Here is a 57,671-nt window from a genome sequence, read left to right on the forward strand (position 1 = left end):
GGTATTAATCATCACGTGGCTGATTAATTCGGCATGAACTATCGCTGAGAACTATTTTTCGTTCAATTTATCTTCAGACCATTTTTACCCTCGAAGGGCGTTTGTCAGGGTGTCGGGAGAGAAAGGAAAATGATTACCCGCCAGGCATTTATCAGGGCTATAGTATCTGCAAAGAGCCGCAAGGAGAGATGTCGTGGACTATCGTAAAATTATCAAAGAGGTAGGGCGGGGGAAAAACCATGCCCGCGACCTGGATCAGGAAACGGCCCGTGCGCTGTATACCCATATGCTTAACGGCGACGTGCCCGATCTGGAGATGGGCGGTATCCTGATTGCGCTACGCATTAAAGGTGAAGGCGAAGCGGAGATGCGCGGTTTCTATGACGCGATGCAGGCGCAAACGCTGCGCTTAACGCCACCGGTAGCCAGACCGATGCCGATTGTCATCCCTACCTACAACGGCGCGCGCAAACAGGCGAATCTGACGCCACTGCTGGCTATTCTGCTGCATAAGCTCGGGTTCCCGGTAGTTGTCCATGGCGTTAGCGAAGATCCGACTCGCGTCCTGACGGAGACCATTTTCGGCATGTTAGGTATCGAGCCGACCCTGCACGCCGGACAGGCACAGGCAAAGCTGGATGGTCATCAGCCGGTCTTTATTCCGGTCAAGGCGCTCTGTCCACCGCTGGAAAAACAGCTGGATATGCGCTGGCGCATGGGCGTGCGCAACAGTGCGCACACCCTGGCGAAACTGGCGACGCCGTTTGGTGAAGCGGATGCCCTGCGCCTCTCCAGCGTATCGCACCCGGAGTATGTCACGCGGGTGGGCAAGTTCTTTGAAGATATCGGCGGCAGGGCGCTGCTGATGCACGGCACCGAAGGGGAAGTTTATGCCAATCCGCAGCGCTGCCCGCAGCTGGTGCTGATTGATGCCGCCGGCACGCGACCCGTGCTGGAGCGGGGTGAAGAGAATGTAGATGTGGTGTTGCCGGAGGCAAAAGATCCGCACACGACTGCGCACTGGATTGAGCAGTGTCTAGCCGGCAATGTCCCTGTTCCGCACGCCCTTAAGCTGCAGATGGCCTGCTGCCTGCTGGCAACCGGAGAAGTGGAGTCTGTCCAGGCGGGGTTAGCCCGTGTGGAACAGGCGTTTTAGGCAAAAAAAAGCCCGTCCAGTGGCGGACGGGCAAGCAAGGGTAACAACAGGGTCAATGAGGGTTGGAGCAGCTCACCAGAGGGTATGGTGAGGGTGGAGCATTAATTCAGTCGATTATTTGTAGATAACCGCAGTGCCGCTCAGCTTGTTATTGCCGTTAGCGGAGGTAATGGTGTATCCGCTTGCACCGGCCGCTGCGGCTTTCTCAGCCAGTTTGGCTTCCAGACCGTCCAGCGTGGTTGCGCCATCAGCACTCACCACACCCACTTTATTCATGTTCTGTGCCTGAGCAGAAGAAACGGGCTCTACAGCGAAAGCGCCAAAAGACAGAGCGGACAGGGCAACAGCAGCAACAGCATATTTGATGGTTTTCATAATTAATCTCTCGCAGGTTTTTCTGTTAAGGGGACGATGTTCCGTCGATGTGATAAGTATCACGTTTTTTTTCGGCAGATAAAATCGAAGAGAATTGACGTGGTTGCTCAAAAAAATTGAATGACAAATAACTTATTGAATATTAATAAATTCAGAAGGGCAATTTACAGTTCTTGTCGCTCCGGTTTACAGACGCATGATTCATGGCACATTTTGCTACGCGCCTGTTAAAAAATCGTGAGCGTAAAGGAAATCGCTTGCGCGGTGAACTTCGGTAAAGGAAAGTCAACGTAACTGGCTGTCTTTCGATCCTCTGCGATTATATCCTGAATGTGATTTGTTTTTTGAATCTTTATTCTGCTGGCAGGAGACGCATAACCGTACTCCGGGCATGGCTTTACGGCGCGCTTCCGGAATCGTTTCTCCGCACTCTTCACATTCCGTTAAACTTTCACCGCGCGGAATTTCACCGCGAGCACGGGCAACGGCATCTTCAATGGTACTGTTGATCTGTTCGTTAACGGCGTCATCATTCGCCCATCCGGAAGCCATGGCTTATCCTCACGTTCGGTGTGTATCTTATTCATATGGGGTCAAAAAACGTACAGTCAAGACGGGGGTGAGAACTGCATCTGTCAGCCAGATGCAGTGGTTCTCGGAAGGGGAACTTATTTATAGATGGTTGCTGTGCCATACATATGGTTATCGCCGCCAGCGGAATTCACCACGAAGCCTTTCGCACCTTCTTCGCGCGCTTTTTCGGCCAGCTTGTTTTGCAGATCGTCAAGGTTACTTGCACGGCTTACCGAGACGGTGCCTGCGGGGCGCAGCTGGCTGGTATCGGTACTTTCGGTCAGTGACTGAACGGCCATGGCAGAAAATGACGCACTCGCCAGCGCGCCAGCGATAACAACAAGAGTCAGGTATTTTTTCATAATCACATCCTCAGGGGGAAACAACAGGTGATTCCCTTTAAGTTTAGAAGCCTGACGAGTGTGATTTAGCGCAAAAATTTGATGATGATCTGCTTATTTTTTGAACGATATAAATTGACAATTCGCTGACAGATCAGCGACATAAAGATCACTGATTTATGGCGTTTTTTTGCGCACAGCAGAGAGATATTTACCGTTGCTCCCGCACAGGGTATCTTACGCCGCTGTTTAAAGGAGAATGCCATGACTTCCAAGCCGGGATTACACCCGCGAAATCGCCACCGCAGCCGCTATGACATGAAGGCGCTATGCCAGAGCTGCCCTCCGCTGCAGGACTACATCGTGCAGACCCCAGCCGGTGAGCCTTCGGTCAACTTTGCCGACCCGCAGGCGGTAAAAATGCTGAATAAAGCCCTGCTGGCGCATTTTTACGGCGTTACGCACTGGGATATCCCGGAAGGCTTTCTCTGCCCGCCCGTGCCGGGGCGTGCCGATTATCTCCACTATCTTGCCGATCTTCTGGCTGACGATCGTGGCGGCGTTATTCTTCAGCAGGCCACGGTTCTGGATATTGGGACCGGCGCGAACCTGATTTATCCGCTCATCGGCGTGCATGAATATCACTGGCGCTTTACCGGGAGCGAAATTGGCGCTGAGGCGTTTGCCAGCGCGCAGGCGATCATTAATGCCAATCCTGGCTTAAGTCGGTCTATTCGCTTACGCCGTCAGAAAGATGCCGCCTCTATTTTCAACGGCATTATCCACAAGAACGAGCACTACGACGCCACCCTCTGCAACCCGCCATTCCATGATTCAGCGGCTGCCGCCCGCGCCGGGAGCGAACGTAAGCGTCGCAATCTGGGTCAGGCTGAAGATGGCGCGCTCAACTTCGGCGGCCAGCAGCAGGAGCTGTGGTGCGAAGGGGGCGAGGTGGCGTTTATCCTGCGCATGATCGCGGAAAGTAAACAGTTTGCCCGCCAGGTGAAATGGTTTACCACCCTGGTTTCGCGCGGCGATAACCTGCCGCCGCTCTACCGCGCGCTGACCGAAGCCGGTGCCGTGAAGGTGGTGAAAAAAGAGATGGCGCAAGGACAAAAACAGAGCCGCTTTATTGCCTGGACGTTTATGGATGATAACAAACGTCGCAAATAGCACGCCGTCGTAAGCCGGGTAAGGCGAAGCCGCCACCCGGCTCGGTTACAGCGTCGGCTCCTGGGGAGGGAGCGGCGAGGCGGGCGGCGGCAGCACCTGATACGTCTGCACCGGCATACGCACATCCGCCAGATCAAAGTGTTTTTTCACCATGCTGTCGAGGGCAAAACGTACCGTCCACTGTTTGAGCGGCTGGGTGGTGAACGACACGCGCAGGGTAAAGGCGGTGTTGGTCAGCCCGACAATACCGGCAAACGACGGCTCGCCAATCACCAGGCCGCGAATATCCTCTATGGCCATCATCTCATCTACCGCATCCCGCAGCGCCTGTTTGGCTTTATCGGCATCTTCATGACGATCGACATCGTAATTTGCCACCACCGAGCCAATACCCCGGACGAAGTTGGCGAAGGTGGTAATCGATGACCACGGAATAATATGGTACGCCCCGGTGTCCTGGCGCACGCCGACGGATCGAATCGACATTCGCTCAACGGTGCCGGTCAGCGGCCCGATGGTCACCAGATCCCCGGTGTTCATGCCGTTTTCAAACTGAATAAAGATACCGGTGATAATGTCCTTCACCAGCGTCTGCGAGCCGAAGGAGATAGCCAGACCCAGCGCACCCGCACCGGCCAGCAGTGGCGCGATATTCACGCCAATTTCCGAAAGCACAATCATAATCGTGATGGTACTGATGATAACCGCCAGCGCGTTGCGGAACAGGGTGAGCAAGGTGCGGGCACGCGCGCTTGGCAGCGGCCTGCCGTGAATGTCAGAGACCAGGCGGTTCTCAATCAGGCTGGCCAGCAGCGTCCAGCCTACGGCAGAGAAGAACAGGATCAGCGCGATACGAATTAAAATATCAACGGTCTTTTCCCCCGCGCCGTTGTGCAGCCAGTTCCAGAAATCGAACAGTCCCCAGGCATTGAGCAGCAGCATAATCGCCACACAGACGGTGAGAATGCGCGCCACCTTCAGTGAAACCGAGAGCCAGCCGTTCACCCGTTTTTGCAGCTCCGGGTAATTGCGCTGGACCTGAGCAGACAAGGTAATGGTTTTCGATAGCCAGCGAGAGAGCAGGCCGGAAACAAAGGCCGCGACGCCAATAATGGCCAAGCTTTTAAACGTGGCACCCATCATAAATTTCAGACTGTTGCCGGGATCGAACAGCGAGAAGAAGCACAGCACAATGAAGTAAGCGCTGGCCAGCCAGTGCCACACCAGGGCAAAAGCGCGAATAAAGAGGCTAAAGAACGAAAGGGAACGGTCGGCCAGATGCAGCAAGCTCTCGGTGATCGTCTTTTTGTTATGGAAGATGAGGTAGAGCGCCCAGACGGTAATGCAGATCATAATCAGCACATTCGCCAGCGCACCAGACTGGACGTTCACCTGGTTGGAGATGATTGGCACGGCAACCAGCAGACCATAACCAATCAACCCGCTGAGCACGCTCAGACGCAGCGCCCAGTATCTGGCGCTGCTATCCCGAATAGTGAAAGGGCGAAGATCCGGCACGCGTGGGCAAAATATCAGCCGCAGCAGCGCTTTAAAGAACTCAATTACGGCGAAGGCGTTCAGGAACAGCGCCTGCTGGAAGGCGATAGTTTTGTTGCCGGTATTCAGCCTGTCGGCCAGCAATTGCCCTGTAAACAGCGTCAGCGCCAGCAGCAGTAAATCAATGATAAACGCGGTGGCGATCATCAGCGGCAGATGCAACCAGCTGCTTTTCTGCTGATTCTTCTTGCGACCCCATTGCCCCATTTTTCGGTACAGGGGCCACGCACACAGGCGCACCAGCCAGTAAAAAATGAAGACGGCGGACGCCAGCAGTAAAAATTGCGTGGCAGCCGCGGTAAACGTCCGGGGGTTAAAGGGCTTGTGCGAAGAGCCCATCAGGTTGCGATAGAGCTGGGCAAAGCGCGAGGAGAGGGCATCGGCATAGTGGCGGCTAACCTCGGTCACATTTTCCAGCACCGTTTTTTGCTCTTCTACCGGCGGCGGAGTGATGGTTGGAACGGGATCCTGGGGCGGTGTGGCGGCAATTTTTCGCAGCTGATCGACTAACTCTTGCCTGGAGGTGTCGTTTTCCAACACATCGGCAAGGGCACTGTAGGCGGCTTTTTTCTCTTCTGCATCCGGTTCCGGTGGAGGCGTTTTTTGCTGCGCAGTGGACGTTCCGGTAGTGACGCCGGGGATAGCAACGGCTATCGATGGCGCACTAAACAAGCTAAGCAACAACAGCAGGATCCACGGCACGGTGCCCTCCGGTGAAAATGTCGAACAAAATGATAAGTATAGAGGGCAGGGAGCGGAGGGCGTGTTTTGGGAACAATCTGGCGTAAAAAAGCCGGGCATGCCCGGCTTTGTATTTCAGAGGTCTGGCAATCAGGAGACGTGCTGCAGGAACTCCTGCAAACGCTGGCTTGGCGGGTTTGCAATCAGCGCCTGCGGGTTACCGTCTTCTGCGATACGGCCTTTATCAATGAAGATAAGGCGGGACGCTACTTTCTCGGCGAAGCCGATTTCGTGGGTCACGATCACCATCGTCATGCCCTCTTCGGCCAGATCCTGCATGACTTTCAGCACCTCGTGGCGCAGCTCCGGGTCGAGTGCGGAGGTTGGCTCATCAAACAGCATCATTTTCGGTTTAACCGCCAGCGCGCGGGCGATAGCCACACGCTGCTGTTGTCCACCGGAAAGTTCAGAAGGGTAGTGGTGAGCACGTTCTGCGAGGCCCACTTTCGCCAGCAGATCTTTAGCCAGCGCTTCCGCCGCCGCTTTGTTGGCACCGCGTACGCGCAGCGGGCCAAACATCACGTTTTCCAGCGCCGTCAGGTGCGGGAACAGGTAAAACTGCTGGAACACCATGCCCGCTTCCTGACGAATCAGACGGTCATCCACTTTTGGATCATTTACCTTCAGACCATCGACGATCAGATCGCCACTGGTGATCTCTTCCAGCTTATTGATGCAGCGCAGCAGCGTGGATTTACCGGAGCCAGAGGGCCCGATAATGACAACCACTTCACCCTGTTTGATGCTCAGATCGATATTGTGCAGCACCTGGGTTGGACCAAAGTGCTTGGATACGTTTTTAAATTCAATCACAGGATTTTCATCCTTCTTTCAAGACGACGCAGAACGAAGCTCAGAACCAGAGTGATAATCAGGTAGACAACGGCTACCGCACTCCAGATTTCCAGCGCACGGAAGTTGCCAGCAATGATCTCCTGGCCCTGGCGGGTCAGTTCAGCAACGCCGATAACGATGAACAGCGACGTGTCTTTGATACTGATGATCCACTGGTTGCCCAGCGGCGGCAGCATGCGGCGCAGCGCCAGAGGCAGAATTACGTGACGGATGGTTTCGCGACGCGAAAGACCTAACGCCAGACCCGCTTCACTGAAGCCTTTATGAATCGACAGCACCGCACCGCGCGTAATTTCCGCGATGTAGGCACCTGAGTTGATCATAATGGTCACGACGGCGGCGCTGAACGGGTCGATGCGCAGGTCGGTGAAGGCCATTGGCAGGGCGAAGTAGATGAACATGACCTGTACGACAATAGGCGTGCCGCGGATCACTTCGATGAAAACCAGTGCGATGTGGTTTGCAATCCAGCCACCGTAGGTGCGGGCGAAACCGGCGACAAGACCGATAATCAACCCGCCAACCAGACCGAGGACCGAAATCCACAGGGTCATTTTAGCGCCTTCAAGCAAGAGAGGAATGGCAGGCCAGATGGCGCTCCAGTCAAACTGCATGATGTATTCCTGTATACCGTGGTGAAAAACGAAAAACGTAGGCCCGGTAAGCGTGAGCGTCACCGGGCGTTACAAACCTGAATTCAGGTAAAATTATTTAGGCTCGGTACCGAACCATTTTTTGTAGGTTTCGTTATACGTGCCGTTCTCTTTCAGGGTTTTCAGCGCGCCGTTAACTTTCGTACGCAGGTCGTCGCTGCCTTTCGGGAAGGCAATACCGTACTGCTGTGCTTCCAGAGACTCACCTACCGCTTTGAACTTACCGTTGCCTGCGGTTTTGATGAAATAGAGGATGTTAGGCGTATCGTGCAGAACCGCGTCAGCACGGTTGGTACCAAGTTCCATATAGGCGTTATCGATGTTCGGGAACTGGCGCAGATCTTTGGTTTTGATGTTCGCTTTCGCGTAATCAACGGAGCCGGTGCCGCTCTTCACCGCCACCACTTTACCGTCGAGATCTTTCACGCTTTTAACATCGTTATTGTCAGCTTTGACCATCACCAGCAGGCCGCTTTTGTAGTAGCCGTCAGAGAAGTCGATCGCTTTTTTACGCTCATCAGTAATGGTGATGCCTGCGAGAGCCAGGTCTACGTTTTTGGTTTGCAGTGCCGGGATGATACCGCTGAAGTCCATTGGCTTCAGGGTGTAATCCAGTTTGAGTTCTTTTGCGATTGCGGCCCACAGATCCACATCAAAACCAACGTATTTATCACCCTGTTTGAATTCAAACGGAACAAACGCCGTGTCGGTGGCTACAACCAGTTTATCGGCGGCCTGAGAAGAGACCGCAAAAGCCAGGGTAAGTGCAGCCAGTGAAACTTTTAATACAGACTTCATAGCATTTCCTTTTATATCCACGGGGCGATCCCCTGCGAGAACGACAGGCACAATGAAAAAATCGTGCCAACTTTACAAGCTGTTGTTTTGCAAAGGGGAGGATGTCATGCATTGCACAATAAACGTGGCAATGATGTCTGATTGCACCAAGGTGGAGCACCGTTTTGGTGCGCGTCGTTTGGCTCAACTGACGGGGAGATATTTAGCGCAAATAATGATGAAAAAACAATCTTCCGTTAACGGTTGTGTGAGGTGATTATTACATTTCTTTCACTTTTGCAGCGTCTCAGTGGAAAAGTGTGCACCATAAATGTGCAAAACCCTCACCAGAGGCGAGGGTTTGATAGAAAATTCGTATGGATTATTCGATGTTAGATTCGATAAACCACAGGAATTGATCCAGGTCGCGAGACGCGGCGGTGAAGATGTCCGCAGTATCTTCGTCTTTTGCCTGGCTAATCGCTTTACGCACGTCGTTAGCCACAATCGCATAACGGTCTGCCAGCTCTTTCAGGTGATCCTGAACGGTGTGAATATCCAGCGGATAGCTTTTCAGTGGCGTTTTGCTGTTAATCACCTGCGTGGTACCCAACGCCACACCGCCTAACTGCACGGCGCGTTCGGCCATGGTGTCCAGGTGGGTGACCAGTGCTGTGCGGAAGCCATCCAGCATTTCATGAACGGCAATAAAGTTTGCACCGCGCATATTCCAGTGGGCCTGTTTGGTGATCAGCGAAAGATCGATGAACTGGATCACCTGGCGATTCAGCAACTCAATCGTTGCTTTTTTGTCGCTGTCCGATACATCGTTACGGGTATAAAGCAGATTAGACGCTTTCGTTTTCACCAGTTTAGCGGTACTCATAATCTCATATCCTCTTGATGTTTATGTCCCAGGTAATTACGGAACTAAGTATAGCACCGGATTTTTTCCCTGCGGTTTGGCTGTGCCTATTGGTTTAATAGTAAGAAGGGAGTTGAATTATTAACTGGTTGAATTGTATGGTATTTTTTAAAATTGACACAGATCAATCTTAATTCTCTATTTCCCATTAAGGGTGAGGGAAATATGACTTTTCGATGGCGAAGAATGTAAGAAATTATAAATAATACAGAACTGGCCTTTATTCTGCATGGCACCGAGGCCATGCAGAATATACGGTATTAGCGGATGTCCACTTTCTCAACTTTTGGCTCAGGGCGCATGGTGAGCGTTGATCCCATCGACGCCGCAATAATGGAGCACAGCGCCAGCGTCTGGGTAAATGTGAGGGTTTCCCCAAGGAATACCATACCGGAGATGGCGGCCAGTGCAGGCTCCATGCTCATCAGGGTACCGAAGATGCGCGTCGGCAGCCGCGTGAGGGCAATCATCTCCAGTGAATAAGGCAGAGCCGTTGAGAGGATGGCGACAGCAAAACCCACCGGCATCACTGACCACTGCCAGATAGAGTCTGTCGCCTGAGCCATACCCAGCGGAACAAAGATGATGGCGGCAATGAGCGAGCCCAGCGCGACGGTCGCCGGGCCGTGCTCTTCGCCGGCGCGCTGACCCGTGAGGATATACACCGCCCAGCAGGCTCCGGCGCCCAGAGCCAGCGCGGCACCCGTCAGGTCGATTTCAGAGACGCTCTGGCCCAGTGGCAAGAGGAACCACAACCCCAGAACCGCTAGCACCACCCAGATAAAATCGACAGGCCGTCGGGAGGAGAAAAGGGCCACCGCCAGCGGGCCGGTAAATTCCAGCGCGACGGCAATCCCCAGCGGAATGGTCTGGATAGAGAGATAGAACATATAGTTCATGGCCCCCAGCGCCAGCCCGTAGAAAAGCAGCGGGAGGCGCTGTTCTTTTTTGACGCGCAACCGCCAGGGTTTAAAAATGACCACGAGGATCAGGGTACCCAAAGCGATACGCAGGGCAGTCACCCCCGGTGCGCCTACCAGTGGAAAGAGCGATTTCGCGAGGGACGCGCCACTCTGTATGGACAGCATCGCAATCAGAATTACAGCAACCGGCATCCAGACCGATGACGTGCGGGATATCCCTGGCATCCTTTCTCCTGTCAATTTTTGTCAAATAGGGTAAAAGCCGCAGTGTAATTGAAATATGGCGCAACGGTTGAGCTACTGTTGAAAAAAAACCAGGGAAAATCCGTAAAATGGATAAGCGTTGCTGGTTTTATCGCCTGTCAGATTAGGAATAATCTGGATGAATGTAACGGCGTTGACGCGCAGTATGAGTATTTAGCAACAGAAATCCTTTGTGATTTGAACAAGATAACTGATGCTGGAAACGTTCTGTTACAGGAAAGGTTCCGTTAGACATCACGAATCACAAAGAGTTTCGCAAATTTTTTTGATATATTTAAAACTTACGGATTTACTTGAAGCACATTTGAGGTGGTTATGAAAAAAATTGCATGTCTTTCAGCACTGGCCGCTGTACTGGCTGTTTCCGCAGGTACCGCTGTAGCTGCTACTTCCACTGTTACCGGTGGTTACGCTCAGAGCGATATGCAGGGCGTAATGAACAAAGCTAACGGTTTCAACCTGAAGTATCGTTACGAGCAGGATAACAACCCACTGGGCGTGATCGGTTCTTTCACCTACACCGAGAAAGATCGTTCTGAAAACGGCGCATACAACAAAGGCCAGTACTACGGCATCACCGCTGGTCCAGCATACCGTATCAACGACTGGGCAAGCATCTACGGTGTTGTAGGTGTTGGCTACGGTAAATTCCAGCAGACCGAAAACCAGGGTCTGAACCGCACTGCAAGCAACAGCGACTACGGCTTCTCCTATGGCGCGGGTCTGCAGTTCAACCCAATCGAAGACGTTGCTCTGGACTTCTCCTATGAGCAGAGCCGTATCCGCAACGTTGACGTTGGCACCTGGATCGCGGGCGTAGGTTACCGCTTCTAATCACTTCGGTGAGCCAGTAAAAAATCCGCCCATGTGGCGGATTTTTTTTTGCAAGGTAAAAGCAAAACGGCAACCATGGGTTGCCGTTTTTAATGTTTTTCCCTCTCCCGTGGGAGAGGGCCAGGGTGAGGGCATCAGATCGCACAGCTTACTTACTCTTTATATCGAAAATATCCGTACCCAAATGGTTATAGTCAACTTTCTGTAACTTGAAGTTGGTAACGTACACTGGGGGAGCTTTCTTGTTTGAGATAAACGGGTAAGCATTTTTGATCTGCTCTGCTGAAATCCCCGTCCACTGCGAGAAGAACGTCAGGAAATCATTGGCCGAGCGGCGCGCGGTGATAATACGATGCTTCTTGTCATCACTCGACAGCACCATAAACGGTACCTGGAAGTTCTGCTGGAATTTATCGTCGTGCGCCAGATACTGCACCTCTTTACCGCGCTCTTTAAACGCCAGCCCGTGATCCGAGAAATAAACCATCGAGAAACTCTCACCCGTATTACGTAGCTGATCGTACAGTTTGCTGAGCAGCTCGTCGGTTTGCGTCATGGTATAGAGATAGCAAGAGGTCTCTTTAGATTGCACAAACTCGGCGTATTTCCCCTGCGTGCGGTCACAGGCCTGAGGGTGCGAACCCATCAGGTGCAGGACGATCAGCTGTGGCTGCGTGCGCTGCGTGGCAAAAACCTGCGCCGTCATCTTGAGCAATGCTTCGTCTTTGGTATTTTTATCGGCTTCAAAATCACCGTTTTTCAGGAACTGCACTTCATCGGCACGCTTCGCGATGCTGGCAATGGCGGTATCGTATTCGCCAATTTGCCCCTGATTAGAGAACCACCACGTCTGAAAACCGGCACGGTTTGCCAGCGTGACAAAGTTATCCTGATACTGTGGTTTGCCGTCGACAACGCGGTTCAGGGTCAGGCCGAGCGATTTCTGCGTTGAGCCGCTGGCCGCAATATAATCGGTAAACAGGGTACCGTTGACGGCGCTGGCGAACGGCGTGTTATCCCAGTGTCCGCCGAACGCGCCCATCGCATCGCGGCGTGCGCTTTCGCCGATGACGACCACATAGGTATGGTACTTCGGCTTCACCGCCAGCACGTTCCAGGTGTCTTTCATATTGGAGAGCTCAGCCATGCGCGCCTGCTCGTCGAGAACTTCCTGGTTATTGACGACAACGTCTTTTACAAAGCGGAACACCGGATAGCCGGTATCCTTCAGCTTGAACACGCCGCCCCAGGCCAGGTTTTGCACGGGGGTGACAAAGAAGGTCACCACGCTGAATGCCAGACACAGCGTCTCTATTTTTCCCCACGCTTTTTTCTCTTCGGGTTTACGACGCACCGCTATAACGCCAAGCGCAAAAATAAAGAGGCCGACCACATAGCTGTACCACGGGAAGATCGTCAGGATCTCGGTCGACTCTTCCATGTTGGTCGAGTGTAGCGCCAGCAGGGTATTAAAGTTTGGCGAACCGTAAGCCTGACCAAACGGGAAATAGAGCGCTGCAATCAGGGAGCAGATGCCCACTAACGTTTTTTGCGCGCGCGGCGCGGTACGCCACAGCAAATGCAGAATGCAGGTAAACGCAACGGCATACAGCAGGCTGAAGGGGTAACCCAGCGCAAAGTTAATCAGCAAGGATTGTAAAAAGTAGAATGCCGTCCACGGACTTAAGGCCCGACTGCGGGTAACAACGGTGTCTATCAGGGTTAAATTCATAGGTCACTATCATGCATAAAAACGCCATGTGCTCACCCTGGCGTCAAGGGTCATAACCTGCCTGACAGTGCGTGGAGAGGGAATGAGGGTCCGCTTCAGCGAGCCGCAAATTGTGCAGGGCTGCAAGAAGATAGTGCGAGCGCTAAATAATATCAACCGTTGCTAAGCAGATGTTTTGCGAAGAGGATTGCAAATCCGTAAAAAAAACCGGGAATAGGGCGGCCGGAGGCCAGTTTACAGCGGGAATATGACGGCAAAATGAAGCGGCGTACCGCAACGCCGCTTAGTGGGAAGGTTTGTCGTCCTGATGCGGCTTGTTGTTAAACATATCGCACAGCATGTTCAACAGCATTAAGCGCACCCTGAAGGGGGAGTGAGTAAACACGGTCATACACCTCTTGAATTCGTTCATAAGACCTCCTGATTTTTGATCCCTTCGATCCGTGAAGGGTGACTGCATTACATACAGATATAGCACAGGCTATATTGTATAGCTATGGCTATTTCGTTAATTTTTTGTGCTTGTAGAGGTATGGTTTACAATGTGCGCTCTCGATACCGGGCGCTGGAAGCGTCACCCCACTGAGGAAGTACAATGAACCGTCGCGCAGGTAAGCCAACAATCAGAAAAACGACGCAACTGGTGAATGTGGAAGAGCACGTCGAAGGTTTTCGTCAGGTGCGTGAAGCCCACCGACGTGAACTGATTGATGATTATGTTGAGCTGATTTCCGATCTGATTCGCGAGGTCGGGGAAGCACGTCAGGTTGATATGGCGGCCAGGCTGGGGGTTTCGCAGCCAACCGTTGCGAAGATGTTAAAACGTCTGGCCTCCGTCGGCTTAATCGAAATGATCCCGTGGCGCGGTGTCTTTCTGACGCCGGAAGGGGAGAAGCTGGCGCAGGAGAGCCGCGAGCGCCACCAGCTGGTGGAGAACTTCTTGCTGGTGCTGGGCGTAAGCCCGGAGATTGCCCGTCGGGATGCGGAAGGAATGGAACACCACGTCAGCGAAGAGACGCTGGTGAAGTTTCGTGAGTTTACGCTTAAATATGGTTCCTCCGCTGAATGAAAATCCCTGGACTGCAGGCCCTCACGCGCGATCGCTTCTTTCATCTCTTATTGATTATTGGTGCAGGTTTAAGCCTTTTTGTATCGTTTGCGCCCAAGGCCTGGCCTGCGGCGATTGACTGGCGCACCATCATTACCCTGAGCGGGTTAATGATGCTCACCAAAGGGGTGGAGCTGAGCGGCTACTTCGACGTGCTGGGGCGCAAAATGGTGCGCCGGTTTGCCACCGAACGCAGGCTGTCGTTGTTTATGGTGTTCTCCGCCGCGGTGCTGTCGACCTTTCTCACCAACGATGTGGCGCTGTTTATCATCGTGCCGCTGACGCTCACCCTGCGTAAACTTTGCGAGATCCCGGTGAGCCGGCTGATCATCTTTGAAGCGCTGGCCGTCAACGCGGGCTCGCTGTTAACCCCTATTGGCAACCCGCAAAACATTCTGCTCTGGGGACGTTCTGGGTTATCGTTCGCCGCCTTTACCTGGCAGATGGCGCCGCTGGCGCTGGTGATGATGGCGTCGCTGCTGGCGGTCTGCTGGTTTGCCTTCCCGGATAAAAAACTGCAATACCACAGCGGCACAACCGGCCCGCAGTGGCAGCCTCGTCTGGTCTGGAGCTGCCTGGGGCTGTATATCGTCTTTCTGTTTGCGCTGGAGCTGCGGTATGAACTGGCGGGCGTGCTGCTCGTGGCGGCTGGTTTTGTCGTGCTGGCGCGACGCGTGCTGGTGAGCGTGGACTGGACGCTGTTGCTGGTCTTTATGGTGATGTTCATCGACGTGCATCTGCTTATCCAGCTCCCGGTGCTGCAACACGTGCTGCACAGCGTCAGCGGTCTGTCTCAGCCGGGGCTGTGGCTGACGGCGATTGGCCTCTCGCAGGTCATCAGCAACGTGCCTTCTACCATTTTACTGCTCAACTATGTTCCGCCGGACTCGCTTCTGGCCTGGGCGGTTAACATCGGCGGGTTTGGTCTGCTGCCCGGCTCGCTGGCCAACCTGATTGCCCTGCGGATGGCGAACGATCGCCGCATCTGGTGGCGTTTCCATCTCTGGTCGATCCCCATGCTGCTCTGGGCTGCGGCGATCGGTTTCGGATTATTCCTTCTCATATAGTGCGCAATTTGTCAGTTTTTCCTGGCAAACGTATAGCAACGTCCTAGCTTTAGTGAACGGCATAGTGTGATGCCGCTCACTGACAGGACCGTTGCTGAACTATGGCTGAAGATCAAAACACGCCTGCTGACGAGCAGGACAAAAACAATAATGAGCGTAAGCGTCCGGGCAAAAAACCGTTAATTATCCTCGGCATTGTCGTGGTGGTGATGGTCATCGTGGCGCTGGTCTGGTGGTTTTTAACCCGTAACGAAGAGACAACTGACGACGCCTTTACCGACGGCGATGTGGTGACGATTGCCCCTAAAACGGCGGGTTATGTCACGGCGCTACATGTGCGTGATAACCAGCGCGTGAAAAAGGGCGATCTGCTGGTGGTTATCGATCCGCGTGATACCACCGCCCAGCGCGATCAGGCTCAGGCCCAGCTTGGCCTGGCTATTGCGCAGCTGCATCAGGCCCAGGCACAGCTGGCGCTCTCAAAAGTGCAATACCCCGCCCAGCGCGACGAAGCCAAAGCGCAGGTGCTGAAAGCGCAGGCAGACCTCGCCAACGCGCAGGCGGAGTATCGCCGCCAGCGCGGGGTCGATCCGCGTGCCACCACCCAACAAAGCATTGATTCCGCCAACGCCCAGCTGCGTAGTGCACAGGCCGCTCTGGCAAGCGCGCAGGCCCAGCTGGAAGTGGCGGAGCAGGTACAGCTGCAGATCCGCCAGCAGGAGACCAACGTCGAAGCGCGTGAGCGCCAGGTCGATCAGGCTAAAGCGCAGCTGGAAACCGCTAACCTCAACCTCTCTTACACCGAAGTTCGCGCCCCGTTCGACGGGTTTGTCACTAAGCGCAACGTGCAGCCGGGTACGCTGGTACAGGCGGGCACGGCGCTGTTCTCGCTGGTCTCACCCAACGTCTGGGTGGTGGCCAACTTTAAAGAGTCTCAGCTTGAGCGCATGAAGCCAGGCGATAAGGTGGAGGTTTCCGTCGATGCCTGGCCAGATATGGCGCTTGAAGGCCATGTCGACAGTATCCAGCAGGGCAGCGGCTCGCGTTTCTCGGCGTTCCCGTCGGAAAACGCCACCGGCAACTTTGTTAAAATTGTCCAGCGCGTGCCGGTGAAAATTGTGATTGATAAAGGGCTGGATCCGAACAAACCGCTGCCGCTGGGGCTGTCGGTAGAACCGAAGGTCACCGTGGAATGACGGATCACAGCCACGACAACTGGAAGCCCGCCAGCAATCCGTGGGCGGTGGCGATTGTCGTTACGCTGGCGGTGTTTATGGAGATCCTCGACACCACCATTGTCAACGTGGCGCTGCCGCACGTGGCGGGCTCGCTCTCGTCCAGCTATGACGAGTCCACCTGGGTGTTAACCAGCTACCTGGTGGCTAACGGCATCGTCCTGCCCATCTCGGCGTTTCTCAGCCGGGTGTTTGGCCGCAAGCAGTTCTTCCTGATTTGCATCGTGATGTTTACCGTCTGCTCGTTCCTGTGCGGGATCGCCACCGAGCTGTGGCAAATCATCTTGTTCCGTGTGATGCAGGGCTTTTTTGGCGGCGGCCTGCAGCCCACGCAGCAGTCGGTGCTGCTTGACTACTTTAAACCGGAAGACAGGGGTAAAGCGTTTGGTCTCTCCTCCATCGCCATTATCGTTGCGCCGGTACTCGGCCCGACGCTCGGGGGCTGGATCACCGACAACTACTCCTGGCGCTGGGTGTTCTTTATCAACATCCCGGTGGGGATAGTGACGGTGCTGGCGATCTACCAGCTGCTGGAAGATCCACCCTGGGAGAGTAAAGCCAAAGAGAAGCTGACTATCGACTGGACGGGGATCGGCCTGATCGCGCTTGGCCTCGGCTGTCTGCAGGTGATGCTCGACCGGGGCGAGGATGATGACTGGTTCTACTCGAACTTTATTCGCACCTTTGCGGTGTTAACGCTGGTCGGCATCATTGGCGCCATTTACTGGCTGATGTATGCCAAAAAACCGGTTGTTGATCTGCACTGCATGAAGGACCGCAACTTTACCATCTCCAGCCTGCTGATGGCGGGGATGGCGATGATCCTTTACGGCAGCTCGGTGGTGATCCCGCAGCTGGCGCAGCAGGATCTGGGCTATACCGCCACCTGGTCCGGGCTGGTGCTGTCGCCCGGCGCAGTGTTGATTGTATTGACCATCCCGCTGGTCCTGAAGCTGATGCCGGTGGTGCAGACGCGCTGGATCATCGCCTTTGGCTTTACCTGTCTGGCTGTGTCGTTCTTCTGGTCGCGCACGCTCACCCCGGATATTGACTTCGAAACGCTGGTGCTGTTCCGCAGCGCCCAGTCGATTGGGCTGGGGTTCCTGTTTGTCCCGCTGACCACCATTGCGTTTATTTCTATCCCGAGGCGGCTGAACGCGGATGCCGCGGCGCTGTTCACCATGTTCCGTAACGTTGCGGGCTCGATTGGCATATCGCTTTCCACGGCGGCCATCACCGAGCGCTCGCAGGCCCACAGCGCGCACCTTGCGTACCACGCCTCGCCGTTTAACGAGCAGTTCCAGCAGGCGATCCGCGAAAGCGCGCAGGCGATCCAGAACTTTACCACTCAGGTCGGCGACCCGACCGGCATTGCCACCGGGCGCATGTACCAGACCATGATTGAGCAGTCGCGCTTCCTGGCCTATATCGACGTATTCACCATTCTGAGCGTGGTGGCGCTGGTCCTGATTCCGTTTTGTTTGTTGCTCTCGCCGGTTAAGAGCGAGGGGAGTGCAGGAGCACATTGATGATACACAGACGTTTACACCCCCTGATGATAATGATGCTGCTGGCAGGTTGCGCCGTGGGGCCGGATTACCAGCCGCCTGCACCGCCTGCCGTCACGCACTGGAACGATAAAGGCGACAGCACGGTGAAATCACAAACCACCTCCGCTGCGACTAACCCGCGCTGGTGGAAAACGTTCGGCTCGCCGCAACTCGACAGTCTGATTGAACGCGCCATCGCCGGGAATTTGTCCCTGCAGCAAACGGTGCTGCGCATCGCTGGCGCGCGCGAACAGATTAACCAGGCAGGCGGGGCGTTTTATCCGTCGGTCAACGGTAATTTGCAGGCGACGCGCCAGCAGCTCGGCCTGGAAGGTGAGTTGAAGTCTCATGGGGTCTACGACCAGCTTGATAACGTCGATCCGGAACTCAGGGGTGCGTTAGGACCGCTGACGCAGCCGATCAACCTCTACCAGGGCAGCTTCGACGCCCAGTGGGAGATTGACCTCTGGGGTAAAGTTCGCCGTCAGGTTGAAGCTGCTGAAGCGCAGCAGAAAGCCGCTATTGAGCAGCGTAACGACGCGCTGGTCTCCCTTGAAGCCGAAGTGGCGCGCGCCTGGCTCCAGCTGCGCGGGGCGCAGAGCATTATTGCCACGCTGAACACCCAGATTAAAAGTGCGCAGCAAACGCTGGATCTGACCGAAAGTCGCCAGCGGGGCGGGCTGTCTCCGCAGATGGACGTAGAAAATGCGCGGGCGCAACTGGGCAACCTTGAAGCACAACTGCCGCAATATCAGGCGCAGGAGCGGCAGGCGATGAACGGCCTGGCGATCCTGCTCGGCAAGCCGCCGGGGGCGTTGGATGCGGAACTGCAGTCCGCCCAGCCGATGCCTGCGCTGCCGGATATCGTGCAAACGGGTATTCCATCCACGCTGGCGCGACGTCGTCCGGACGTGCGAGAAGCGGAAGCGAATCTTCATGCCGCCACAGCGCAAATTGGCGTGTCGGTGGCCGAGCTGTTCCCGAGCTTTACTCTTTCCGGGCAGTTTGGCCTGCGCAACAGCGAATCCAACTGGCTCACCGACTGGAGCAGCCACTTCTACAGTTTTGGTCCGCAGGTCTCCATTCCCATCTTCCAGGGCGGAAGACTGGTCTCCAGCGTGAAAGTGGCGCGTGCGCAACAGGGGGCGGCGGTGCTGGATTATCGCCAGACGGTACTGACTGCGCTGGGGGATGTTGAGAATGCGCTGGTGAGTTACCGCACCGATCAGCAGCGTGAAGCGGGTCTGGCGAAGACCATCGATGCGCTGCAAAACGCCTTCGATCTGGCCAGCGACAGCTACCGGCAGGGGATTGCCAGCTTTATCGACGTGCTCGACGCCCAACGGCAGCTGGCACAGGCCGAGCAGCAACGTGCCCAGGCGCAGGTGCAAAGCGCGCTCGATCTGGTGGCGCTCTATAAGGCACTTGGCGGCGGCTGGGAGCCCTATCAGCAGGTGCAGTTACCGGATTACGCCGTCTTTGGCGATGCCCCGCGCGGATAATATTCAGAGGATTGGGCAAGAAACGGACAGGAACGCCACATTCGCGTTGGCCAGGGGGCGGGTATAACTATCAGGCACCCATCAAACGACATGTGAGGACTATCTTATGCGTTATCAAAAACTGGGCAATACCGGTCTGTTTGTTTCTGAACTGTGCCTTGGCACCATGACCTTCGGCGGTGAAGGTGGCATGTGGGGCAAGATTGGCCAGCTGCAGCAAAGTGAAGCCGAGCAGCTGGTGGGCCGCGCGCTGGATGCCGGGATCAACTTCATCGACACCGCGAACGTCTATTCCGAAGGCCGCTCGGAGGAGATCACCGGCCAGGCACTCAAGAACCTGAAAATTCCGCGCGAAAACGTGGTGGTTGCCACCAAAGTGTTTGGCGAAACGGGCACGGCGGGGGTGAACTCACGCGGCAGCTCACGCTATCACATTATCAGCAGCGTGAAAGAGAGCCTGCGCCGTATGCAGCTCGACCATATCGATCTCTACCAGCTTCACGGTTTCGACCCTGCAACGCCGATGGAAGAGATGCTTTATGCCCTGGATAACCTGGTGCAGCACGGCCACGTGCGCTACATCGGTGTCTCTAACTGGGCCGCATGGCAGATCGCCAAAGCGCTGGGCATTTCCGAGCGACTGGGTCTGGCCCGTTTCGCGTCGCTGCAGGCCTATTACACCATCGCCGGACGTGATCTGGAGCGCGAACTGGTGCCAATGATGCAGAGCGAAGGCGTCGGGCTGATGGTCTGGAGCCCGCTGGCGGGTGGCCTGCTGAGCGGGAAATATGGCCGCGACGGGCAGAGTGAAGCCGGTGGCCGTCGTCTGGAGTTTGACTTCCCGCCGGTGGAAAAAGAGCGCGCCTTCGACTGTGTGGATGTGATGCGTACTATTGCCGAAAGCAAAGGCGTCTCCGTCGCGCAAATCGCCCTGGCGTGGCTGCTGCATCAGAAGGTGGTGACCAGCGTCATTATTGGTGCCAAACGCGTCGATCAACTGGATGACAACATCGCCGCAACGGGGATCCGTTTAAGTGAAGACGAGCTGAAACAGCTTGATGCCGTCAGCGCACTGCCGCGCGAATATCCGGGCTGGATGCTGGAGCGGCAGGGGGAATATCTTCGTAATCAGCTCGCACAGCAATAACCCTCCTTTCCCCGGTGGCGCACCGCTCACCGGGGCTTTTTTTCCCGCTCTGCTCACAAAATTCGATCCTCCTCTTTGATCGATTTTACATCTTCGACTATATGACTAGTCATGAAATTTAAATGAATAGTCATATAGGGAGAGACCATGAATCAATCACTGCCAGCCAACTTTTTATGGGGCAACTCGGTATCCAGCATGCAGACGGAAGGGGCATGGAATGAGGGCGGGAAGGGGATGTCGGTGTACGACATTCGCGAAGCGGGGGAAAACATCTCCGACTGGAAAGTGGCGACCGATTCCTACCACCGCTACCGGGAAGATTTCGACCTGATGCAGGATCTGGGCATGAACTGCTACCGCTTTCAAATCTCCTGGAGCCGGGTCTGTCCGCAGGGCGACGGCGAGTTCAACGATGAGGGCATCGCCTTTTACGACCGCTTTATTAACGATCTCATCGCCCGCGGTATCGAGCCGATGATCTGCCTCTATCACTTCGATATGCCGCTGGCGCTGGCGCAGGAGTACAACGGCTTTAACGATCGTCGCGTCATGGATGCCTTTATCCGCTATGGCAAAAAGATGATCGACTGCTTCGGCGACCGCGTGAAGTACTGGCTGACCTTCAACGAACAGAACATCTTCCATATGCCGGAAGCGTTTCGTATTTCCGGCTACATGAAAGGTGAGAAAACCCTGCGCGAGCTGTACGAGTTGCAGCATCACACCATGGTGGCGCACATGACGCTGACCGAATACCTGCACCAGACAAAACCGGGTCAGCTGATGGGCGGTATGCTGGCACACCAGCTGGTTTACCCGGCCACCTGCAAACCGCGCGATATCTTCTGCGCCCAGCAGTACGACGAATTTCTCAACCAGAACCTGCTGCGCGTCTTTGCTGGTCAGGGCTATAGCCCGGCGGTGATGGCGGTGGTGGAGCAGGAAGGGTTTGGCGATATCTACCGTGCCGAGGATCTGGCGCTGTTCGCAAGAACCCAAAACGACTTTATGGCCTTCAGCTACTACGCCAGTAAAACGCTGGACAGCGATGCCATTCCGCAGGGAACCCCGGTGAACAATTATCTGCTGTACGGCGATAAAAATAACCCGTACCTGAAAGCCACCGAATGGAACTGGCAGATCGATCCGCTCGGTTTTCGCACCATCATCACCCGCTACGCCAACGACTGGCGCATGCCGGTGTTCCCGATTGAAAACGGCATTGGCGTGATTGAATCCTGGGATGGCGTGAACCCGATTGAGGATACCTACCGCATCGACTATCACCGGGCGCATATCGAGGCGATGAAAGCCGCCATGTTCGAGGATGGCGCTGAGGTGATGGGGTATCTCGGCTGGGGTCTGATCGACATTCTGAGCTCCCAGGGCGACATGCGTAAGCGCTACGGCGTGGTCTACGTCAACCGTGAAAACCACGACCTTAAAGACCTGAAACGCGTGCCGAAGAAGAGCTACGCGTGGTTAAAACAGGTTATCCATACCAACGGACGCGAGATGTAAGCCGTACGCTGCCGGGCCGTTTTTGTGACTGATTGATGGGAACTATCCGCTATGTCTGAAACAAAAATCACACCGCATATGCAGTCCTTTGTCGATAAATTTGTTGAGTTCTCAGCGCGCCTGGCAAACCAGGTGCATCTTCGCTCCCTGCGCGATGCCTTCGCCACGGTGATGCCGATTTTCATCCTCGCCGGACTGGCGGTACTGGTGAACAATGTGGTGTTTCCTTGGATTTTTGACGGCGACACGCTCACGCACTTCAAGGTATGGGGCGAGGCGATCATCAATGGCACGCTGAATATCGCCGCGTTGCTGCTGGCGCCGATGATTGCCTGGTCGCTGGCGCGCAACAAGGATTTCGACAATCCGGTCTCGGCAGTGGTTATCGCTGTCAGCAGCTTTATTATCATGATGCCGATGCGTCTGCAGCTCACGCCCGTCGGCAGCGACACCACGGTGAATGTCACCCAGGTGCTGACCTTCGCCAACATTGGTTCGACCGGGATTTTCGCCGGGGTGCTGATTGGCTTGCTCTCGACGGAGCTGTTTATCGCCATCTCGCGGCTCAAGGCGCTGCAAATATCACTGGGGGAAAACGTGCCGCCGGCGGTCAGTAAATCGTTTACCGCACTGATCCCGACCATCCTGACGCTCTCACTGTTTGCCGTTCTGGCCGCGCTGCTGGCGAACGTATTGCACACGGATCTGATTCACCTGATCACCACCTTTATCCAGCAGCCGCTGCGGCTCATCAATACCAGCCTGCCGGGGACGATTTTTATCTACAGCTTTGGTAACTTCCTCTTCACGCTGGGTATTCATCAGTCGGTAGTTAACAGCGTGGTGCTGGAGCCGTTCCTGTTGATTAATACCAATGAGAACATGCTGGCCTTTGCCAACGGCCAGCCGATCCCGCATATCATCAACAACATCTTCGTGCCGACCTTTGGCATGGTGGGCGGTACCGGTAGCACCATTTCACTGCTGATCGCCATTTTTATCTTCTCGCGGCAACAATCGGCGAAACAGGTGGCACGTCTGTCGCTGGCGCCGGGTCTGTTCAACATCAACGAGCCGGTGATTTTCGGCCTGCCGATCGTGTTTAACCTGCCTTTAATGATCCCGTTTGTCCTGTTGCCCGCCATTGGCATTTACTTCGCCTGGCTCTGCACCACGCTGGGATTAATGTCGCGCTGCGTGGTGATGATCCCGTGGACCACGCCGCCAATTCTGAGCGCCTGGCTGGCAACCGCGGGGGACTGGCGGGCGGTGGTGGTGCAGTTGGCAATCATCGTATTTGGTGTATTCTTCTACCTGCCTTTCCTCAAAATTGCCGAGCGAGTGGCGTTGAAAAACAGCGGGATAGAACATTAAACAGAAGGAAGGACGATGGCGGCGAAGTACATCACCATAGCGCGTGAAATCAAAAAACGCATCATCAGCCAGCAGTATGCCGCCAATGAACCGCTGCCGGACCAGTTTGCCCTGGCGGCGGAGTTCAATACCAGCCGGATGACCATTCAGCAGGCCATGCGTCAGCTGATCGTTGAAGGGCTGGTATATACCCGTCAGGGGCAGGGGACGTTCATCCGCAAAAACTTCCTTCAGCTGTCGCAGTGGGATCTCTCCGGCAGCGACTACTTTGGCGCGACCAAAACCTGGGAGCATCTGGGCACGGTGACGAGCCAGGTGGTGCATTTTGAACTGCGCTTCCCGAACGAAAAAGAGCAGGCCTCGCTGATGATCAATGCCGATACGCCGGTCTATGACTTCATTCGTCTGCGTTTACTTAATGGTGAGCCCATGTCGCTGGACGCGACCGTAATGCCGCTCAACCTGGTGCCCGGGCTGAACAAAAGCCATCTTGAAAGCTCGGTGTTTCGCTATGTGCAGGAGACGCTGGGTCTGAAAATTATGGGATCGTACCGCGTGGTGCGGGCGCTAAAGCCGAATGCGCTGGATATGCAGCATCTGGTCTGCGAGGAGAGCGACCCGGTGCTGGAGGTGGAGCAGGTGATCTATCTGGAAGATGGCACGCCGCTGGAGTATGCGCACTGTCATTATCGTTACGACCACGGCGGGATTGTGATCGTGAATAACGGATAAAAAAAAGCGGGCATCGAAGCCCGCTTTTTTCGCTGTGTCGCGATTAGTTCAAACGCACCGGCATACCGGAACGGTTCTGCACAGCCTGGTCAACGATAGTCGTTTCCACGTCCGGCTGAGAGGTCACGGACTGCACCGCGCTGGTCAGCGTAATCGGCACGATTTCGTTATTGTTGATCTGGTCTTCGCTGGTGGACAGCGGGTTGTGCACTTCAATGTAACGGCTGCCATCCGGCTCAGAGGTCGCTTTAACCGGTTCGTTGATGAACTGGACGCGGGTACCTACCGGCACGTTTTCGAACAGGAATTTGATGTCGTCGTTACGCAGACGCACGCAGCCGTGGCTTACGCGCAGGCCGATACCGAAGTTAGCGTTGGTACCGTGGATGGCGTACAGGCGGCCGATGTACAGGGCGTACAGACCCATTGGGTTATCCGGGCCTGCCGGAACCACGGCGGGCAGCGGTTCACCTGCCGCGATGTATTCCGCGTGCATTTTCGCCGTTGGGGTCCAGGTTGGGCCTGCTTTCTTACGTTCAACTTTGGTGGTCCAGTTCAGCGGGGTATCTTTACCCAGCTGACCGATACCGATTGGCAGCACGATTACCGTGTTGGTGCCTTTCGGATAGTAATACAGACGCATCTCCGCGCTGTTAATCACGATGCCTTCATGAACGGTATCCGGCAGGATCAGCTGCTGAGGGATATTGAGAACGGTACCTGCTTTTGGCAGGTATGGGTCAACGCCCGGGTTCGCTTCCAGCATGTTAGACAGGCCCAGCTGGTACTGTGCTGCGAAATACTCCAGCGGCTGAGTGTTACCCTCAGGCACCGTCACCACCTGGTTTTGACCCACCAGACGGCTACCGTCTGTCGGCAGCGGATAAGTCACCGCAGAAGCGGTTTTGCAAAAACCTACTACGGCTAACGCCGCCGCAAAAAGCGTTGTTAATTTCATGTTCATGTTGTGCGAGGTATCTAAGCCATTCAGGCGTGAGTTGATAAGTCTGAATCTGTGATGGGAGCGCATTATATGTGCATTCCCGCTAACAGGGAATTCAGATGTGTACGAAATCACATTTTTTTCGATTTTGTTAAAGTTTAGCGGAGCGTCGCAACACAGGATCTCAATTCGGAATTGTGGCATAATGCCGTGTTTATCACACTTTTCGCAGGAATCTCCCCGTGTTAGTTACCAGCAACGTCACTATGCAGTTTGGCAGTAAGCCGCTGTTCGAAAACATTTCCGTCAAATTTGGCGGCGGCAACCGTTACGGCCTGATTGGTGCCAACGGTAGCGGTAAATCCACCTTTATGAAGATCCTCGGCGGTGACCTGGAGCCGACGCTCGGCAACGTGTCGCTCGATCCCAACGAGCGCATCGGTAAACTGCGTCAGGATCAGTTCGCCTTTGAAGAGTTCACCGTGCTCGACACCGTGATCATGGGGCACGCGGAGCTGTGGGAAGTGAAGCAGGAGCGCGACCGTATCTATGCGCTGGCCGAAATGAGCGAAGAAGATGGCTACAAAGTGGCCGATCTGGAGACGCAATACGGCGAAATGGACGGTTATTCTGCAGAAGCGCGTGCGGGCGAGCTGCTGCTGGGCGTGGGCATTCCGGTCGAACAGCATTACGGCCCGATGAGCGAAGTGGCACCTGGCTGGAAGCTGCGTGTGCTGCTGGCGCAGGCGCTGTTCTCTAACCCGGACATTCTGCTGCTCGATGAACCGACGAACAACCTGGACATCGACACCATCCGCTGGCTGGAGCAGACGCTCAACGACCGTGACAGCACCATGATCATCATCTCGCACGACCGTCACTTCCTGAACATGGTGTGTACGCACATGGCGGATCTGGATTACGGTGAGCTGCGTGTTTACCCGGGCAACTACGACGAATACATGACGGCGGCCACCCAGGCGCGTGAACGTCTGCTGGCGGATAACGCCAAGAAGAAAGCGCAGATTGCGGACCTGCAATCCTTCGTCAGCCGCTTTAGCGCCAACGCCTCTAAATCCCGTCAGGCAACATCGCGTGCCCGCCAGATTGACAAAATCAAACTGGAAGAAGTTAAAGCTTCCAGCCGTCAGAACCCGTTCATCCGTTTCGAGCAGGACAAGAAACTGTTCCGTAACGCGCTGGAAGTGGAAGCCCTTACCAAAGGTTTTGATGAAGGCCCGCTGTTTAAAAACTTCAACCTGCTGCTGGAAGTGGGCGAGAAGATCGCCATTCTGGGTGCCAACGGCGTGGGTAAATCCACCATGCTGAAAACCCTGGTCGGCGAACTGCAGCCGGACAACGGGAGCGTGAAATGGTCCGAAAACGCGCAAATTGGTTATTACGCGCAGGATCATGAATATGAATTTGAAAACGACCTGACCGTCTTCGACTGGATGAGCCAGTGGAAGCAGGAAGGCGACGATGAGCAGGCGGTGCGCAGTATTCTGGGGCGTCTGCTGTTCAGCCAGGACGACATCAAGAAGCCTGCCAAAGTGCTCTCCGGTGGAGAGAAGGGCCGCATGCTGTTCGGCAAGCTGATGATGGAAAAACCGAACATTCTGGTGATGGACGAACCGACCAACCACCTGGATATGGAATCTATCGAATCGCTGAACATGGCGCTGGAGATGTACCAGGGCACCCTGATCTTCGTTTCTCACGACCGTGAGTTCGTCAGCTCGCTGGCAACCCGCGTGATTGAAATTACGCCAGAGCGCGTGGTGGACTTCACCGGTAACTACGAAGATTATCTGCGCAGCAAAGGTATCGAGAACTAAAAAAAAGCCGGGTGGCGGCTTCGCCTTACCCGGCCTACGTTCTGTTCCCTCTCCCTGTGGGAGAGGGTTAGGGTGAGGGCATCAGGCCGCACTACATCACCCACTCACTCCCTTCAATCCCATTCACCAGCAGCCTGCGTTTTTCCCCCGCCGGTAATGACACCTTCAGTGCTTTCCACGCCGGACGATAATCTCCGCGCGCAGCGATCTTCAAATTGATGGTTGCCCCATCACACACCATTTCCCACTCTACCCACAGCGCATTGCCGTTCTGATAGCCCCAGCTTTCACCGTCATCTTCAAACAGCAGACCGGTGCTGGTGCCCACGCCTTTGACCGGGAACAGCTTCAGCTCGCGGGTGTCGTCTTTTTCCGCGCTGACGTGAGTGATGCGTTCGCTGAGCGGCAGACCGGCACCGGCGCGCACCAGCAGCGGCAGTTTTTCCAGCGGTGCATCCAGAGCGATCCACTGCCCGCCCGCGTACCACGCGTGGGTGTAAAAATCATACCAGCCGGTTTCGTTATCCGGCAGCCAGAGACGGCGCTCGCGCTGTCCGGCCTCCACCACGCTTGCCACCAGCAGGTCCCGGCCCAGCAGGAACTCGTCGCACTCTTCAAAGGTCTGCGCATCGTGTTCGTGGTCGAGGAAGGTTGGGCGCAGCATCGGTTCGTCATCGGCATGCGCCTGCCAGAGCAGGGTGTAGAGATACGGCAGCAGACGATAGCGCAGCTCAATGGCACCGCGAATAGCGGGGGTGACGCCCGGATACATCCACGGCTCGTTTACCGTGTGGTCATCGTTCCACGAGTGAATGGTAAAGCGCGGGTGCATCACGCCGTTCTGCACCCAGCGGACAAACAGCTCGGCGTCGGGTTTGTCGCCAGAAAAACCGCCCACGTCATGACCAACGTTAAACAGCCCGGACAGGCTCATACCCAGCCCCATGCGGATGTTATAGCGCAGGGTGTCCCAGTTGGTGCGGTTATCGCCGCTCCAGGTCTGAACGTAACGTTGCATCCCGGCGCAGCCGGAACGGGAGATCAGATACGGGCGCTTTTCCGGGGCAAACCGCTGCTGCGCTTCCAGCGAGGCGCGCATCATCAGCAGCGGCATCACCGGGCGGATGTGTTTGATGGCGATCTCCTTGCCAAAACCATGACAGCGCGCTTCGCCGTCCCACACTTCGTATTCGTTGTTATCGTTCCAGGTGGAGTCGATCCCCATCTCCAGCAGCTGCGTGGTGACCCCTTCCTGCCACCATTTCACCGTCTGCGGGTTGGTAAAGTCGAGGTGGGAACCTTCGTCATCCCAGAAGCTGGAGCGTTCTGGTGCGTCGGTTTCTGAATCACGAATGAACAGGCCGTTTTCCGCCACTTCGCTATAGCGCGGGTGGTCCTGCAGCAGGCACGGCTTGATGTTTGCCGCCAGCCGCAGCCCCGCATCGTGGAATGCCTGGGTCATCACCTTCGGTTGCGGCACTTTGTCGTAGTTCCAGTTAAAGACATAGCGCTTGCCGTTGATTGAGGTATAACCCGATGAGAGCTGGAACGAGTCGCACGGGATCGCATGCTCTTCGCACAGGCGAATAAAATTCATCAGTTGATTCTGCGCGTCCGGCGCGTCGGTGTAGTGCATGGTCGACCCGCTGTAGCCCAGGCTCCATTTCGGCCCGAACAGCGTTTTCCCGGTCAGGCGCACAAAGGCTTTGGTGACATCCAGCACCCGTTTGCCGGTAAAGAGGTAGTAATCGATATCACCCGCTTCCGCCTGCCAGCGACGGTAGGCGGTGTGGTAGTTATCAATTTCGTTGCCCAGATCCAGCCAGCAGCTGCTCAGGTTGTCGTAGAACAGGCCGTAACTCACGTCATCGCGGCGGGTAAGGGTAAACGGGATGTGTTTGTACAGCGGGTCGGTGCTGGCCGCGTTGTAGCCCATGGCGTCGAGGTTGCGCATCTCGAAGCGCTTACCGTTGCGCTGCAGGTCGCCCGCTTTCTCACCCAGGCCGTAAAAACGCTCGTCCTTGCGACGGCTCAGGTAGTGTGCCACCCCGTCGCCGTGAGCGTTCAGCAGATAGGCGCTGGTCGGACGGTCATTGACCAGCGGCTGCCACTCACCGGCGTCATTGCGATAATGCCACTCCAGCCACAGCGGCTGATGAACGGTCACACGCAGCTGTTCGGTGGCAATTGTCAGCCCCTCATCCTGCTGGCTTAGCGTCCAGGCAGGGCAGGTGAAGCCGCTCAGATCGTCGCGACGACGGCCTTCCCACGGCACATCTTCTTCCGGAGCGATGCTCCAGGTGCGGTCCAGCGCCAGTTCGCCTTTACGTTTGATCAGTACGCGGAACAGGTTCTCTTCCAGCACATACAGGCACAGGCGGTGCTGGTTATCCACCAGCAGTTCCAGATGGTTGGCCGACTGCTTATCGACGGTCCAGTTTTTCAGGGTTTTCATATGCAATACATCCACTATCAGGCGCGCTTGGCGCGACGTTCAGCAATAAATGCCACCAGGAAAACAGCGCCAATCAGGTCAAAGAAACCCATGGCAATAAAGAGCGGGTTGAAGCCGATTTTGTCGGCGGTCACACCAATCAACAGCGAGAACAGGAAGCTGGCGATCCACGCCGCCGAGCCGCGCATACCGTTAACGGTCGCCATCTGGCCTTTATCGAACGACTCCACCACCAGGGCGCTGAGCATGCAGGAGATGATCTGATGCCCGAAACCGCCGATGGAGATCAGCACGATGGTGATGTACGGGTCGCGGGTAATGGCGACGACGGCCAGAGAGATCATCAGGAACGCGCCGGTGACGGAGCTTGCCACCACGGAGTTGACGCGGGAGCAGCCAAACAGGCGGGTATACAGACGGGTGAGGTAACCGCTTGCCACGCTGCCGAGATCGGCGGCCAGGAACGGCAGCCAGGCAAACATCGCGATCTGCTTCAGATCCATGCCGTGCTCTTTGGCGAGATACAGCGGCACCCAGAAACTCAGTACCGCCCAGGCCGGTTCCGCCATAAAGGCCGGGATGGCGATACCGTAAAAGCGTTTGTTTTTTGAGACGGTTTTCAGTGCGGTCAGGAAGGGCAGTTTTACCGCAGGCGGTTCGTTATCCTGCTTGATAAACGCCAGCTCGTCTTTGCTCAGGTTCGGGTGCTGCTCCGGATTGTGGTAGAACGCCCACCACAGGATCACCCACAGCAGCGCCAGCACGCCGGTGAACATAAACGCGCCCTGCCAGCCAAACGAGGCGTGCGCGAAGTAGATGATAGGCGGAGCCAGCATTGCGCCAATGGAGAAGCCCACACCGGCCCAGCCGGCTGCCACAGGACGTTCCGATTTCGGGAACCATTCACCAATGGTTTTGGCGTTTGCGGGCGTGGCGGCGGCTTCAGAAGCCCCCATAAAGAAGCGCAGTATGGCAAGGTGCAGCCAGCTCCCGGCACCCGCGTGGAAAATACACATCAGCGCCCAGATCCCGGCGCAAATCATAAAGCCAATCTTCAGGCCGATCACGTCGATCAGCCAGCCGCACAGAGGCTGGAAAATGGTGTAGGCGATCTGGAATGCCCCGACGATCCAGGAGTACTGCTCGGTGGTGATACCGAGGCTCTCTTTCAGTTCCGGGGCGAGGATCCCGAGTGAGTTTCGGGTGATGTAGTTAACGGTGACGCCAAGTAAGAACAGCACCAGCACATACCAGCGCAGGTTTTTAATGACGCGACGGGTTTTGCTTGCCGCAACGGTGTTATTAATGTCCTGACTCATTTTACTCTCCACAAGACGGACGGTAAGGGGACGGAGGTTCAGGTGTCACACAGGTTTATGACGTTGATTGTTATCTGTTTTACCGCTTCAAGTTGCTATACAACTAGTATGGAAGTTGTGTGACAAGTTCACCTTAAGGGAGAAAATGTGAGGGCAATAGTGGATTTTGTGCAAAATTTCTCATAACTGAGCGACATCATTTGGCATCATGGCTTTGACATCAGCTATTGCCTGATATCCACGCTATGAAAATTTTGTCATTTCGCAAATGGAGCCAGATCACAAAATGGACAAAAGGCTAAAAATCGCCGAAATCGCTGCCCGGACTCAGCTCTCCATCAGCACCGTTTCGCGGGTCCTTGCCGGGAAGGCGAATACCAGTGAAAAAGCACGTGCGAAGGTGCTGGCATGCGCGCGCGAGCTGGGGGTGCTGGACGGAATGGCTGCGGGCCGTTTGCTGCTCAACAGTCTCGTTGTCTTCGCCCCACAGCGCGCCTTTGACGAGCGGTCTGACATCTTTTACTACCGTGTGATCCAGAGCGTAAGCAAAGGCCTGGCCTCGTACGATGTTCGCCTGCGTTACTGCGCGCTGGAGGAGAACGACAGCGACGCCCAGCTGTTTCTGGCGCGAATGAACGAGCCGGACACCCAGGCCGCCATCCTCCTCGGCATTGACGATCCGCACATCCATGACCTGGCAGTGGATGTCGGTAAACCCTGCATGCTGATTAACTGCCGCGACCGGCATATGCGCCTGCCTGCCGTCGCGCCGGACCATCGGGCCATTGGCGAGCGGGCGGCGGACTATCTGTTTGAAATGGGACACCGTGAGGTGATGAATGTGTTGTGCCTGCGGCGTTACACCATGGAGCTGCGCCTTGCGGGGATCCGCGATGCATGGCAGTCACACAACCTGAAGTTCAACGATAAACGCGATTTGCTGGTGGCGCCGAGCTTCAGCGCTCGCGAAACAGAGCAACTGGTCACCGACTGGCTGAGCCGCATGCAGGGGAAAGACTTGCCGACTGCGTTTCTGGTGGGGGGTGACTTTATGGCGGCGGGCACCATCAGCGCCCTGCAAAAACAGGGGTTACGCGTGCCGCAGGATATTTCGGTGATGAGCATTGACGGCTTTAATCTGGCGGCCATTCAGGATGTACCGTTAACCGCGGTGCATGTCCCGCGTGATGAGCTGGGCACCGAAGCGGTACATATGCTCCAGCAGCGGCTGATGCGCCCGGAGGCGCCGTCAGGCACGCTATTGCTTAACGGCACCCTGACCGTACGGGAATCGGTCCGGCGGATACGTCAGGGGAAACGACGCACCGCCGTTGAGCGGGAAGGGCTGTACGACAGTTAAGCCATGCCCAGCGCACGCTTGCCGTGGATATTGAGATCGGCCACGGTAAAGCGATCCTGCCAGGTTTTTTCATAATCCTCGCGCGGGAAATCACCCGGTGATGCCCCGGTTTCCAGCGCCGCTTTCACCTTCTTCGCGTAGGCGAGGTTCTTCTCGCACATTGGCGCGGCAGGAATGTACATCACGTTGCCCCAGCCCTGTTGATCCTCAACCGGCGCGACGGAGTGGATCACATCGCAGTGCCACCACACCGAATCGCCCGCCTCCAGTGCCGGAATGCTGGTGAGCGCTTCGATAAGCAGCGGGTGCCATTTCTCTGACACCGGCAGAACGCGCCCCGGCGCGACGCCGCACAGTTCGTCCTCCGGCACGTCATCCAGCAGCGGACGCAGCAGAATATAAGCCATCGCTTCCGGGATTGGCACCACGTGCAGCAGCCCCTGGCCCGGGATCATGTCCGACAGCGCCGTCCAGCCCTGGAAGGTGCGGAACACCGAACATTTGGTGGTGTTATCCACGGTGTACTCTTCCACTTCAGTACGGTGCGCAGCATTCCACGGATCGTATTTCTCTACGTTGCCATCAAAGACGCGGGCGAAAACCTGCTGATAGGCGGGCAGCAGCCAGCGCTCCAGCGCACCGGAATCGGTATGCGCGCCCAGCCCTTTCGAGGTGGTACCCGGTGGACGACGGCGGATGCGATCCGGGTAAATCACGCTGACGTCCGGATCGAACCACTGTTTGCCGTTGCTCTCGAATGTCCACAGACGGTTCAGAAACGACTGCACCTGTGCCATCTCTTCACTCTGGCGCGCCTGCATTTGCGCCTGTGACCAGTAGATAGGGTAAATCTCCGGGCGAGACGCCGTTAAGGTACCAAAGAAGTTATCGCCGGGCCCTTTATAGACTTCATCAAACTGGTTGAGATCGAGGTAATCGAGCATCGACTGATCCCATGCCAGCGCCTGCTCGCGCGGGAAATGACCTTTTATTACCGCGCAACCCCGGCGTTTGATCGCCTCACGCTGCGCGGATGTGATGGTGCCATCTTTCACATCCGCAAACGGGATCACCGGCCAGACGGGCTCGCCTTTGTTTTTCAGGGCGTTAATTTCCGCCACGCGGGTCGCGATGGTATCGCTGAGCTTATCGAACACCGCCTGCACATCGCCGATTTGCGCCCGTAGCTCGCGCTTCATCTCACGGATTGCGGCTTTGTGATCCGCCGGCAAAGTTTCACTGGTAAACGTCATAACTGCCTCGCATCTTTCATTCGAAAGTAAAAGTGTCTACAAGTGATACTTTAAGTTAAAAATTGGTTAATGCAAGTTTAAAAACTTGACGGGTAGCACAGGATGGAAAAAGAGTGATGGGGGCCGGAGCGCGGCTCCGGCAGGAAGGGAATCAGGCGTCGAACGGGGAGTGGTGATCCAGCACCGCCTGAATAACGTTCAGCGCGCCCTGGTGGTTGTTGTCGTCGGTGCTGTAGCGGCTTACGTCTCTGATGCTTTCGGCTGCGTTGCCCATTGCAAAGGAGTATTTCACCAGCTTCAGCATCTCTGCGTCATTGCCGCTGTCGCCAATACCCACGCACTCCTGCGGGGAGACTTTCCAGCGTTTCAGCAGACGGCTGATGCCATTGGCTTTGTGCAGGCCGGGGATAATCAAATCGACAAAACCAAAGCCGCTGGTGACCGGCTTCATAATGCCGTCCAGGGAGACATGCAGTTTATCGACCAGATTCGGGATATCGCTGTCCGGCAGGTTCAGGGAGAACTTAAACAACACGTCGTTAATGTCGCGGTAGTCGCTGATACGCTTTAAGCGGTGATAGTGCTTTGACATCAGCGCCACGAACGCCTCCGGGGCCTGGTCGCTGACGTAAGCGCTGTCGAGACCGCAGGCCACAAAGTTCAGCCCTTTGTCTTTCAGCAGTTCGCCAATAACGATTTGCGACTCATGACGCGTCAGCTCGCCGTGGAAAATTTGTTCACCGTGATCGAAGACCAGCGCACCGTTTTCCGCCACGAAGGAGATCTGATCTTTCAGTTCCGGGAAGAAGGAGATGAGCTGGTAATACTGGTTACCGCTGGCGACAACAAATTCAATATTACGGGCTTTAAGCTGCTCAAACTGTGCCTGAAAGCGGTCACGATCGTACTGCTTGGCATCATCAAGGAAAGTTCCGTCCATATCGGTGACGATAACTTTAACGGTCATACTGTGCTCCTGGGTCACTGCGTTTTGAAACATTCTAATAACAAGGTGACGGAGAGCACAAATTTAATTTCATTCGAAAGTAAAAGCAAAACGGCAACCGACGTTGCCGTTTTTAGTCTTTTCTCCCTCTCCCGGTGGGAGAGGGCCGGGGTGAGGGCATCAGCGTGCGCATTTCCCCCTCACCCTAACCCTCTCCCTCAAGGGAGAGGGGATACTTCGTTACAACGTATGCTCCGTACGCGCAATGATATCGTCCTGTGCATCCGGCGACAGGGCGGTGAAGAACGCCGAGTAGCCTGCGACGCGTACCACCAGGTCACGATACTGGTCCGGGTGTTTCTTCGCGTCCAGCAGCGTTTCGCGTGAAACGATGTTGTACTGAATATGCCAGCCTTTATGCACCTCGAAGAAGGTACGCAGCAGCACCATCAGCTTTTGACGGTCGCTGTCGTTTTCCAGCGTTGACGGGTTCAGCTTCTGGTTTAACAGCACGCCGCCAAGAATCGCTTCGGTTGGCAGTTTACCCACGGAGCCGATTACCGCCGTTGGACCGAGGTGATCGGTACCGGAGGCCGGACTGGCGCCTTCCGCCAGCGGGGTGTGCGCTTTGCGTCCGTCCGGAGTCGCCATTGTCGCTGCACCAAACGGCACGTTTGCGGAGATGGAGGATGTGCCCGCGTAGTAGTTACCGCCAATGGGGCCACGGCCGTAACGCGGGTTGTGATACTGCTTCAGCTCGTTAATGTAGGTCTGATAAGCACGGGTCAGCAGCATGTCCACACTGTCGTCATCGTTGCCGTACTTCGGCGCACCGTTGATAAGACGCTGACGCAACTGCTCGTGCGTCAGCCCGTCGAAGTCATCCGCCAGCGCCGCCGCCAGCTGCTGCTGACCGATGACGCCCTGCTCGAACACCAGTTTCTTCACCGCCGCCAGGCTGTTACCGAGGTTGGCAATACCTACCTGCAGGCCGGAGACCCAGTCATACTTCGCACCGCCCTGCTTGATGCTTTTCGCCCGCTCGATGCAGTCATCAACCAGCGCCGAGCAGAGGATATCGTGGACATTCTCTTCCAGCATGGTGTCCACGACATACTCAATCTCGATGGATTTACGGGTGTAATAGCGGATCTGGGTATCCCAGGCCGTCATCACCTCGTCGAAATTGCTGAAGTTACCGGCAGAGAGCGCTTTCTCCTGCGGCAGGAACACTTTCCCGCTGGTGGCATCGCGGCCGCCTTCCAGCGCGGCGAGCATCACGCGGGCGAAGTTAATAAAGCTCATGCCGGTGCAGCGGTAGCCCCATTTGCCGCCAACGGCGGTTTCGATGCAGCCGATGGCGGCATAGTCGTACGCATCTTCTTTTTCCACGCCGAGCTTGATGAATTCCGGGATCACGATTTCATCGTTGTTGAACGCTGGCATGCCGAAGCCGCAGCGGATCACCTGCACGCAGGCGTCGAGGAAGTCGTTGCTCATCCCTGCGTGATAACGCACGCTCAGGTTTGGCTGGGTGGAGCGCAGACGACCGCAGGACTCCAGAATCGCGTAAGAGAGCGGGTTGACGGCGTCCATTGGCTCACCGTTGACCAGCTTCTGACCGCCGATGGTGACGTTCTGGTACAGCGGGCTGCCTGCGGAGGCTTTGGAGTGCGAGCCGGAGCGGATCTTGTTCACTTCCAGCAACTTCAGCCAGCAGCTGTGGAGCAGCTCGATGGCGTGCTCGCGGTCGAGGCTCTGGTTCAGCTCTACGTCGCGACGGTAGTACGGGTAGAGATACTGATCCATACGGGCGAACGACACGGAGTGGCCGTTGGACTCAATCTGCAGGATCAGCTGAATGAAGTAGCACAGCTGCAGCGCCTGCCAGAAGGTTTTTGGCGGTTCATGGGCAATCGCGTCACAGTTTTCCGCTATCGCCAGCAGCTCGTCGCGGCGGCTGACGCGGGATTCGGTAGCCGCCATTTCACGTGCCAGGGCTGCGAAACGTTCGATGTGCAGACTTACCGCCTCCAGCACGATATCAATCGCTTTCAGGAACTGATCGCCGTGCAGGTCGTCCAGCACCGTCAGATTGATGCGCGAGCGGCGCTCGGCCACTTTAGCGCGCAGGCCGTCGAGCCCTTTTTCCAGCACCAGCGGGAAGTTTACCGCCAGGTGGGCATCGCCGGAGGTCATGTTGCCTTCGGCTTTGATAATGCCGGTTTCCAGCAGGCTTTTCTGCTCGTCGGTGAACATGCCGTAACAGCGATCCTGTACCGTCTGGCCGCGCCACCACGGGCAGATCTCATGCAGAACGCGCTTATTCTCTTCGCTGACCGCAAAGCCCGCGCCGGGACGGTCCGCCAGATCGTCAATCTCTTTCTCAATCCAGGAGACGGTATATTCCGGGAAGATCGGCGCGGCGCGCACTTCGCTTGCCTGGTTACCAACGATCAGCTCATCGTGTTTGATCCAGATGGTGCGCTGCGCGAGATGATGCGCCAGCGCCAGCGCGCGACGCACCGGGATCGGTTTATCCATATGCTGCTGGTACATTTCCGTGTAGTGCTGCGCGCGCTCGGTACAGACCGGCGGCTTCACGATATGCACCAGGGCCATTTTGTGCGCTTTAATGCGCTCGCTGAGGGTGTTGAGATTCAGGGTAGTCATCGTTTTATCCTCGTAAGGTCGCGGTTAACCCTTTCTGGCAGGCATACTGCTGTGCAAAGTCCAGTAGCGCAGGGTTATCCAGCGGTTTGTCAGGGGCAGAGTAAGGTTGGCCGAGCAGGGTGTATTTGTTCATGCCCAGCGTGTGATACGGCAGAAAGTGAATGTCGCGAACGTTCAGTTCGTCGGCGGCGAAATTGGTAATGGCGGTAACAGAGGCTTCATCGGCGTTAAAGCCCGGGATCAGCGGCACGCGAATGATGATTTTTTTCCCGGCCGCCGCCAGGCGTTTCAGGTTGTCCAGGATGCGTTTTGCCGAGCCGTCCGTCCACTGTTTGAACACCTCTGCATCCACATGCTTCAGGTCGGCGAGGAACAGATCGATATACGGTAGTGAAGGCGCGATATAGTGCCACGGCACGTGAAGGCAAGTTTCGACGGCGGTATGAATACCCTGTTCATGGCTGGCTTTAAACAACGCCAGTGCCAGATCGGGGTTCATAAACGGCTCGCCGCCGGAGAGGGTGATTCCACCGCCGCTGCGGTCGTAAAACGGCTTATCGCGCAGGACGGTCGCCATGATCTCCTCCACCTGACGTTCTTCACCACATACGGTGAGCGCCTGTGTCGGGCAGCAGTCGGAAAGGGCGTTAAGCGTCTGTTCGTCTAGTTTCTCACGGTGGATGACCAGCCCGTTCAGCGCACGTTCGATACAGCCCGGTGCCGCCTGCTGGCACAGATCGCAGCCGTCCAGGCAAAGACGTGCATCAAACAGCACGTCCCGCGTGCGGGCCCGGCTTTCCGGGTTCTGGCACCAGCGACAGCCCAGCGAGCAGCCTTTCAGGAACACCACGGTACGGATCCCGGGGCCATCGTGGGTAGAGTAACGCTGAATATTGAAGATCATGATTTTGCCTCCCATCTTGCACATGAAGATTAAATTACTTTCGAATGAAAGTTATCTTGATGCAGGTCAACTCCTGAGCAGGTTTTGTCGTGATAGGGTAAGTGCAGGCTAAAATTGAGGGCGACATCATGGAACTTTATCTCGACACTTCTGACGTTGCGGCAGTGAAAAAGCTCGCACGCATCTTCCCGCTGGCGGGCGTAACCACCAACCCCAGCATTGTGGCGGCAGGCAAAACGCCGCTTGAGGTTCTGCTGCCAGAACTGCACGACGCGCTGGGTGGCAAAGGCCGTCTGTTCGCGCAGGTGATGGCCACGACCGCCGAAGGCATGGTGGACGATGCGCGTAAGCTACGTGCCATCATTAACGACCTGGTGGTGAAAGTGCCGGTGACGGCGGAAGGGCTGGCGGCGATCAAAATGCTGAAAGCAGAAGGGATCCCGACGCTGGGGACCGCGGTATATGGTGCCGCACAGGGGATGTTGTCCGCGCTGGCGGGGGCAGAGTATGTCGCGCCTTACGTTAACCGCGTGGATGCGCAGGGCGGAGACGGGATCCAGACCGTTGTGGAATTACAGCAATTGCTGGCGCTGCATGCCCCGCAATCAAAAGTGCTGGCGGCGAGCTTCAAAACCCCGCGTCAGGCGCTGGATTGCCTGCTGGCCGGCTGTGAGTCCATCACGCTGCCGCTGGACGTGGCGCAGCAGTTTATTACCTCTCCGGCGGTGGATGCGGCGATCGTGAAGTTTGAGCAGGACTGGCAGGGGGCGTTTGGACGGACGGCCCTCTGACGCGTTATCTCCCTCTCCCGGTGGGAGAGGGCCGGGGTGAGGGCATCAGGCCGCAACGAGGTTTAACCGCTGCACACCTCACACCCCGGATTACGCATCAGCTTCATCTCGCGGAACTGGCAGGTCATTGCGTCATACATCACAATTTTCCCTGCCGCTGGCGTACCGTAACGGGTCAGCACTTTGATCGCTTCCATCGCCTGCAGTGACCCGATCACGCCGACTAACGGCGCCATCACGCCCGCCTCGACGCAGGTGAGCGCATTCTCACCAAACAGGCGGCTCAGACAGCGATAACACGGTTCGCCTTCAGCATAGGTAAAGACGCTGATCTGTCCTTCCATGCGGATTGCCGCGCCAGAAACCAGCGGCGTTTTGTGGGTAAAACAGCCGGCGTTTAGCTGGTTGCGGATGGCGACGTTATCAGTACAGTCCAGCACCAGATCGTGCTTTGCGATTTGCGCGTATAACGCCTCGTCATCCAGCATCGCGTTAATCGGGGTGAACTGAACGTGGGGGTTGATGCGCGTTAACGCTGCGCGGGCAGAGTCCACCTTCGGCTGGCCGAGTGTCGCATCGCTGTGCAGCGTCTGGCGCTGCAGATTGGACACCGACACGGTATCAAAGTCCAGCAGCGTCATCTTGCCCACACCCGCCGCGGCGAGGTATTGCGCGGCGGCGCAGCCCAGACCGCCCAGGCCGACGACCAGTACGCTGGCCGCCTTGAGCGCTTCCTGGCCTTCAAAATCAAAACCGCGCAGCACAATCTGGCGGTTATAGCGCATCATCTCTTCATCGCTCAGTTCCGCCGCCATCTTAGCCTCCGAACAGGTGGTTAAAGCGCTCCACCTCAACCCATTCGCCTGCTTCCACATTGCCACGCTCGCGCTCCAGCACGATAAAGCAGTTGCCCTGGCTGAAGGAGCTGAAAATGTGCGAGCCCTGATGGCCGGTGGTGCTCACCTCCAGCTCGCCCTCCGCGTTGCGCGTCAGAATACCGCGCTGGAAATCAAGACGACCGGGGGATTTCTTAAGGCGCGTAGCGGCACGCACGCGCTGGCGTACCGGCAGCGGATTGGCACGGTTGCCCGAAAGCTTCGCCAGCAGCGGGATCACCAGTTGGTAGAAGGTCAGGGCGGCAGAGACCGGGTTACCCGGCAGGCCGCAGAACCAGCTGTGCTGAAGCTTGCCAAAAGCGAACGGTTTGCCCGGCTTGATGGCCAGCTTCCAGAAGGCGATTTCACCCAGCTCTTCCAGGATGGTTTTGGTGTAATCCGCTTCACCCACCGAAACACCGCCGGAGCTGATCACCACGTCGGCCGCGTTGTCTGCCTCAATAAAGGCGGCGCGCAGTTTTTCCGGGTCATCAGGAATAATGCCAAGGTTGATCACTTCACAGCCCAACTGTTCCAGCATCAGGTGTACCGCCAGACGGTTGGTGTCGTAAATCTGCCCGTCCTGCAGCGGCTGGCCCGGAAGCTGCAATTCGTCACCGGTAGAAAAGAGCGCGACGCGCACCTGACGGATCACCTCAATGTCCGCGATACCGAGCGAGGCCAGCACCGGCAGTTCACCCACCGTCAGCTTCTGCCCCGCAGCGAATACCGTTGCGCCAAGAGCAATATCTTCGCCGGTGCGGCGGATGTTCTGGCCTGCTTTGACGCTGGCGGTAAAGCGCACGCCGTCAGCGGTCTGTTCGGTCTCTTCCTGCATCACCACCGCATCGCAGCCTGCGGGAACCGGCGCGCCGGTCATGATGCGCACGCAGGTGCCCACAGGCCATTCTCCGTCAAACGGTTGACCGGCGAAGGCTTTTCCTGCGACAGGCAGCGCCTGACCCGTCTGGAGATCCGCCAGGCGTACCGCGTAACCGTCCATCGCTGAGTTATCAAACCCCGGCACGTTAAGCGGGGAAATGATGTCGCGCGCGGCAATACGACCAAAACAGCGCGCCAGCGGCAGCGTCTCTACGTCGTGCAGCGGGGAAAGTCGGTCAAGCATCTGCGTGAGTGCCGTCTCAAGCGGCATCAGTCCGGCGGTAAAATCCATGGTGGGCTCCAGCACAGTAACAACGAAAGCGCTCATTATGGCAGAAAAGTGCGGCTAACTGTATGACCCACCATGAGTACCCTTTACATCGCAGTTGCGTCTTTCTATATTCAAAAATTATCTGAAGAATCATCAACGATAATGATATTTATAGAAAAAGCCGCCATGCAGGCTGACAGGTGAGGCGAAATGGTTAATGCGGTAATCGCAATTCATGGCGGCGCCGGGGCTATTACCCGTGCACAGCTCAGTCCTGAGCAGGAGAAGCGCTACATTGATGCGCTCTACGCCATTGTCGAAACGGGCCAGCGAATGCTGGAGGCGGGCGAAAGCGCGCTGGATGTGGTGACCGAAGCGGTACGTCTGCTGGAAGAGTGTCCGCTGTTCAATGCGGGGATAGGTTCCGTGTATACGCGTGACGAGACGCACGAGCTGGATGCCTGCGTGATGGATGGCGTCACCCTGAAAGCAGGGGCCGTGGCGGGCGTGAGCCATCTGCGCAACCCGATTCTGGCGGCGCGACTGGTGATGGAAGAGAGTCCTCATGTGCTGCTGACGGGCGTTGGGGCGGAGAACTTTGCCTTCGCACACGGGATGGAGCGGGTATCGCCGGATCTTTTTTCCACTGACGAGCGCTACCAGCAGCTGCTGGCAGCCCGTACGGCGGGCATGACCCAGCTGGACCACTCCTCACCGCTCAGTGAAACCACCAAAATGGGCACGGTTGGCGCAGTGGCGCTCGACAAGGCCGGTAATCTGGCGGCGGCCACCTCAACCGGCGGTATGACCAACAAGCTACCTGGCCGGGTTGGCGACAGTCCGCTGCCGGGCGCCGGGTGCTATGCCAATAACGCCACGGCGGCGGTCTCCTGCACCGGGACCGGCGAAGTGTTTATTCGCGCGCTCGCCGCATACGACATTACCGCCCTGATGGATTACGGCGGGCTCAGCCTGAGTGAGGCCTGCGAGCGTGTGGTAATGGAAAAGTTGCCCGCGCTGGGCGGTGAGGGTGGACTCATTGCGGTGGACCGTGAGGGTAACGTAGCCCTGCCGTTCAACAGCGAAGGGATGTACCGCGCCTGGGGCTATGCCGGTGATGAACCCAGCACCGGGATCTATCGTGAATAAGGGGGCAACGCGTGCCGCACAGTGAAGAGCTGGATAACCGCGAAGTGCTGGCTGTCCATCAGCTGAATATTGCGTTTCAGGAGGAGCGGCAGTTCATCCCCGCAGTGGAGAATTTATCGTTCTCACTCAACCGCGGCGAAACGCTGGCGATTGTGGGGGAGTCCGGCTCCGGGAAATCGGTCACCGCGCTGGCGCTGATGCGCCTGCTGGAACAGACGGGCGGGCAAATCAGCAGCGAGAAGATGCTTCTGCGCCGTCGCAATCGTCAGGTCATTGATTTAAACGAGCTGAGCGCAGCACAGATGCAGGGCGTGCGCGGGGCGGATATCGCGATGATCTTCCAGGAGCCGATGACCTCGCTGAACCCGGTCTTCCCGGTTGGAGAGCAAATTGCCGAATCCATCCGCCTGCATCAGGGACTGAGCGGCGATGAAGCCCTTCTGGAAGCCAAACGGATGCTGGAGCTGGTACGTATCCCGGAGTCGCAGTCCATACTGGGCCGCTATCCGCATCAGCTCTCTGGCGGGATGCGTCAGCGGGTGATGATTGCCATGGCGCTCTCGTGCCGTCCGGCGGTATTGATTGCGGACGAGCCGACGACAGCGCTGGATGTCACCATTCAGGCGCAGATCCTGCAGCTTATCAAAGTGCTGCAGCAGGAGATGGAGATGGGGGTGATGTTTATCACCCACGATATGGGCGTGGTCGCGGATATTGCCGATCGCGTGCTGGTGATGCACCAGGGCAGGGCGGTAGAAACCGGCACGGTAGAGCACATTTTCCATGCGCCCGCCCACCCATACACCAAAGCGCTGCTGGCGGCGGTTCCGCGTCTGGGAGCGATGAACGGCAGCGATCTTCCGCGCCGTTTCCCGCTGATTTCCCTTGAGGCGGCGGGCCGCCAGGAAGAGGAAACCGAGCAGGACACCGTGGTCCCCGGCAAGCCCATTCTTGAGGTGCGGGATCTGGTGACCCGTTTTCCTCTGCGCAGCGGCATTTTCAACCACGTAAAGCGTGAAGTGCACGCGGTTGAAAATGTCAGTTTTGATTTATGGCCAGGCGAAACGCTGGCGCTGGTGGGGGAGTCGGGCTGCGGCAAATCCACCACCGGACGCGCGTTACTTCGGCTGGTGGAGTCGCAGGAAGGGAGCATTACCTTTAACGGCGAACGTATCGACACCCTTCCTGACAGTAAGCTTCAGGCGGTGAGGCGGAATATCCAGTTTATTTTTCAGGATCCGTATGCGTCTCTGGACCCGCGCCATACGGTGGGGTATTCGATTATGGAGCCGCTGCGGGTGCATAATCTGCTCGACGGCGAAGCCGCACAGCGTCGGGTGGCGTGGCTGCTGGAACGCGTGGGGCTGAAGCCGGAACATGCCTGGCGTTACCCGCATGAGTTTTCCGGCGGTCAGCGGCAGCGAATTTGTATTGCCCGCGCGCTGGCCCTGAACCCAAAAGTGGTGATCGCAGACGAATCTGTCTCGGCGCTGGATGTCTCTATCCGCGCGCAAATCATCAATTTATTGCTCGACTTACAGCGGGATCTGGGGATTGCCTTTCTCTTTATTTCCCACGACATGGCGGTGGTGGAGCGCATCAGCCATCGCGTGGCGGTGATGTATCTGGGGCAAATCGTCGAGATTGGTCCGCGGCGGGCGGTGTTTGAGAACCCGCAGCACCCGTACACCCGTAAGCTGATGTCTGCAGTACCGGTTGCCGATCCCGAACACCGTCACGGGCAGCGCGTGCTGCTGCAGGATGAGATGCCGAGTAATATTCGTAAACGGGGTGAGGTCATGGAGCGGGTCACGCTGCGTGAAGTGGGCCCCGGACATTTTGTTGCCCCTCCGCGTCAGGACAATGCATTTTCGCGGTTATAACGTACAACAGGCAGGAGAACACAATGGTTAAATTTGTTGCTCGTACATGGCTGTTAGCCGCGAGCGTGACGGCAGCCCTGGCCGCCTCTCCCGCGTTCGCTGCCAAAGATGTGGTGGTCGCCGTCGGCTCCAATTTCACCACCCTTGATCCCTATGACGCCAACGATACGCTGTCGCAGGCGGTCGCCAAGTCGTTCTACCAGGGGCTGTTTGGCCTGGACAGAGAGATGAAGCTGAAAAATGTGCTGGCAGAGGGGTACACCGTCTCGGATGATGGGCTGGTCTATACCATTAAGCTCAGAACCGGCGTGAAGTTCCAGGATGGCACCGATTTCAACGCGGAGGCGGTGAAGGTTAACCTCGACCGCGCCAGCAACCCGGAAAACAGCCTCAAGCGCTATAACCTCTATAAAAATATTGCCAGCACCGAGGCCGTCGATCCGACAACGGTAAAAATTACCCTGAAAGAGCCGTTCTCAGCCTTTATTAATATTCTGGCGCATCCGGCGACGGCGATGATCTCGCCTGCGGCCCTGAAAAAATACGGGAAAGAGATTGGGTTCCATCCGGTCGGTACCGGCCCGTATGAGCTGGTGACCTGGAACCAGACGGACTTTGTAAAGGTGAAGAAATTCGCCGGCTACTGGCAGCAGGGGCTGCCGAAGCTCGACACCATCACCTGGCGTCCGGTGGTGGATAACAACACCCGCGCGGCGATGCTGCAAACCGGCGAAGCGCAGTTTGCCTTCCCGATCCCGTACGAGCAGGCGGCGATCCTGCAGAAGAACAGCAAGCTGGAGCTGGTGGCCAGTCCGTCCATTATGCAGCGTTACATCAGCATGAACGTGACGCAAAAGCCGTTTGATAATCCCAAAGTGCGCGAGGCCATCAATTACGCGATTAACCGTCAGGCGCTGGTGAAAGTGGCCTTCGCGGGCTTCGCCACCCCGGCCACCGGCGTGCTGCCACCGGCTATTGCCTATGCGCAAAGCTATCAGCCGTGGCCATACGATCCGGCGAAAGCCCGTGAACTGTTAAAAGAGGCGGGCTTCCCGAACGGCTTTAGCACCACGCTATGGTCATCCCATAATCACAGTACCGCGCAGAAAGTGCTGCAGTTTACCCAGCAGCAGCTGGCGCAGGTCGGTATTAAGGTGCAGGTCACCGCGATGGATGCCGGGCAGCGTGCAGCAGAAGTGGAAGGGAAAGGGCAGAAAGAGAGCGGCGTGCGGATGTTCTACACCGGCTGGTCGGCCTCTACCGGTGAGGCTGACTGGGCGCTGTCGCCGCTGTTCGCCTCACAGAACTGGCCGCCGACCCTGTTCAACACGGCGTTCTACAGTAACCCACAGGTGGATAAAGATCTTGCCGATGCGCTGAAAACCACCAAACCGGATGAGAAAGCGCGCCTCTACAAAGACGCACAGGATATCATCTGGAAAGAGTCGCCGTGGGTACCGCTGGTGGTGGAAAAACTGGTTTCGGCGCATAACAAAGCGTTGACCGGGTTTTACATCATGCCGGATACGGGCTTTAGCTTTGACGATGCGGATTTAAAATAACACTCATGCTCAATTATGTTTGTAAACGCCTGCTGGGGCTGATCCCGACGCTGCTGATTGTGGCGGTACTGGTGTTTTTGTTTGTCCATCTGCTGCCGGGCGATCCGGCGCGTCTGGTGGCCGGGCCAGAGGCGGATGCCACCGTCATTGAACTGGTGCGCAAACAGCTTGGTCTCGACCAGCCTCTGTACATGCAGTTTCTCCATTATATTTGCAACGTGCTGCAGGGCGATTTTGGTATCTCGATGGTGTCGCGTCGCCCGGTATCGGAAGAGATTGCCAGCCGCTTTATGCCTACGTTCTGGTTAACGATTGCCAGCATGTGCTGGGCGGTGGTGTTTGGGCTTGGCGCCGGGATTGTCGCTGCCGTCTGGCGCAACCGCTGGCCGGACAAGCTCGGCATGGCGCTGGCGGTGACCGGGATCTCTTTCCCGGCTTTTGCGCTGGGGATGCTCCTGATGCAGATTTTCTCCGTGGAACTGGGCTGGTTGCCCACCGTCGGGGCCGATACCTGGAAGCACTACATCCTGCCGTCCATGACGCTGGGCGCGGCCGTCTCCGCGGTGATGGCGCGCTTCACACGCGCGTCGTTCGTTGACGTGTTGAGTGAAGATTACATCCGTACCGCACGGGCGAAAGGGGTGAGCGAGAAGTGGGTCATCCTCAAGCACGGTTTTCGTAACGCGATGATCCCGGTGGTGACCATGATGGGGCTGCAGTTCGGCTTCCTGCTGGGGGGCTCTATCGTGGTGGAAAAGGTCTTCAACTGGCCGGGGCTGGGGCGCCTGCTGGTGGATTCGGTCGAGATGCGCGACTATCCGGTCATTCAGGCGGAAGTTCTGCTCTTCTCGCTGGAATTTATTCTTATCAATTTAGTGGTGGATGTGCTGTACGCCGCCATTAATCCGGCCATCAGGTATAAGTAAGATGCGATTGTTGAACTGGCGTCGTCAGGCCATTGTAAACGCTATGCCGGGGCTGAAGCCGGACCATATCCGCACCCCATGGTTTGAATTCTGGCGGCGCTTTCGTCGCCAGCCTGTTGCCATGACGGCGGGGCTGTTTGTACTGCTGCTGATTGTGGTGGCCGCCATTGCGCCGTGGGTGGCACCGTATGATGCGGAAAACTACTTTGATTACGACCGTCTGAATGACGGACCGTCGATGATGCACTGGTTCGGCGTGGACTCTCTGGGACGCGATATTTTTAGCCGCGTGCTGATGGGCGCGCAGATATCGCTCGCCGCCGGGGTGTTTGCGGTGCTTATCGGTGCGGTCATCGGTACCGTTCTGGGTCTGGTGGCAGGGTATTACGAGGGCTGGTGGGACCGGATCATTATGCGCATTTGCGACGTGCTGTTTGCCTTCCCCGGCATTTTGCTGGCAATTGCGGTTGTCGCCATTATGGGCAGCGGCATGGCAAACGTCATCATCGCCGTCGCGGTCTTTTCGATCCCGGCGTTTGCCCGCCTGGTGCGCGGCAATACGCTGGTACTGAAGCAGCAGACCTTTATTGAATCCGCCCGCAGTATGGGGGCCAGCGACGCCAACATCCTGTTCAGCCATATTCTGCCGGGTACGGTGTCGTCGATTGTGGTCTATTTTACGATGCGTATCGGCGTGTCGATAATTTCCGCCGCCAGCCTGTCGTTTCTGGGATTAGGGGCCCAGCCACCGACGCCGGAGTGGGGCGCGATGCTCAACGAGGCGAGGGCAGATATGGTGATTGCGCCGCACGTGGCGATATTCCCGAGTCTGGCGATTTTCCTGACCGTGCTGGCGTTCAACCTGCTGGGGGATGGGCTGCGCGATGCGCTGGATCCGAGGATTAAGGGGTAGGGCAGTGGAATGTGCCGGGTGGCGGCTACGCCTTACCCGGCCTACAAAACAGGCGCTGGGTGTTTAAACCCGGCTACCCCACAGATCGTACTCGTCGGCGTTTTCCACTTTCACGCGAATGATGTCACCCGGCTTAACGTTGGTTTCCCCGTTCAGGTACACCGCGCCGTCGATTTCAGGGGCATCCGCCATGCTGCGGCCAATCGCGCCTTCTTCGTCAACTTCGTCGATGATGACCATAATTTCGCGGCCCACTTTCTCCTGCAAACGTTCAGCAGAGATCTGCTGTTGCAGCTGCATGAAGCGGTTCCAGCGCTCTTCTTTTACCTCTTCCGGCACCTGATCCGCCAGTTCGTTAGCGGTTGCGCCTTCAACCGGACTGTACTTGAAGCAGCCTACGCGGTCCAGACGCGCCTCTTTCAGGAAGTCGAGCAGCATCTGGAAGTCTTCTTCGGTTTCACCCGGGAAGCCAACGATGAAGGTCGAACGCAGGGTCAGATCCGGGCAGATTTCACGCCACTGCTTGATGCGCGCCAGCTGGCGGTCAACGGAGCCTGGGCGTTTCATCAGCTTCAGGATACGCGGGCTGGCGTGCTGCAGCGGGATATCCAGGTACGGCAGGATTTTGCCTTCGGCCATCAGCGGGATAACGTCGTCCACGTGCGGATAAGGGTAAACGTAGTGCAGACGCGTCCAGATGCCCAGTTTAGCGAGCTGTTCGCACAGGCCGACCATGCTGGTTTTCACCGGCTCGCCGTTGTGGAAACCGGAACGGTGCTTCACATCCACGCCGTAGGCGGAGGTATCCTGGGAGATCACCAGCAGCTCCTTCACGCCCGCATCGGCCAGACGTTTGGCTTCTGCCAGCACTTCGCCAATCGGGCGGCTCACCAGATCGCCACGCATGGACGGGATAATGCAGAAGGTGCAGCGATGGTTGCAGCCTTCGGAAATTTTCAGGTAAGCGTAGTGACGCGGCGTCAGCTTCACCCCCTGTTCCGGCACCAGGCTCAGGAACGGGTTGTGCTTAGGCTTGGGTACGTAGTGATGAACATGTTCCAGCACCTGCTCGTAGCTGTGTGGACCGGTGATCTCTAGCACCTTCGGGTGCACTTCACGGATCTGGTCCTCTTTTGCGCCCAGGCAGCCGGTCACAATCACTTTGCCGTTTTCCGTCAGGGCTTCACCAATGGCTTCCAGGGATTCCTGAACCGCGCTGTCGATAAACCCGCAGGTGTTCACAATCACCATGTCGGCGTTGTCGTAGCTTGGCACCACGTCGTAGCCCTCGGTACGAAGTTCGGTCAGGATGCGTTCAGAATCCACCAGGTTTTTCGGGCAGCCCAGGGAGACAAAGCCGATTTTCGGCGGGTGCGTAACATTGCTCATAGGTTAAAAATTCATCAATTATGGAGTTATCAGGGCGGGATTTTACAGCGTATCGCGGGGGATTTATACACTCTTTGCAGTGCAAATGATGTCCGCGCAAGTTGTAACATTGTAAAGAATGTTAATCAGTTAAGAATAATTGATCTCAGGCATTAAACTGTACAAAAAATAACCTTATTCTGACTGTGCACAGGGCTGACAGAGGAGGAATGAGCATGTCCGTTGACAGACTGAAACGCGATCTGCTGAACAAGCTGATCAACGCCCGAATCGACCTTGCCGCATATCTGCAGTTGAGGAAGGCGAAAGGGTATATGTCAGTCAGCGAAAGCGAACATCTGCGTGATAATTTCTTTGAACTTTGCAATTTCATGCGTGAAAAAGCACCCATCCTGAAAGCGGAATACGCAGAAAGCGAATGTATTGCGCTGCGCCGCGCCGCCGAGGTGCTCTCCATTGCCGGGGTTTGTCTGATGAACGGACGCCATGACTGCCCGACTTTTATCGCTGTAAACGCGGAGAAGCTTGAAAACTGCCTGACAACGCTCTCTCTATGCATCATGTGTCTGAACGAGCACGCGAAGCTTGAACAGCACTGATTCCGGGGGAGGCAACTCCCCCTTCTGATTAAGCTTTTGTAAAAGTGATAACGCGCCCGGACGTAGTGGCTAATCTTTATGCCATATGCCGATAAAGGAGCGCGTTATGCACCGATCCTCGCTGATTTTCCTGCCTGCGTTGTTATTTCCGTTTTCGCTCCTTGCTGCGCCTGATGCGGTTAAGGTTGAGGTATTGCAGAACAAACTCGAACACCCCTGGTCGCTGGCGTTCCTGCCGGATAACAAAGGGCTGCTCGTGACGTTGAAGGGCGGCCAGTTGAAGCACTGGCAGGCCGGGAAAGGGCTGTCAGACCCGATAACAGGGGTGCCCAAAGTCTGGGACAACGGACAGGGAGGACTGCTGGACGTGGTGCTGGCGCCGGATTTTGCCACCTCGCGCCGCGTCTGGCTGAGCTACGCCGAGGCAGGCGCTGACGGCAAAGCCGGAACGGCGGTCGGTTATGGGCGCTTAAGCGACGATCTTTCCCGCCTTGAGGCGTTCCAGACGGTGTTCCGTCAGATGCCGAAACTCTCCACCGGTCACCACTTTGGCGGAAGGCTGGTGTTTGATGGCAAAGGCTATCTGTTTATTGCGCTGGGCGAAAACAACCAGCGCCCGACGGCGCAGGATCTGGATAAACTCCAGGGGAAAGTGGTACGCCTGACGGAGGATGGCAAAGTCCCGCCGGATAACCCCTTTGTGAACACCGCCGGTGCGCGGCCGGAAATCTGGTCTTATGGCATTCGTAACCCGCAAGGGATGGCGATGAACCCGTGGAGCGACACGCTGTGGCTTAATGAACACGGCCCGCGTGGCGGGGATGAGATCAACATCCCGGAGAAAGGGAAAAACTATGGCTGGCCGCTGGCGACCCACGGTATCAACTACAGCGGATTGAAAATTCCTGAGGCGAAAGGTGAACACGTTGAAGGAACCGAAAAACCGCTGTTTGTCTGGAAAGTCTCACCCGCCGTGAGCGGAATGGCGTTTTATAACAGTGACGTGTTCCCGCAGTGGAAAAACAAGCTGTTTATCGGGGCGCTGAAAGAGAAGGATGTGATCGTGCTGAGCGTGAACGGCAACACGGTGACCGAGGACGGACGGATCCTGGGCGACCGGAAACAGCGCATCCGCGATGTGCGCGTCGGTCCGGACGGCTATCTGTATGTTCTGACCGATGAAACGGACGGGCAGTTGCTGAAAGTCAGCCCGTCCGGGAGGTGATCAGCTTACCGGAATCATCACCACGTTACGGTAGGCCGGGCGTTCGCTCAGCTGTTTAAGCCAGCGCGCCAGGTGAGGGCGCGGCGTCCACGTCAGACCGAGGTTGGTCAGGTTCCAGACAAATGGCGCAACGGCAATGTCGCCCACGCCGAAGTCGGCACCCGAGAACCAGGCGTGTTTCGCCAGCTCATCGTCCATCATCGCAAACAGATTTTCACAGGCGTCCTGCGCCGCATGAATGGCGGGATAGTCGCGCTCGGCTTCGGGGGTTCTGACCAGCCCCATCAGGATCACGCGGTGCGTGGGGGAGAGCGTCTGGTTGGCCCAGTCCATCCATTTTTCCCCCTGCGCGCGGCGGGCCGGATTTTCTACCCACAGACGGCCTTGTCCATACTGGGCGGCCAGGTAGCGGACAATGGTGTTGGATTCCCACAGCGTGGCGTCCGTCTCATCATCGCGCAGCAGCGGCACCAGGCCGTTCGGGTTCATCGCCAGGTAGTCGGCGTCTTTATTAACCCCATACTGCAAACCCGCCATTATCTGGTTAAACGGTAAATCCAACTCCTCCAGCGTCCAGAGCACTTTTTTGACGTTGGTCGAATTATTCCTTCCCCACAGCGTAATCATAATTACTCCCGATAAGATGTGAATCCGAGTCAGCTTTTCGCCATGGTGAGATAAACCTAACAATTACGCAACAGAAGAGAAAAAAATCGCCTTAATCAAAGCGTATCTGAATGTTATTGCATAAACTTTAATAACTTTACCCTCGTTGGGTTTCATTAACCGTTTTAGTGCGCTATTACTCATCGCTTCTTGCGACACGGTGATGTGACGTAATTTTTGAATGGACACTCGGGTGGCATTTATGACGCGAAAAATGACTTCTCTGCGCAGCCTGGCGGCAGGCTCCGCGCTCCTTTTCCTGTTTGCACCAACTCTCTATGCGGCTGAGCAGGCTGCGCCCGAAGCGCCGCCGGTAGATGCGCGTGCCTGGATCCTGATGGATTACTCCAGCGGTAAAGTGCTGGCGGAAGGCAATGCGGATGAGAAACTCGACCCGGCCAGCCTGACCAAAATCATGACCAGCTACGTGGTTGGCCAGGCGTTGAAGGCGGGTAAGATCAAGCTCGACGATATGGTCACTATCGGGAAGGACGCCTGGGCGACCGGCAACCCGGCGCTGCGCGGGTCATCGGTAATGTTCCTGAAACCGGGCGATCAGGTTTCCGTTTCCGATCTGAATAAAGGGGTGATTATCCAGTCCGGCAACGATGCCTGTATCGCCCTGGCAGATTATGTTGCGGGAAGCCAGGACTCGTTTATTGGCCTGATGAACGGCTATGCGCAAAAGCTGGGTCTGACCAACACCACCTTTAAAACCGTCCACGGTCTGGATGCGCCGGGCCAGTTCAGTACCGCGCGCGATATGGCGCTGCTCGGCAAGGCGCTCATCCACGATGTGCCGGACGAATATGCCATCCACAAAGAGAAAGAGTTTACCTTTAATAAAATCCGCCAGCCGAACCGCAACCGTCTGCTGTGGAGCAGCAACGTCAACGTTGACGGGATGAAAACCGGCACCACGGCCGGGGCGGGTTATAACCTGGTGGCCTCCGCGACCCAGGGTGACATGCGTCTGATCTCGGTGGTGTTGGGCACCAAAACCGACCGTATTCGTTTTAACGAGTCAGAAAAACTGCTGACCTGGGGCTTCCGCTTCTTTGAAACCGTGACGCCGATTAAACCGGATGCCACGTTCGTCAGCCAGCGCGTCTGGTTTGGTGACAAGAGTGAAGTGAACCTGGGGGCCGGTGAAGCCGGGTCGGTGACCATTCCACGTGGTCAGCTGAAAAACCTGAAAGCGAGCTATACCCTGACCGATCCGCAGCTCACCGCGCCGCTGAAAAAAGGCCAGGTGGTCGGGACGATTGATTTCCAGTTAAACGGTAAGTCGATTGAACAGCGTCCGCTGATTGTGATGGAAGCGGTCGAAGAGGGCGGCTTCTTCAGCCGGATGTGGGACTTCGTGATGATGAAATTCCATAGCTGGTTTGGCAGCTGGTTTAGTTAAGTCTTCCAGCTTTTCACCCTCTCCCAGTGGGAGAGGGCCGGGGTGAGGGCATCAGACCGCACCCCTCTCAATACATTAACTTCACCTGCTGCGCCTTCGCGTAGGTCACGTATTCTTCATCCGGGCGGCAATCGCTGACGATGGCATTGAACTGTGCCAGCTCGCCCATCCGTGCCGGACGCACCTTGCCGAACTTGCTGTGATCCACCACCAGCACATGGTACTGCGCGGCGCTTAATGCCCAGTGTTTTACCGGCAGCTCTTCCAGGTTAAAACAGGTCGCCCCCTGACGGGTACTCACGCCCGCCGCGGAGTAAAACGCGATATCCGGACACAAATTGCTGAGCGTGTCCTGAAGATTGAGCGGCTTAAAAATGGCGTTGCTGGCGTGGAACTCACCGCCGCAGAGGATCACCCGGCACTCGGGTTTCTCCTGAAGGGCCAGGAAGGTGTTCAGCGAGTAGCACACGGCGGTAAAGGGGATGCTGCTGTCGATGGCTTCGATTATCCACGGCGTGGTGGTGCCGCAGTCAAAAAACAGCGTCTGGTGCGGTTGTACCAGAGAGGCCGCCAGACGGGCGGCTTTGCGTTTCTCTTCAACCAGGCGTGTCTTTTGATCGCTGATCAGATAATGACTGGCGCTACGTGGCTCCAGCACAATATAGCCGCCCAGCAGCACGACGGGCGCGCTCTCGCTGTTCAGGTCACGGCGAATGGTCATCTCTGAAACGCCGAGGAGGGTAGCGGCTTCCTTAAGATGAAGCTTATCACTACGCTTCAGCGCCTGTATCAACTGAGCTATGCGGTCATCGCGGCGTGTTTCCATAGATCCTCAGGATGAAAAAGTGAGCCCCCGCAGGGCGGGGGCTCAAGTGTAACCTGTCATACCGGGGTTAGTCACGTATCCAGCCTTTGCGGATCGGGATAGCGAAAAGGGTGCGATAGAGAGACGAGAGTCCGCGATACAGCGCCAGCCCGAAGAGGTTCCACAGGATCGCCGCGCTGACGCAGCCGATCAGCCCCACCAGGAAGCCGCCTACCATATCCAGCGGCCAGTGTACGCCCAGATACACGCGAGACCAGGCAATGGCGACCGCAATGGCCATCAGCAGCGCACCTGACCACAGGCGATGCCAGAACAGGAAGGCCAGCGCAAAAGCAAAGATCACCGTACCGTGATCGCTTGGGAACGAGTCATCCGGCGCGTGGTGCAGGAAGGTATAGCCGACGTGTTCGACAAAAGGACGATCGTGCGGGAAGGCGAGACCCAGAACATAGCTGACCAGCACGCTGACCCCGAGCGTCATCGCTACTTTGATCACCAGCTGACGCTGCGCGTTGACCTGGCTGCGCGGTCCCCACAGCCAGAGGATAGCCGCCAGCACAGGCACAATACTGATCAGATCTTTTGCCAGGAAAGTGGCCAAATCGATCATCCACTCAGGCGAGGCCGGGGTGGCGTTGATCAGATAAAACAGCTGGTAATTCAGATTCTCTAACATAGCGTTTTTACTCTTTAGCAAACCAGGCAGAAACGAGGCCGTAGACCGCTACCTGGGAAAACCAGACCCACCACCCAGCCCACAGGTTGTGAGAGAAAAAATGCGCCCCGCGCATGACCTGACCAAAGCCCATCGCCAGACCTAACACCACGCCGAAGGCCACAAAGCTCCAGGCGAGACGCGGGCGCTCGCGCCAGAAGGCAAAGAACAGACCCATCACCATAAAGCCGCTGGACGCATGGCCGCCGGGGAAGCAGCGGCCAGGGCCGCTGTCTGCCGGAGCGGAACTGAACAGGGGGTAAGAGACGGCCTTACCGCCATACTCCACCAGATCCCACGGGCAGCTGTGATGGCTCAGGCTTTTCAACACGCCAACCACCAGCGTGCCAAGCCCCATCAGCAGTGCGGCGGTGACCAGTCTCGCATTGCGCTTCCAGGCACCGTAAAACAACGCACCCACCGCCATGGCAATGGCGATGTACTTCGCCAGCCGGTGGTTCAGTAGATCCAGCAGCGGGTTTTTCTGCAGCGGGAAACGGTGTGTTGCCGCGTCATACCAAAAGCCAGTGATCCATTTATCAAGCGTTTCGCCGCGAGAAAGCCAGGTAAACACCACGGCAAGGGCGATCAGCACTAAAAGCTGATAACCATAAAAGCGCACAGGCAGGCGGTAAAGTTGTTTTGTCTTATTTGTCTGTAACTTAGACAATTCTGAACGAGGGGATATGCGGGTCATAGAGTTGGTTGGCAGCGTGAAATATGGCTATCATATTGGTGTCAACTTAAGGAAACCTTAAACAACGACGATAAATGCTTTATTTCTGTTTCTTCTGGATAATTTGCTATCTCAGACAGCGGCAATTCATTACACTCATCGCGATTTTTTCATCATAAAGAGATTGCATGTTAAACCGTTCTTCTTCGGGTACGCGTCTGGGTCGTCAGGCGTTACTTTTCCCTCTGTGTCTGGTGCTTTACGAGTTCTCTACCTATATCGGCAACGATATGATTCAGCCCGGCATGCTGGCCGTGGTGGCGCAATACAACGCAGGTATTGAATGGGTGCCGACCTCTATGACCGCCTATCTGGCTGGCGGCATGTTTTTACAGTGGCTGTTAGGGCCGCTGTCGGATCGTATTGGCCGCCGTCCGGTGATGCTGACGGGCGTGGTGTGGTTTATCGTGACCTGTCTCGCCACGCTGCTGGCGCAAAACATTGAACAGTTCACCCTGCTGCGTTTCCTGCAGGGGGTAAGCCTGTGCTTTATCGGTGCCGTGGGGTATGCCGCCATTCAGGAGTCCTTTGAGGAGGCGGTGTGTATCAAAATCACCGCGCTGATGGCGAACGTGGCGCTGATTGCTCCGTTGCTGGGGCCGCTGGTAGGCGCCGCGTGGGTGCATGTGGCACCGTGGGAAGGCATGTTTGTGCTCTTCGCCGTGCTGGCCGCCATCGCGTTCTTTGGCCTGCACCGCGCAATGCCGGAAACGGCCACCCGACTGGGTGAGACGCTGTCGCTGAAAGAGCTGGGACGGGATTATAAAGCAGTGCTGAAAAACGGCCGCTTTGTGGCAGGCGCGCTGGCGACGGGCTTTGTTAGCCTGCCGCTACTGGCGTGGATCGCCCAGTCACCGGTCATTATCATCAGCGGTGAACAGCTCAGCAGCTACGAGTACGGGCTGCTGCAGGTGCCGATTTTTGGCGCACTGATTATCGGTAACCTGGTGCTGGCGCGTCTGACATCACGACGCACGGTGCGCTCGCTCATCATCATGGGCGGCTGGCCGATTGCGGCGGGCCTTACCGTGGCCGCGGTGGCGACGGTGGTATCATCTCATGCCTATCTGTGGATGACGGCGGGGTTGAGTATTTACGCCTTCGGTATTGGCGTGGCGAATGCCGGGCTGGTGCGTCTGACGCTGTTTGCCAGCGAGATGAGTAAAGGCACCGTTTCGGCGGCGATGGGGATGCTGCAGATGCTGATTTTTACCGTCGGGATCGAGGTGAGCAAGCACGCTTATGCGCTCGGCGGCAACGGTCTGTTCAGCCTGTTTAACCTCGCCAACGGCGTGCTGTGGGTTATCCTGATGGTGATGTTCCTGAAAGACAAACGCGTCGGGAACGCCATGCAGCCATAATTCTTATTCCCTCTCCCGGTGGGAGAGGGGCAGGGTGAGGGCACCAGAGCGCACGTGTTAATTAAACGGTGCTTCCCTGTTGAGCACTTTATCAATCACATCCAGTACGCCTTCCTCGTTATTATGCGGCGCTTCAAAGCGGGCCGCTGCTTTAATATGCGGCCTGGCATTCGCCATCGCAAAGCTGAAGCCTGACTGGCGCAGCATCTCCACATCGTTCCCGCTGTCACCGAAAGCCACCACCTCGCTGTCGTCAATGCCCCAGCGCTGTTGCAGGATCCGCAGGCCGTTGGCTTTATGCACGCCGGGGATAATCAGGTCAATACTGCCGTGGCCGGTCGTGACGGGCACCATTATGTCGTTGAGTTTTTCGTGCAGCATGGCCTGAATGCGCGGGATTTCATCATCAGAAACGTTGAGTCCGAACTTGAAGAAAATATCGTTCAGGTTGTCGAAATCACTTACCATTTCGAGGCGATGATAGTACTTCGCGGCGATAGCTTTGAACTCATCGTCATAGGCTTTGAGCGTATAGGCACTGCCTTTGCCGCAGGCGATAATCTCAATGCCGGGAACGTCGTTTAGCACGGCAGCAACGGTGTCGAAGTGCGTTTTCGACAGTTCACCGTTAAAAACATCTTCTCCGGCGCTGACCACCCAGCCGCCGTTTTCGGCGACAAACGCAATCTCATGCGCAATCTCCGGGAAGAAGGAGATCAGCTGGTAATACTGGTTACCGCTGGCCACCACAAAGCGAATACCTTGCTCCTTCATGCGCGCATACTGCGCCAGAAAACGTTCGCGATTGTAGGTTTTCGCGTCGCTCAGGAAGGTGCCATCCATGTCGACTGCAATCAGTTTAACGCTCATATCCCTTCTCCAGTGTCGTTTGTTCTTTTTCCGGCTTCGCCACGGCACGCGCCACCAGCGCCGCAATCATGACCAACCCTAATACCACCAGCATGGCGCTGCGCAGCCCGTAGTGCTCACCCAGGAAGCCCAGCAGCGGCGGCCCGACCAGGAAGGCCAGATAGCCTGTGGTTGCCACCACGCTGACGCGCGTCGGGGCGTCCGGGCCGGTATCGCTGGCGGCGGAGATGGTTAACGGGAAGCCAAGTGAGGCACCCAGGCCCCAGAGGATCACCGATACGCCGGCAATCCAGTCCACATCCACGAAGATGATCATCGCAATGCCCAGCCCGCCGAGCAGGGCGCTGGCGCGCACCACCGCCACGCGGCTGTAGCGGTCAATAAACCAGCCGCCGGTAAAGCGTCCGACGGTCATCCCCAGCGTAAACCCGGCGTAGATCAGCGAGCCAGAGGTCGGGCTAAACCCATGTCCGTCTACCATCAGCAGCGGCAGCCAGTCGTTGGCGGAGCCTTCGGCAAACGCCATCGCCAGCACCACCACGCCGATCAGCATCAGCTGGAAATCACGGTAGAACGGCAGCCCTTTTTCCGCCGTTTTGTGTTCATCAGCGGTGTTCTTGCCCGTGCCGTCCGGAATGGCGCGGATACCGGTCAGCACCGGCACAACAGAGATCAGCGCGGCCAGCAGGATATGCAGATTCGCGCTCACGCCGGAGGCCGTCAGCGCCATGCCCACGCCCGCACCGGCCAGCGTGCCAAGGCTGTAAAAGCCATGCATCATTGGCAGCACGGTTTTATTCATCTCGCGCTCGACC

Annotated in this window: 50 protein-coding genes and 1 pseudogene (1 of these 51 running past the window's edge); 24 read left to right on the forward strand and 27 right to left on the reverse strand. The window is 56.6% G+C overall.

The window, feature by feature from the left end; all coding sequences use genetic code 11:
- Window positions 1–193: 193 nt before the first annotated feature.
- A complete protein-coding gene (ybiB, locus tag ACQG22_RS06995) occupies window positions 194–1,156 on the forward strand; it encodes a DNA-binding protein YbiB (protein WP_029882476.1) in 963 nt (320 codons plus the stop codon).
- A 114-nt stretch (window positions 1,157–1,270) separates the two neighbouring features.
- Here ybiB and ybiJ read toward each other — a convergent pair whose 3' ends face one another.
- The 3 genes from ybiJ to mcbA all read right to left on the reverse strand — a co-directional run bounded on the left by ybiJ (window position 1,271) and on the right by mcbA (window position 2,466).
- Complete coding sequence (gene ybiJ / locus ACQG22_RS07000; protein WP_013097471.1) at window positions 1,271–1,531, reverse strand: DUF1471 family protein YbiJ; 261 nt, start codon at window positions 1,529–1,531, stop codon at window positions 1,271–1,273.
- 285 nt (window positions 1,532–1,816) lie between these two features.
- Window positions 1,817–2,083, reverse strand: coding sequence for a DksA/TraR family C4-type zinc finger protein (locus ACQG22_RS07005; RefSeq protein WP_013097470.1), 267 nt, complete (start codon window positions 2,081–2,083; stop codon window positions 1,817–1,819).
- 116 nt (window positions 2,084–2,199) lie between these two features.
- Entirely contained in the window at window positions 2,200–2,466 is a 267-nt protein-coding gene (gene mcbA, locus ACQG22_RS07010) for a DUF1471 family periplasmic protein McbA (RefSeq protein WP_013097469.1), read from the reverse strand.
- Between the two features lie 243 nt (window positions 2,467–2,709).
- Here mcbA and rlmF point away from each other — a divergent pair, with 243 nt between their 5' ends.
- Window positions 2,710–3,618 (forward strand): 23S rRNA (adenine(1618)-N(6))-methyltransferase RlmF, encoded by a 909-nt coding sequence (rlmF, locus tag ACQG22_RS07015; protein ID WP_335280639.1) that lies wholly within the window; start codon window positions 2,710–2,712, stop codon window positions 3,616–3,618.
- Window positions 3,619–3,663: 45 nt separating this feature from the next.
- On the opposite strand, the gene ybiO is transcribed toward rlmF, so the two are convergent.
- From ybiO to rhtA, 6 genes are all read right to left on the reverse strand, one after another.
- Window positions 3,664–5,877: a mechanosensitive channel protein gene (ybiO, locus tag ACQG22_RS07020; RefSeq protein ID WP_129327601.1), complete on the reverse strand. Its 2,214-nt coding sequence runs from the start codon at window positions 5,875–5,877 to the stop codon at window positions 3,664–3,666.
- A gap of 129 nt (window positions 5,878–6,006) precedes the next feature.
- Complete coding sequence (glnQ, locus tag ACQG22_RS07025) at window positions 6,007–6,729, reverse strand: glutamine ABC transporter ATP-binding protein GlnQ (protein WP_013097465.1); 723 nt, start codon at window positions 6,727–6,729, stop codon at window positions 6,007–6,009.
- Entirely contained in the window at window positions 6,726–7,385 is a 660-nt protein-coding gene (gene glnP / locus ACQG22_RS07030; RefSeq protein ID WP_003858462.1) for a glutamine ABC transporter permease GlnP, read from the reverse strand. Before glnP ends, glnQ begins: the two co-directional genes overlap by 4 nt.
- Window positions 7,386–7,478: 93 nt before the next feature.
- On the reverse strand, window positions 7,479–8,222 hold the full coding sequence (gene glnH, locus ACQG22_RS07035; protein WP_369706380.1) for a glutamine ABC transporter substrate-binding protein GlnH: 744 nt from the start codon (window positions 8,220–8,222) through the stop codon (window positions 7,479–7,481).
- A gap of 361 nt (window positions 8,223–8,583) precedes the next feature.
- The gene (gene dps, locus ACQG22_RS07040) at window positions 8,584–9,087 is read right to left on the reverse strand and encodes a DNA starvation/stationary phase protection protein Dps (RefSeq protein WP_013097463.1); all 504 of its coding nucleotides are present in this window, start codon (window positions 9,085–9,087) and stop codon (window positions 8,584–8,586) included.
- A 299-nt stretch (window positions 9,088–9,386) separates the two neighbouring features.
- The gene (rhtA, locus tag ACQG22_RS07045) at window positions 9,387–10,274 is read right to left on the reverse strand and encodes a threonine/homoserine exporter RhtA (RefSeq protein ID WP_013097462.1); all 888 of its coding nucleotides are present in this window, start codon (window positions 10,272–10,274) and stop codon (window positions 9,387–9,389) included.
- Window positions 10,275–10,628: 354 nt separating this feature from the next.
- Here rhtA and ompX point away from each other — a divergent pair, with 354 nt between their 5' ends.
- Window positions 10,629–11,147, forward strand: a complete 519-nt coding sequence (gene ompX / locus ACQG22_RS07050) for an outer membrane protein OmpX (RefSeq protein ID WP_013097460.1) — start codon at window positions 10,629–10,631, stop codon at window positions 11,145–11,147.
- 148 nt (window positions 11,148–11,295) lie between these two features.
- On the opposite strand, the gene ACQG22_RS07055 is transcribed toward ompX, so the two are convergent.
- Together ACQG22_RS07055 and mntS are read right to left on the reverse strand one after the other, a co-directional pair.
- Entirely contained in the window at window positions 11,296–12,879 is a 1,584-nt protein-coding gene (locus ACQG22_RS07055) for a phosphoethanolamine transferase (protein WP_023621661.1), read from the reverse strand.
- Between the two features lie 283 nt (window positions 12,880–13,162).
- The gene (gene mntS / locus ACQG22_RS07060) at window positions 13,163–13,291 is read right to left on the reverse strand and encodes a manganase accumulation protein MntS (protein WP_013097458.1); all 129 of its coding nucleotides are present in this window, start codon (window positions 13,289–13,291) and stop codon (window positions 13,163–13,165) included.
- 183 nt (window positions 13,292–13,474) lie between these two features.
- Here mntS and mntR point away from each other — a divergent pair, with 183 nt between their 5' ends.
- The 9 genes from mntR (at window position 13,475) to ACQG22_RS07105 (ending at window position 24,118) form a co-directional block, all read left to right on the forward strand.
- Complete coding sequence (gene mntR / locus ACQG22_RS07065) at window positions 13,475–13,948, forward strand: manganese-binding transcriptional regulator MntR (protein WP_013097457.1); 474 nt, start codon at window positions 13,475–13,477, stop codon at window positions 13,946–13,948.
- Window positions 13,945–15,054 (forward strand): anion transporter, encoded by a 1,110-nt coding sequence (locus ACQG22_RS07070; protein ID WP_369706381.1) that lies wholly within the window; start codon window positions 13,945–13,947, stop codon window positions 15,052–15,054. Before mntR ends, ACQG22_RS07070 begins: the two co-directional genes overlap by 4 nt.
- 101 nt (window positions 15,055–15,155) lie before the next feature.
- The gene (locus ACQG22_RS07075; protein WP_038418967.1) at window positions 15,156–16,250 is read left to right on the forward strand and encodes an HlyD family secretion protein; all 1,095 of its coding nucleotides are present in this window, start codon (window positions 15,156–15,158) and stop codon (window positions 16,248–16,250) included.
- Complete coding sequence (locus ACQG22_RS07080; protein ID WP_029882858.1) at window positions 16,247–17,818, forward strand: DHA2 family efflux MFS transporter permease subunit; 1,572 nt, start codon at window positions 16,247–16,249, stop codon at window positions 17,816–17,818. Before ACQG22_RS07075 ends, ACQG22_RS07080 begins: the two co-directional genes overlap by 4 nt.
- Window positions 17,818–19,341 (forward strand): efflux transporter outer membrane subunit, encoded by a 1,524-nt coding sequence (locus tag ACQG22_RS07085; protein WP_038984969.1) that lies wholly within the window; start codon window positions 17,818–17,820, stop codon window positions 19,339–19,341. The genes ACQG22_RS07080 and ACQG22_RS07085 overlap by 1 nt, the downstream gene beginning before the upstream one ends.
- Before the next feature lie 106 nt (window positions 19,342–19,447).
- On the forward strand, window positions 19,448–20,488 hold the full coding sequence (locus ACQG22_RS07090) for an aldo/keto reductase (RefSeq protein ID WP_369706382.1): 1,041 nt from the start codon (window positions 19,448–19,450) through the stop codon (window positions 20,486–20,488).
- 147 nt (window positions 20,489–20,635) lie between these two features.
- A complete protein-coding gene (locus ACQG22_RS07095) occupies window positions 20,636–22,012 on the forward strand; it encodes a glycoside hydrolase family 1 protein (protein ID WP_023622501.1) in 1,377 nt (458 codons plus the stop codon).
- Window positions 22,013–22,063: 51 nt separating this feature from the next.
- Window positions 22,064–23,386: a PTS sugar transporter subunit IIC gene (locus ACQG22_RS07100; RefSeq protein WP_095455632.1), complete on the forward strand. Its 1,323-nt coding sequence runs from the start codon at window positions 22,064–22,066 to the stop codon at window positions 23,384–23,386.
- A gap of 15 nt (window positions 23,387–23,401) precedes the next feature.
- Entirely contained in the window at window positions 23,402–24,118 is a 717-nt protein-coding gene (locus ACQG22_RS07105; RefSeq protein ID WP_013097449.1) for a GntR family transcriptional regulator, read from the forward strand.
- A 43-nt stretch (window positions 24,119–24,161) separates the two neighbouring features.
- On the opposite strand, the gene ldtB is transcribed toward ACQG22_RS07105, so the two are convergent.
- Complete coding sequence (gene ldtB / locus ACQG22_RS07110) at window positions 24,162–25,082, reverse strand: L,D-transpeptidase (RefSeq protein WP_020689864.1); 921 nt, start codon at window positions 25,080–25,082, stop codon at window positions 24,162–24,164.
- 221 nt (window positions 25,083–25,303) lie between these two features.
- On the opposite strand from ldtB, the gene ACQG22_RS07115 reads away from it, so the two are divergent.
- Complete coding sequence (locus ACQG22_RS07115) at window positions 25,304–26,899, forward strand: ABC-F family ATPase (RefSeq protein ID WP_013097447.1); 1,596 nt, start codon at window positions 25,304–25,306, stop codon at window positions 26,897–26,899.
- A 91-nt stretch (window positions 26,900–26,990) separates the two neighbouring features.
- Here ACQG22_RS07115 and ACQG22_RS07120 read toward each other — a convergent pair whose 3' ends face one another.
- Both ACQG22_RS07120 and ACQG22_RS07125 read right to left on the reverse strand, forming a co-directional pair.
- Window positions 26,991–29,354, reverse strand: a complete 2,364-nt coding sequence (locus ACQG22_RS07120; protein WP_369706383.1) for a glycoside hydrolase family 31 protein — start codon at window positions 29,352–29,354, stop codon at window positions 26,991–26,993.
- A 17-nt stretch (window positions 29,355–29,371) separates the two neighbouring features.
- Entirely contained in the window at window positions 29,372–30,673 is a 1,302-nt protein-coding gene (locus ACQG22_RS07125) for an MFS transporter (protein ID WP_023621974.1), read from the reverse strand.
- Between the two features lie 286 nt (window positions 30,674–30,959).
- On the opposite strand from ACQG22_RS07125, the gene ACQG22_RS07130 reads away from it, so the two are divergent.
- Window positions 30,960–32,033, forward strand: coding sequence for a LacI family DNA-binding transcriptional regulator (locus ACQG22_RS07130; RefSeq protein ID WP_062856870.1), 1,074 nt, complete (start codon window positions 30,960–30,962; stop codon window positions 32,031–32,033).
- Here ACQG22_RS07130 and ACQG22_RS07135 read toward each other — a convergent pair.
- From ACQG22_RS07135 to ACQG22_RS07150, 4 genes are all read right to left on the reverse strand, one after another.
- The gene (locus ACQG22_RS07135) at window positions 32,030–33,286 is read right to left on the reverse strand and encodes a DUF1479 domain-containing protein (protein WP_013097444.1); all 1,257 of its coding nucleotides are present in this window, start codon (window positions 33,284–33,286) and stop codon (window positions 32,030–32,032) included. The two genes, ACQG22_RS07130 and ACQG22_RS07135, sit on opposite strands and share 4 nt — an antisense overlap.
- Before the next feature lie 151 nt (window positions 33,287–33,437).
- Window positions 33,438–34,253: a Cof-type HAD-IIB family hydrolase gene (locus ACQG22_RS07140; protein WP_029882866.1), complete on the reverse strand. Its 816-nt coding sequence runs from the start codon at window positions 34,251–34,253 to the stop codon at window positions 33,438–33,440.
- A gap of 219 nt (window positions 34,254–34,472) precedes the next feature.
- Window positions 34,473–36,905 (reverse strand): formate C-acetyltransferase/glycerol dehydratase family glycyl radical enzyme, encoded by a 2,433-nt coding sequence (locus tag ACQG22_RS07145; protein ID WP_369706384.1) that lies wholly within the window; start codon window positions 36,903–36,905, stop codon window positions 34,473–34,475.
- A gap of 4 nt (window positions 36,906–36,909) precedes the next feature.
- Window positions 36,910–37,809 (reverse strand): glycyl-radical enzyme activating protein, encoded by a 900-nt coding sequence (locus tag ACQG22_RS07150; protein WP_369706385.1) that lies wholly within the window; start codon window positions 37,807–37,809, stop codon window positions 36,910–36,912.
- 128 nt (window positions 37,810–37,937) lie between these two features.
- Between ACQG22_RS07150 and fsa the strand changes: the two genes are divergently transcribed.
- On the forward strand, window positions 37,938–38,600 hold the full coding sequence (gene fsa, locus ACQG22_RS07155) for a fructose-6-phosphate aldolase (RefSeq protein WP_102751719.1): 663 nt from the start codon (window positions 37,938–37,940) through the stop codon (window positions 38,598–38,600).
- Between the two features lie 62 nt (window positions 38,601–38,662).
- Here fsa and moeB read toward each other — a convergent pair whose 3' ends face one another.
- A complete protein-coding gene (gene moeB, locus ACQG22_RS07160; RefSeq protein ID WP_029882870.1) occupies window positions 38,663–39,415 on the reverse strand; it encodes a molybdopterin-synthase adenylyltransferase MoeB in 753 nt (250 codons plus the stop codon).
- Window position 39,416: 1 nt separating this feature from the next.
- Window positions 39,417–40,649 (reverse strand): molybdopterin molybdotransferase MoeA, encoded by a 1,233-nt coding sequence (gene moeA / locus ACQG22_RS07165; RefSeq protein WP_058679299.1) that lies wholly within the window; start codon window positions 40,647–40,649, stop codon window positions 39,417–39,419.
- A gap of 189 nt (window positions 40,650–40,838) precedes the next feature.
- Here moeA and iaaA point away from each other — a divergent pair.
- The 5 genes and pseudogenes from iaaA to gsiD all read left to right on the forward strand — a co-directional run bounded on the left by iaaA (window position 40,839) and on the right by gsiD (window position 47,061).
- Window positions 40,839–41,802 (forward strand): annotated as a pseudogene (gene iaaA, locus ACQG22_RS07170) (beta-aspartyl-peptidase).
- Window positions 41,789–43,660 (forward strand): glutathione ABC transporter ATP-binding protein GsiA, encoded by a 1,872-nt coding sequence (gene gsiA / locus ACQG22_RS07175; RefSeq protein WP_369706386.1) that lies wholly within the window; start codon window positions 41,789–41,791, stop codon window positions 43,658–43,660. Before iaaA ends, gsiA begins: the two are co-directional and overlap by 14 nt.
- 23 nt (window positions 43,661–43,683) lie before the next feature.
- Window positions 43,684–45,222, forward strand: a complete 1,539-nt coding sequence (gene gsiB / locus ACQG22_RS07180) for a glutathione ABC transporter substrate-binding protein GsiB (protein WP_013097435.1) — start codon at window positions 43,684–43,686, stop codon at window positions 45,220–45,222.
- A 5-nt stretch (window positions 45,223–45,227) separates the two neighbouring features.
- Window positions 45,228–46,148, forward strand: a complete 921-nt coding sequence (gene gsiC, locus ACQG22_RS07185; protein ID WP_020689877.1) for a glutathione ABC transporter permease GsiC — start codon at window positions 45,228–45,230, stop codon at window positions 46,146–46,148.
- Between the two features lies 1 nt (window position 46,149).
- A complete protein-coding gene (gene gsiD / locus ACQG22_RS07190; RefSeq protein ID WP_029882874.1) occupies window positions 46,150–47,061 on the forward strand; it encodes a glutathione ABC transporter permease GsiD in 912 nt (303 codons plus the stop codon).
- A 63-nt stretch (window positions 47,062–47,124) separates the two neighbouring features.
- On the opposite strand, the gene rimO is transcribed toward gsiD, so the two are convergent.
- Window positions 47,125–48,450 (reverse strand): 30S ribosomal protein S12 methylthiotransferase RimO, encoded by a 1,326-nt coding sequence (gene rimO / locus ACQG22_RS07195; protein WP_013097432.1) that lies wholly within the window; start codon window positions 48,448–48,450, stop codon window positions 47,125–47,127.
- 215 nt (window positions 48,451–48,665) lie between these two features.
- On the opposite strand from rimO, the gene bssR reads away from it, so the two are divergent.
- Entirely contained in the window at window positions 48,666–49,049 is a 384-nt protein-coding gene (gene bssR / locus ACQG22_RS07200; RefSeq protein WP_013097430.1) for a biofilm formation regulator BssR, read from the forward strand.
- 106 nt (window positions 49,050–49,155) lie between these two features.
- Complete coding sequence (locus ACQG22_RS07205; RefSeq protein WP_038418988.1) at window positions 49,156–50,274, forward strand: PQQ-dependent sugar dehydrogenase; 1,119 nt, start codon at window positions 49,156–49,158, stop codon at window positions 50,272–50,274.
- Here ACQG22_RS07205 and ACQG22_RS07210 read toward each other — a convergent pair whose 3' ends face one another.
- Window positions 50,275–50,901: a glutathione S-transferase family protein gene (locus tag ACQG22_RS07210; RefSeq protein ID WP_013097428.1), complete on the reverse strand. Its 627-nt coding sequence runs from the start codon at window positions 50,899–50,901 to the stop codon at window positions 50,275–50,277.
- A 241-nt stretch (window positions 50,902–51,142) separates the two neighbouring features.
- Here ACQG22_RS07210 and dacC point away from each other — a divergent pair, with 241 nt between their 5' ends.
- Window positions 51,143–52,348: a serine-type D-Ala-D-Ala carboxypeptidase gene (gene dacC, locus ACQG22_RS07215; RefSeq protein WP_014831210.1), complete on the forward strand. Its 1,206-nt coding sequence runs from the start codon at window positions 51,143–51,145 to the stop codon at window positions 52,346–52,348.
- Between the two features lie 67 nt (window positions 52,349–52,415).
- Here the strand turns inward: dacC and deoR are convergent, their stop codons facing one another.
- The 3 genes from deoR to ACQG22_RS07230 all read right to left on the reverse strand — a co-directional run bounded on the left by deoR (window position 52,416) and on the right by ACQG22_RS07230 (window position 54,586).
- Entirely contained in the window at window positions 52,416–53,174 is a 759-nt protein-coding gene (gene deoR, locus ACQG22_RS07220; RefSeq protein WP_013097425.1) for a DNA-binding transcriptional repressor DeoR, read from the reverse strand.
- 67 nt (window positions 53,175–53,241) lie between these two features.
- The gene (gene ybjG, locus ACQG22_RS07225) at window positions 53,242–53,850 is read right to left on the reverse strand and encodes an undecaprenyl-diphosphate phosphatase (protein ID WP_020689884.1); all 609 of its coding nucleotides are present in this window, start codon (window positions 53,848–53,850) and stop codon (window positions 53,242–53,244) included.
- 7 nt (window positions 53,851–53,857) lie between these two features.
- Complete coding sequence (locus tag ACQG22_RS07230; protein ID WP_029882876.1) at window positions 53,858–54,586, reverse strand: phosphatase PAP2 family protein; 729 nt, start codon at window positions 54,584–54,586, stop codon at window positions 53,858–53,860.
- A 167-nt stretch (window positions 54,587–54,753) separates the two neighbouring features.
- On the opposite strand from ACQG22_RS07230, the gene ACQG22_RS07235 reads away from it, so the two are divergent.
- Window positions 54,754–55,986: an MFS transporter gene (locus ACQG22_RS07235; protein WP_369706387.1), complete on the forward strand. Its 1,233-nt coding sequence runs from the start codon at window positions 54,754–54,756 to the stop codon at window positions 55,984–55,986.
- Window positions 55,987–56,043: 57 nt separating this feature from the next.
- On the opposite strand, the gene ACQG22_RS07240 is transcribed toward ACQG22_RS07235, so the two are convergent.
- Together ACQG22_RS07240 and ACQG22_RS07245 are read right to left on the reverse strand one after the other, a co-directional pair.
- On the reverse strand, window positions 56,044–56,856 hold the full coding sequence (locus tag ACQG22_RS07240) for a Cof-type HAD-IIB family hydrolase (RefSeq protein ID WP_023620241.1): 813 nt from the start codon (window positions 56,854–56,856) through the stop codon (window positions 56,044–56,046).
- Window positions 56,846–57,671 carry the 3' portion of an MFS transporter gene (locus ACQG22_RS07245; RefSeq protein ID WP_047351944.1) on the reverse strand. It continues 389 nt past the right edge of the window, so 826 of the gene's 1,215 nt are visible here — the last part of the coding sequence; its start codon lies off the right edge, out of view; its stop codon occupies window positions 56,846–56,848. Before ACQG22_RS07245 ends, ACQG22_RS07240 begins: the two co-directional genes overlap by 11 nt.

It is taken from the genome of Enterobacter cloacae complex sp. 309I3 (assembly GCF_050031595.1).
Classification (GTDB): domain Bacteria; phylum Pseudomonadota; class Gammaproteobacteria; order Enterobacterales; family Enterobacteriaceae; genus Enterobacter; species Enterobacter cloacae.

Bases quoted from the DNA above. Each gene is read 5' to 3' on its own strand.
- moeB (WP_029882870.1), bottom strand. From the start codon at position 39,415: ATGGCGGCGGAACTGAGCGATGAAGAGATGATGCGCTATAACCGCCAG.
- ACQG22_RS07085 (WP_038984969.1), top strand. From the start codon at position 17,818: ATGATACACAGACGTTTACACCCCCTGATGATAATGATGCTGCTGGCA.
- ACQG22_RS07150 (WP_369706385.1), bottom strand. From the start codon at position 37,809: ATGATCTTCAATATTCAGCGTTACTCTACCCACGATGGCCCCGGGATC.
- rhtA (WP_013097462.1), bottom strand. From the start codon at position 10,274: ATGCCAGGGATATCCCGCACGTCATCGGTCTGGATGCCGGTTGCTGTA.
- mcbA (WP_013097469.1), bottom strand. From the start codon at position 2,466: ATGAAAAAATACCTGACTCTTGTTGTTATCGCTGGCGCGCTGGCGAGT.
- ACQG22_RS07100 (WP_095455632.1), top strand. From the start codon at position 22,064: ATGTCTGAAACAAAAATCACACCGCATATGCAGTCCTTTGTCGATAAA.
- rlmF (WP_335280639.1), top strand. From the start codon at position 2,710: ATGACTTCCAAGCCGGGATTACACCCGCGAAATCGCCACCGCAGCCGC.
- deoR (WP_013097425.1), bottom strand. From the start codon at position 53,174: ATGGAAACACGCCGCGATGACCGCATAGCTCAGTTGATACAGGCGCTG.
- gsiB (WP_013097435.1), top strand. From the start codon at position 43,684: ATGGTTAAATTTGTTGCTCGTACATGGCTGTTAGCCGCGAGCGTGACG.
- ACQG22_RS07205 (WP_038418988.1), top strand. From the start codon at position 49,156: ATGCACCGATCCTCGCTGATTTTCCTGCCTGCGTTGTTATTTCCGTTT.
- ACQG22_RS07095 (WP_023622501.1), top strand. From the start codon at position 20,636: ATGAATCAATCACTGCCAGCCAACTTTTTATGGGGCAACTCGGTATCC.
- ACQG22_RS07130 (WP_062856870.1), top strand. From the start codon at position 30,960: ATGGACAAAAGGCTAAAAATCGCCGAAATCGCTGCCCGGACTCAGCTC.
- dps (WP_013097463.1), bottom strand. From the start codon at position 9,087: ATGAGTACCGCTAAACTGGTGAAAACGAAAGCGTCTAATCTGCTTTAT.
- ACQG22_RS07240 (WP_023620241.1), bottom strand. From the start codon at position 56,856: ATGAGCGTTAAACTGATTGCAGTCGACATGGATGGCACCTTCCTGAGC.
- moeA (WP_058679299.1), bottom strand. From the start codon at position 40,649: ATGGATTTTACCGCCGGACTGATGCCGCTTGAGACGGCACTCACGCAG.
- ACQG22_RS07145 (WP_369706384.1), bottom strand. From the start codon at position 36,905: ATGACTACCCTGAATCTCAACACCCTCAGCGAGCGCATTAAAGCGCAC.
- ACQG22_RS07005 (WP_013097470.1), bottom strand. From the start codon at position 2,083: ATGGCTTCCGGATGGGCGAATGATGACGCCGTTAACGAACAGATCAAC.
- gsiD (WP_029882874.1), top strand. From the start codon at position 46,150: ATGCGATTGTTGAACTGGCGTCGTCAGGCCATTGTAAACGCTATGCCG.
- ACQG22_RS07090 (WP_369706382.1), top strand. From the start codon at position 19,448: ATGCGTTATCAAAAACTGGGCAATACCGGTCTGTTTGTTTCTGAACTG.
- ompX (WP_013097460.1), top strand. From the start codon at position 10,629: ATGAAAAAAATTGCATGTCTTTCAGCACTGGCCGCTGTACTGGCTGTT.
- ACQG22_RS07070 (WP_369706381.1), top strand. From the start codon at position 13,945: ATGAAAATCCCTGGACTGCAGGCCCTCACGCGCGATCGCTTCTTTCAT.
- ACQG22_RS07080 (WP_029882858.1), top strand. From the start codon at position 16,247: ATGACGGATCACAGCCACGACAACTGGAAGCCCGCCAGCAATCCGTGG.
- ACQG22_RS07125 (WP_023621974.1), bottom strand. From the start codon at position 30,673: ATGAGTCAGGACATTAATAACACCGTTGCGGCAAGCAAAACCCGTCGC.
- mntS (WP_013097458.1), bottom strand. From the start codon at position 13,291: ATGAACGAATTCAAGAGGTGTATGACCGTGTTTACTCACTCCCCCTTC.
- ybjG (WP_020689884.1), bottom strand. From the start codon at position 53,850: ATGTTAGAGAATCTGAATTACCAGCTGTTTTATCTGATCAACGCCACC.
- ldtB (WP_020689864.1), bottom strand. From the start codon at position 25,082: ATGAACATGAAATTAACAACGCTTTTTGCGGCGGCGTTAGCCGTAGTA.
- ACQG22_RS07120 (WP_369706383.1), bottom strand. From the start codon at position 29,354: ATGAAAACCCTGAAAAACTGGACCGTCGATAAGCAGTCGGCCAACCAT.
- ACQG22_RS07055 (WP_023621661.1), bottom strand. From the start codon at position 12,879: ATGAATTTAACCCTGATAGACACCGTTGTTACCCGCAGTCGGGCCTTA.
- fsa (WP_102751719.1), top strand. From the start codon at position 37,938: ATGGAACTTTATCTCGACACTTCTGACGTTGCGGCAGTGAAAAAGCTC.
- ACQG22_RS07235 (WP_369706387.1), top strand. From the start codon at position 54,754: ATGTTAAACCGTTCTTCTTCGGGTACGCGTCTGGGTCGTCAGGCGTTA.
- ACQG22_RS07210 (WP_013097428.1), bottom strand. From the start codon at position 50,901: ATGATTACGCTGTGGGGAAGGAATAATTCGACCAACGTCAAAAAAGTG.
- ACQG22_RS07105 (WP_013097449.1), top strand. From the start codon at position 23,402: ATGGCGGCGAAGTACATCACCATAGCGCGTGAAATCAAAAAACGCATC.
- glnP (WP_003858462.1), bottom strand. From the start codon at position 7,385: ATGCAGTTTGACTGGAGCGCCATCTGGCCTGCCATTCCTCTCTTGCTT.
- ybiJ (WP_013097471.1), bottom strand. From the start codon at position 1,531: ATGAAAACCATCAAATATGCTGTTGCTGCTGTTGCCCTGTCCGCTCTG.
- bssR (WP_013097430.1), top strand. From the start codon at position 48,666: ATGTCCGTTGACAGACTGAAACGCGATCTGCTGAACAAGCTGATCAAC.
- glnH (WP_369706380.1), bottom strand. From the start codon at position 8,222: ATGAAGTCTGTATTAAAAGTTTCACTGGCTGCACTTACCCTGGCTTTT.
- mntR (WP_013097457.1), top strand. From the start codon at position 13,475: ATGAACCGTCGCGCAGGTAAGCCAACAATCAGAAAAACGACGCAACTG.
- dacC (WP_014831210.1), top strand. From the start codon at position 51,143: ATGACGCGAAAAATGACTTCTCTGCGCAGCCTGGCGGCAGGCTCCGCG.
- ACQG22_RS07230 (WP_029882876.1), bottom strand. From the start codon at position 54,586: ATGACCCGCATATCCCCTCGTTCAGAATTGTCTAAGTTACAGACAAAT.
- ACQG22_RS07135 (WP_013097444.1), bottom strand. From the start codon at position 33,286: ATGACGTTTACCAGTGAAACTTTGCCGGCGGATCACAAAGCCGCAATC.
- ACQG22_RS07140 (WP_029882866.1), bottom strand. From the start codon at position 34,253: ATGACCGTTAAAGTTATCGTCACCGATATGGACGGAACTTTCCTTGAT.
- rimO (WP_013097432.1), bottom strand. From the start codon at position 48,450: ATGAGCAATGTTACGCACCCGCCGAAAATCGGCTTTGTCTCCCTGGGC.
- gsiC (WP_020689877.1), top strand. From the start codon at position 45,228: ATGCTCAATTATGTTTGTAAACGCCTGCTGGGGCTGATCCCGACGCTG.
- ACQG22_RS07075 (WP_038418967.1), top strand. From the start codon at position 15,156: ATGGCTGAAGATCAAAACACGCCTGCTGACGAGCAGGACAAAAACAAT.